Genomic DNA, 57,671 nt, shown 5'->3' on the forward strand with positions numbered 1-57,671 from the left:
TGAATAATAGGCTGCGACAAAATACAGCACCCCATATGAACTTCTGATCCCGATATTTCTAATACACCAAACGAATATCCTGTATCCGAGTACTGTTCCTTTAGATTTACCTTTCCACTTGTTCATATATAGAATTTAATATAGCAGAGAACCAATGTAATAATATCTTTTTTAAGTGTCCATTACCGGATCACCGTGATATTATTACATTGGCTCATTTTTATAGAATAAAGATTTACTCAATAACTATGCGTTTTTTTCAGCAATCTTGTTTTCAATCGTTGTATAGAAATCATCAAATGTTACCATTTTTTTGAAATCTGCTTCTCCTAATTTCACCCCGAAATTGGATTCAATCACGACTACCATGTCGATATAATCCAGGCTGTCTAAGCCCAGTGTATTTTTAAGGTTGGCATCATTACTGATTTCGTCTCCGTCTACCTCGAATTCGTTTACCAGAAAATCATTAACGATAGCAACAATTTTTTCCCTTTCCATGTTTTTAATCAAATTTTTTAACTATTAGTGCAGAATTGGTTCCCCCAAACCCAAAAGAATTTGACAAAAATACATCAATTTTTTGATTTTTTGTTTTTGCGACTAAATTTATCTTTTGTGCTTCACTATCAGGGTTTTCCAGATTAATATTGGGAGCAACAAAATTGTTCTGCATCATCAGAATGGAGTAGATCACTTCACTTGCACCTGCCATCCAGCACTCATGTCCGGTCATAGATTTGGTAGAACTTACCGGAACTTCGCTGCCAAAGATCTCATAAATGGCTTTTGCCTCATTCGCATCCCCAATCGGAGTAGAAGTAGCATGAGCATTGATATAATCGATATCTGAAGCTTTTAATCCTGATTGTTTTAATGCCCTGTCCATTGCCAGAGCCGGTCCATCTACATTGGGTGTTGAAATGTGACCTCCGTTTGAAGAGAAACCATACCCGATAATTTCTGCGATGATAGGTGCTCCTCTTCTTTGTGCAGATTCTAAGCTTTCAACAATCAGACTGGCTGCTCCACCGCTTGGAATCAATCCGTCTCTTTCTGCATCGAAAGGCCTGGATGCCTTTGCAGGCTCATCTTCTCTGGCTGAGAATACTCCCAGTCCGTCAAAGCTCGCCATGGAATATTTATTGGTCTCCTGAGCTCCGCCGCAGATAATCATTTCCTGAAAACCATTTTTAATCATCATATAAGCCAGTCCCAATGAATGGGAACCGCTTGCACATGCTGCACTTATGGTAAGATTGATTCCTTTCAGTTTAAAAATCGTAGAAAGGTTCATCGTTACCGTTGAATTCATTGATTTGAAGATCGCTCCAGATCCCATCAATGTTGTATCTTTCTTTTCCCTTGCAATATCAATAGATTCTACGACTGCCTGGGAAACGCTGTCATTTCCGTATAAAATCCCCACTTCATGAGCATCTAAGAACTCTTCGTCCAGATTTGCCTGTTTTAAAGCATCCATAGTCGCAAGATAAGCGTACTCACTTTCTTCTCCCATGCTGACACGCTGGCGTCTGTTTAGAAGGTTTTTCAGATCGGGTTTCGGAACTACTCCTGTAAGGCCGGACCTGAAACCAAATTCTTTTCTGTCCTGGTCTAAAACAATACCCGATTTTCCTTGATATAGGGATTCCCTGACCTCTTCTAAAGACGTCCCGATGCAGGAATAAATTCCCATTCCGGTAATTACAACCCTATTTTCCATGTTATGAATAAATTCCTCCGTTAATATTAATCACTTCTCCTGTAATGTAGGAAGATTTTTTAGATGCTAAAAATGCTACAAGATCCGCCACTTCTTCTGCTTCTCCGAATCTGTTGGCAGGAATCATTGCTTTCAGTTCGTCTTCATTGAATTCCTGAGTCATATCTGTTTTGATAAAACCAGGCGCTACGGCATTTACGGTAACATTTCTTTTAGCAACTTCCTGGGCAAGAGCTTTTGTAGCGCCTACCAATGCACCTTTTGCAGCGGAATAATTCGTCTGCCCGGCTGTTCCTTTTACTCCGGATACAGAAACCATATTGATAATTCTTCCGTATTTGTTACGAAGCAGCTTTTGGATAAAGAAATTGGTTACATTGAAGAATCCGTCAAGACTTGTATTGATCACACTGTTCCAGTCTTCTTTCTGCATCCACATAAAAAGACCGTCTCTTGTGATTCCGGCATTGTTAACGATCACTTCTACCACGGCATCAGGATTTCCCTCCTGCCATTCCGTTAAAACCGCTTGTGTTTCTTCGGTATTTCCTACATCAAATTTAAGGATTTCTCCGGTAGCACCCAATTCTTTCACTTTAGCCAAGGTTTCGTTGGCTGCCGTTTCGTTTGAAGCGTAGTTGATAAGGATGTGATAGTTTTTCTCTTCAGCCAGTTTTATACAGATTGCTCTCCCGATTCCTCTGGAGCCACCTGTTACAATTGCACATTTCATGCGTTAGTGTTTATATCGTTTTTAGTTTTTTTAGTTGATGTTGGATGCTTCTCTTTAAAAGACAATTCACGGCAACCAATAGTTACATTCCTTTCAGATATTTCTTTACTTCCTCCAGATACGGATACATGACCATATCGTCTGAGAAAGCAGGAATAATTTTTCTGATTTCGTCATACAGCTCTTTTGTAGATGATGAAACCTTATCCTGAAATCCAAGATATTCAACAGCCTGGATGATTGTAATAGCTTCAATGGCCAATACTTCAAAGGCATTTTCAATGACTTTTCTACAGATCACGGCAGCGTTTGTTCCCATACTAACGATGTCCTGATTATCATTATTGTTTGGAATACTGTGAACATACATAGAGTTTGACAGCATCTGACTTTCTGCCGTAGTAGAAGTTGCCGTAAACTGTACGCCCTGCATCCCGAAATTGAAACCTAATTTACCTAAATTCACAAAAGGAGGCAAAATTTCATTGATTTTAGCATTCAGAAGATAGTTCAGCTGTCTTTCTGCAAGCATGGTCAGTTTAGTTACCACAATTTTAAGCTTGTCCATTTCCAGAGAGATATAATCGCCATGGAAGTTTCCTCCGTGGTAAACATGCTGATCTTTAACATTGATAATCGGGTTGTCATTGGCAGAATTGATCTCATTTTCAAGAACTTTTTCTGTATATTCCAATGTATCCAATACCGGACCTAAAATCTGAGGAACACATCGTAAAGAATAATATTCCTGAACTTTTTCTTTGAATACTTTTTCCTGTTCTTCAAAATGAGTATAAAGATGATCTTCTCTTTTTCTGATCAGCTTACTGTCTGCCAGGTGAGCACGCATTCTTTCTGCCACTTTCTGCTGGCCGTAATGTTTTTTTGTTCCGTTCAGTGCTTCTGACAGGTGATCATCATAAGCCTGAACAATCTCATTGATCGCACACGAAAGTCTAAGGGAAATATCTGTAAGCTGATTCGCTTTATAAGCGTTCACAATACCGATTCCTGACATTACGGAAGTTCCGTTCATCAAAGCAAGTCCTTCACGAATTTCTACTTTTATCGGTGCTAATCCTTCGATTTCAAAAACTTCTTTGGTAGATTTTCTTTCACCTTTATAAAAAACTTCTCCTTCTCCAATCAATACCAAAGCCAGGTGGGCCAGCTGAACAAGGTCACCGCTTGCTCCTACCCCTCCATGTTCAAAGATCAGTGGAGTAATATCTCTGTTGATCAGCTCCTGAAGAAGGTAGATCACAGACTGGTGCACCCCTGAATTACCTAATGACAAGGTATTCAGTCTTGCCAGCATACATGCTTTTACTTCTTCTGCAGGCAGAGGATTCCCGATACCTGAAGAATGACTTCTGATCAGGTTATACTGAAGCTGGTGTGTATCTTCATCACTGATTTTAAATTGAGCCATAGGCCCGAAACCTGTGTTCACACCATATATTACTTTATTTTTTGAAAACTCTTTTAAAAACTGAAAACTTTTATCCACTCTTGATAAAAGGGATTCATCCAGTTCTATTTTTTCATTCTCAATGATAATTTTTTGAAAGTCTTTCAGTTCTAAAAAGTTATTTATTTTCATCAATTAAAAGTAATAGTTGATAATTTTGTAAAATATTAATTATTTGTCACTAATTTTGCGGCAAAGATAAAAGTTATTATTAAAATAAAAAATCAAAGATGAGCAAAGAATTTGTTGACGTTCTTGTAATCGGAGCCGGACCTTCCGGATGCGTGTCTTCTTCGTACTTAAAGAATAATAACGTCAGCGTAAAAGTAGTCGAAAAGACAAAATTCCCCAGACTGGTAGTCGGAGAAAGCTTAATCCCAAGGGTAATGGATCACTTTGATGAGGCCGGACTTTTCCCTGCATTAGACAAAATGGGCTTTGAAAAAAAGCTTGGGGCACGTTTCCTTCGTGGTGATGAGGTCTGCATTTTTGATTTCAGCAACAAATTCGGGGAAGGCTGGGACTGGACCTGGCAGGTTCCGAGAGCCGATTTTGATAATACTCTTGCTCAGGAAGTCATTAATAAAGGGGTGGATCTTGAATTTGAGACTGAAGTTATCGACATACAATTTGACGGAACAGATTCTGTAACTACAGTAAAAACGAAAGATGGAGAAACGAAAGAGATCCATGCTAAGTTCGTTATTGATTCCAGCGGCTATGGAAGAGTACTTCCCCGTCTGCTGGACCTTGAAAAACCTTCAAAACTTTCCCCTCACTCTGCAATTTTCTCTCATGTAGACGATATCAACAGGGAGCCGGGCGAAGAAGGAACTTTAATTTCTTTTGACATCATTGAAACAGAAGTATGGCTTTGGGTAATTCCTTTTTCCAACGGAAATACAAGTTTAGGAATTGTAGGCCCTACTGAATATATTGATAAATTATCTGAAAACGGAGATACAACAGAAGCTTTGAGAAAAGCTATTTCTCTTTCTGATTATTATGTAAAACGTTTTGGGGATGTAGAATTCCTTTTTGAACCAAGACATCTGAAAGATTACTCTTGCTCGGTAAAAAGTTTATTCGGAGACGGATTTGCTTTAACGGGGAATGCATCAGAATTCCTTGACCCGGTTTTCTCTTCAGGAATGGCTTTTGCCACAGAATCCGGAATGCTGGCCGCAAAACTGGCATTAAGACAATTAAACGGAGAAAAAATCAACTGGCAGAAGGAATACACGGATTATATTTTATATGGTGTTGACGTTTTTACAACCTATGTAAAAGAGTGGTATACCGGAAATCTTCAGGAATTATTCTTCCACCAACCGGAAAACCCGGATGTAAAGAAAAAGATCTGTGCTGTTTTAGCCGGATATGTCTGGAATAAAGACAATCCTTTTGTAAAAAAGCATGATACCGCGATTAAAAATCTTGCCAACCTGATCAAATCAGAAAAACAGGAACAGCAAAATCAAGCATAAAAAAACGGTCTGAAAATCCAGACCGTTTTTTGTTTTATTTTAAAGCATCCTTAATAGCTTTTCCTAATTCTTTTCCCGTTTTCTCATATGCTGCAGATATTCTTCCGTATTCCATACGATAGCTGCCTTTACTTCCTATCCCTTCAATCTTATCACCTTGAACTTTAGCTAATACTTTAGATGGGTTTTCAGTTTCAACAAATATCAGCTCTGAGGATAATTTAGCAGGCTGTGTTACAAATCCTGTCCATCCGGCATAAATCCACTTTGTATCCAGTATTAAGGTGTACTTTGCCGAAGCACCTTTACTGAATTTTATTTTTTTCGCTTTACCGTTTATTCCTTCAATAAACTTATCAAAAAAAACAGATTCTTTATGCTTTTGCCACTCTTCATCCCATTCTTTCCAGGATTCCCCGCCTTTCTTAGCTAACGTCTCAGTCTTTCTCCTTTCAAGATATTGGGCTTCGGTATAATTATCTGCCTGAAAAAGAGGATTTTCAAATTTAAACTGAACATTTACCTCAGTCTGATCTTTCAGAAAATCAAAATTTCCAGATTCAATATTAATTTTATTTTGAGCAAAGCTCGTGGTTGTGATTGCTAAAAAAAGCAGCAAAAATAATTTTTTCATATGGTATTAGCTTTTTATTTTAAGAGTCCAAAGATATTATAAAAGGAAGTTTCTATTGACTCTTTATTTTTTAATTTTATCTTAAATCTATAAAAGTAATTGGCTTTCTGCTGTTTGGATGAAAGACAGTTTTAGACAAAATGTCGAATGCTATAATTTCAATTTTCGGACTTACTCTTAATTTTGCACGGAAGTGGTCTCTTACTTCATTTACAAACCCTTCGTGTTCCGCTTCAGTACTTAGTTTGATAATAATTTCGTCAAGCCCGATTTCGTTAGCCTGAATCACGATCTGGTAACATAAGATATTGTTGAAATCATTTAAAATATCATTCATAGCCGGCGGATACAGTGTTGTCCCTTTATATTTGATCATCTGTTGTTTCCTTCCTACTACAGGTCCTAACCTCATCGTATTTCTTCCGCACTGACATGGTTCATAATGAGCTTTTACAAGATCTCCGGTTTTAAACCTCAACAAAGGAATAGCTTCAACACCCAATGTTGTAATGGTAAGTTCACCACTTTCTCCTTGTTTTACAGGGTTCCCTTCGTCATCCAGGATTTCTGTAATGATCAGTTCAGGATGGTGATGTCCTCCGATCTGGAATTCACATTCTGTGAAAGCAGTGCTCATTTCAGTAGAAGCATAGGTGGAAAATAGTTTGATGTCCCATTTTTCCTTGATCTTCTGTGAAAGAATATTATCTGTAAAATCCTGATTTTTAATACTTTCACCAATACACACAGCCCCATACACACTGGAATTTTTATAATCTAGCCCATATTTTTCGGCATAATCAATCATTTTCAGCAGAAAAGAAGGTACGGTGATCAAATATTTGGGTTTGTATCTGAATATAGAATCCCACTGCAGTTCCGGAATTCCAGGACCCATTCTCACCACACTCGCACCCATTTTTCTTAAACCCAGAAAATAAGCAAGCCCAGCCATAAACCGTTTATCTATGGTGGTAATCATCTGAACGACATCTCCTTTCTGAATTCCTGCACAGGCGAACGATATCGCTTCATTATATGCAAGCCTTTCAAGATCACTATCTGACAATCCGAAAGTAACCGGATCTCCCAATGTTCCGGAAGTGGTACTGTAATCAACAATTTTATCAGGTGTTATACAGAAAAAATCATGATTATACTGCTGGAGATCATTCTTTGTAGTGGTAGGAATCTTCTGAAGATCTTCCAACGTACGGATGTCTGCAATATTGATATTATTTTCTTTGAACAGTTTCTGATAAAAGGGTGAATGAGTTTCAAGATAGATCAAAAGCTCACGAAGTTTTTCTTCCTGAAATATTTTGATTTCCTGAATTCCTGCTTTCTCGATTGACGGATGAAATTCCAATGATTTTAATTTTTAAAAAGCAAATTTATTTAAAATTACAAGACTGAAAGATTAAAAACATTAAAAGATTATCTATCTCCGAAAGGTAAAAGTTTGTGTGTTTGTATTTCCGGCAGTATTGATTGTGGTTACTTTTAAAGTGTGAGCCCCTGATCCTTTAAGACATTTTTCATCAAAAGCGTAGACAAAATTGTCTTTTACCCGCGCAAAACGAAGCCATTTCCCATCAAGCTCAGCCCGGAATGAAATAATATCTCCTACGTTTGTTGCTCCTTTTAAGAGTAAAGAACTGCTGTTCACCAATGCTCCTTCTGCCCAGCCTGATGAAACAGATGGAAGACTATTGTCTGTCAATAATTTCGCTGTACCCAATCTATTAAATTTTCCTTCTGCCCAATCACCATTCCATTTTACTTTGACAACGGTTTTATCGCTGCCATAATCAAGAAGAATAACAGCTTTATCTTTTTCTGCACTGGTTAATTTTCTATTCGGTTTTATTTTCAAAGTATATTCATCCTGAACGGGAATATATGGATTCTGCAAAACAATAGCATTTGAAGCTGCGTTTGGATTTGTATCCGGTTTTTCATATGCATTGAAATTGACGGCATCATAAACAGCATTTTTACTGAAACTGATCTCTGCACTTTCAGTGGTAACTGTTTTTCCTTCGTTAGCCATTATCGTTTTTGCCGTAGAAGGTATTTTTTCTGATGTTTTGCTTAACTGAATTTTTGTTGTTAACCGACTTGTATTTCCCTTTGTATCTTTCAGGACTATTTCCATGTTATGAATCTGTTCATCCTGCAGATTGATTATCCCGGTTAGGTTTGGAAGGCTATAATTCTGAAGTTTCATTCCCGGCAAATCGGATAAATGCTGAATTCCCATTTTATCTCTGATGAACTTGGGATAATCTATACAACCGTTGATGTATCGGGTATCATCATAATGGATTTTATCAATTTTAAAACTGTAAATCAACTTTCCATCCATTAATAAATCTGCATTATAAATCCCAAGATTAAATCCTTGATTGGCCTTATCTACTGCCTTAATACCAAAACTTATTTCCGGAGAATTAACCTGAATGAGATTCGCAGTATAGACATTCCCTGCTTTTTTCACTGCAGTTCCGTCCGCACCAGGTTCGTAGGTACTGAAACGGCGGTCATACCAATATAACCCGCTAATAATCGGTGCTATGGTATCCGGAATTGAAAAACCGAAAAGTAATGGATTGAGACATTCTTCAGTTTTGGTATCTCTTATTTCGAAGTGCAGATGCGGGCCCGCTGATCCTCCGGTGTTTCCACTCAGTGCAATCTGTTGTCCTTTCTCCACCGGAAACTGCCCGGGTTGAAAAGTGATGTCCTGTTCCCACTTTTCATCTTTGTATTGTCTCTCCTTTACATATTCATCAAGTTTACTGAAGTATCTGTTCAAATGGGCATAGACTGTGGTATAGCCGTTGGGATGAGTGATATAGACAGCATTTCCAAATCCGTACCGCTCTACTTTTATCCTGCTGACATAACCTTCTGCAGCTGCAATAACAGGCAGATTTTCCTGGCTATTGGTTCTCAGATCCAGCCCCATGTGAAAATGATTTGTACGGATCGCACCAAAATTAGCAGCCAGCTGCATGGGAATGTTGAGTGGATTTCTGAAATAATTCTGAGGGTAATTTTGAGCGTATGTGATGATATTATTAATGAAACAAATAATAAGCACCAGTTTGGAGAAGATTTTCATACAGCATTTGGGTTTAGGTCTATTTAAATATACGAATTTTCAGTAACCGTATATGTATTTTTACTCAAAGTTTGAGATGGTTTATTTTTAACCACAAATCACACGGATTTGCGCAGATGTTTATGCTTTAGATTCAAAAAATACTTTTTAGTTTCGGCTAAAGCCGATGGATAAGGAGTAATCATGTGGGCTAAAGCCCACTCCTATTGAATATTTTCGTGAATTTTCACATAAAAGTTGTCACTAAAAATTCACTTATTCACTATTCACCATTCACTTTCTCCCACTTTCTTTATTATATTTCTGAAATTGAACTTTTTAATAGATGATATCAAAATAAAACATATATTATAAACCGACAAATTTTAGTAAATTTGCAGACTTAATTAATCAACGATATTGAGATATTTACAATGAGCCAATTTAAAGAATACAAAAACCTCAACCTTATTGACGTAGCAGAGAATGTAGCGGAATTTTGGAAACAAAATAAAACTTTCAATAAGAGTGTTGAGATTCGTCAGGGAAATCCTGAGTTTGTTTTTTATGAAGGTCCGCCTTCAGCAAACGGTATGCCTGGAATTCACCACGTAATGGCAAGAGCATTGAAGGATATTTTCTGCCGTTACCAGACTCAAAACGGAAAGCAGGTTTTCCGTAAAGCAGGCTGGGATACGCATGGTCTTCCTGTGGAACTGGGTGTAGAAAAAGAGTTAGGAATCACGAAAGAAGATATTGGCAAAAAAATCTCTATTGAAGACTATAACAAAGCTTGTCGTGAAGCAGTAATGCGTTATACCGATGTATGGAATAACCTTACGGAGAAAATCGGATATTGGGTAGACCTTGATGATCCGTACATCACGTATAAGTCAAAATATATGGAAACCGTTTGGTGGTTATTGAAGCAATTGTATAGCAAAGATTTGTTGTACAAAGGTTACACGATCCAGCCTTACTCACCGAAAGCAGGAACAGGACTTTCTTCTCACGAGCTGAATCAGCCCGGAACGTATCGTGATGTTTCGGACACAACGGTTGTTGCTCAGTTTAAAGTAAAGAAAGACTCTTCAGCATTGTTCAATGATGTTGACGGAGATGTACATATCCTTGCATGGACAACGACTCCATGGACGCTTCCATCCAATACTGCTCTTACAGTAGGTAGAGATATTGAATATGTTGTAGTGAAAACCTTCAATCAATATACCTTTGAACCTGTAACAGTAGTTTTATCAAGTGTTCTTTTACCTAAGGTTTTCGGTAAAAAATACGCAGAGGGTACAGATGAGGATTTTGCCAACTATACTCCGGAAACGAAAGTAATTCCTTTCAAGATTTTAAAAGAGTTTACAGGTGAAAAACTTGTTGATACAAGATATGAGCAGTTAGTTCCATGGTTTACGCCAAATGACAACCCTGAAAATGCATTCAGAGTAATCTTAGGAGATTTCGTAACGACTGAGGACGGTACAGGTATCGTTCACACAGCGCCTACTTTTGGTGCGGATGATGCGAGAGTTTCTAAAATGGCTCAGCCTGAGATCCCGCCAATGTTGGTAAAAGATGAAAATGATAATCTTGTCCCATTGGTAGATTTACAAGGAAAATTCATCAAGGGAGAAAATGTTCCTGCGGTATTTTCAGGAACTTATATTAAAAATGAATACTACGATGAAGGAACTGCTCCTGAGAAATCATGGGATGTAGAACTTGCTATCTTATTGAAAACGGAGAACAAGGCTTTCAAAGTAGAAAAATATGTCCACTCCTATCCACACTGCTGGAGAACAGATAAGCCGGTATTGTACTACCCTCTTGATTCCTGGTTTGTGAAAATGACTGCTGTAAAAGACAGACTGGTTAATTTGAACAAAGACATCAACTGGAAGCCAAAAGCTACCGGAGAAGGACGTTTTGCCAACTGGTTGGAGAATGTAAACGACTGGAATCTTTCCCGTTCAAGATATTGGGGTATTCCGTTGCCAATCTGGAGAACTGAAGATCTGAAAGAAGAAAAAATCATCGGTTCTGTAGAAGAATTATATAACGAGATCGAAAAATCAATTGCAGCCGGACTGATGACTGAAAACCCTTTCAAAGGTTTCATCATCGGAAATATGTCTGAGTCTAACTATGAGCTTGTGGATCTTCACAAAAATGTAGTAGATAAAGTGGTATTGGTTTCTGATTCAGGAAAAGCAATGAGACGTGAAAGTGACTTGATCGACGTTTGGTTCGATTCAGGGTCTATGCCTTATGCACAGTTGCATTATCCTTTCGAAAACAAAGAATTAATCGACAACAATAAAGCATTCCCTGCTGATTTCATCGCAGAAGGTGTTGACCAGACACGTGGATGGTTCTATACGCTTCACGCTATCGGAACGGCTGTGTTTGATTCAGTTGCTTATAAAAATGTAATGAGTAACGGTCTTGTTCTGGACAAGAACGGACAAAAAATGTCAAAACGTTTAGGAAATGCAGTAGATCCGTTCGAAACACTTGCTGTATACGGACCGGATGCTACACGTTGGTATATGATCTCCAATGCAAACCCATGGGAAAACCTGAAGTTTGACATTGAAGGTATTGACGAAGTAAGGAGAAAGTTCTTCGGAACATTGTATAATACCTATTCATTCTTTGCTTTATATGCGAATGTTGACGGCTTCAACTATTCAGAAAAAGAGGTGGAAAACCGTCCGGAAATCGACAGATGGATCCTTTCTGAGCTTAATCTTCTGATCAAAGAAGTGAAAGCGTTCTATGAAGACTATGAGCCGACAAGAGTAGCAAGAGCGATCAGCAACTTCGTGAATGACAACTTAAGTAACTGGTATGTAAGATTGTGCAGAAGACGTTTCTGGAAAGGAGATTATTCTGATGACAAGATCTCTGCTTACCAGACTCTATACACTTGTCTTGAAGTAGTGGCAAAATTATCTGCTCCAATTGCTCCGTTCTTTATGGATCAGTTATATCAGGACCTGAACAAAGTAACAGGTAAAGAAAACTGTGAATCTGTGCACCTTACAGACTTCCCGGTAGCTGATGAAAGCTTAATCGATCAGGATCTGGTTGAAAAAACGCATTTAGCACAGAACATTACAAGTATGGTTTTCTCTTTGAGAAAAAAAGAAAATGTAAAAGTTCGTCAGCCGTTACAAAAAGTATTGGTTCCTGTATTGGATTCTAAAGCAGAAGAGCAGATTCTTGCTGTGGCAGACCTCATCAAGCAGGAAGTAAACGTGAAAGAATTACAGTTGATTAATGCTGAAGAAGCATCTCACTTAATTATAAAACAGATAAAACCTAACTTCAAAGCTCTTGGTCCTAAATTAGGAAAAGACATGAAAGTGGTAGGTGCTGAGATTGCAAATCTTACTACAGAACAGATTGCCGGTCTTGAAAAAGAAGGGAAACTAGATGTTCAGGGATACGAGATCACTCTTGATGATGTAGAAATTTCTACAAAAGATATCCCGGGATGGACAGTTACTTCTGATGGAAAAACAACTGTGGCATTAGATTTGACGTTAACCGATGAGCTAAAATCTGAAGGTATCGCAAGAGAATTCATCAACAGAATTCAAAACCTGCGAAAAGATAAAGACTTTGAACTGACAGACAGAATTTCAATCACATTAGAAGAAAGTTCTCCTTTCCTGAATGAGATTAAGAAAAATGAGGAATATATTTCTTCTGAAGTCTTGTCAAATAAAATAGAAATTGTATCTTCACTTTCAAATTTTAACGAAATCGAAATAGATGAGGTTAATTTTAAGATAAATGTTGAAAAAAATTAACATGTAGTTATTATATTTCAAATTCCATTTCATAATTTTATTAAAAAAGAGAAAGAATATGTCAGACGAAAGAGTTAGATACAGCGATGCTGATTTACAGGAATTTAAAGCGATCATTAAAGAAAAAATAGAAAAAGCAGAAAAAGATCTTCAGCTTATCAGAGAAAGTTTTATCAATGACCAGAATAATGGTACTGATGATACCTCTCCTACTTTCAAGGCTTTTGAGGAAGGAGCAGAAACGCTGAGCAAAGAACAGAATTCTATTTTGGCAGGAAGACAGGAAAAATTCGTGCGTGATCTTAAAAATGCTTTGATCAGAATCGAAAATAAAACGTACGGTGTTTGCAGAGTAACAGGAAAACTGATTCCTAAGGAAAGACTTTTAGCCGTTCCTCACGCTACGTTGAGCATCGAGGCGAAAAACATGCAAAAATAACCGTAAGGTTTGTAAAATAACATTGGGTTTATATTGTATTTACGGATACTTTATAAACCTAATTTTTAATGTATACCCATGAGCGAATTAGTAATTTTGGGAGTTATCATCACTTTAGTTGTGTTATTTTTCAACAGAGAATGGATCAAAAACAGATTTTTTCCTGATCAGCAGAAAAATTACACCATTGATGATCAATTCAATTCTGATAAACGTGAACGGGAGAAAGAAATCGACAGACTTTTGAGTAAGATGGGCAAAAATGGAGTCAATGATCTGTCTGAGAAAGACAGGAAAAGACTTGATGAGCTGTCCAAAATGTAAAAAATAAAATATAAGAAATGGAATCTATCATAGTACATCCTAAAAATTCTATGGAGCTGAGTGCACTGAAAAGTGTCCTGAAGGAAATGAACATTAAATTTGAAAAAGCTCATGTTAAGAGCTCATTCAATGGACAGAAAGTGGTCAAGAAAGCAAGCGATAACAAAAATATAAAGCCGGCATCAAAGCCCTCAAAACCTAAAGGACAGTAATGAAAAAGATCTTAGCAATAACATTTTTAGTGTTGTTCATTGACCAGGCTTCAAAAATTTATATCAAAACTCATTTTGAACTGAATGAGAGTATTCCTGTCATCAATGGTTTCTTTAACAAAACTTTTGTTGAAAACCCTGGAATGGCCTATGGATTTCACTTCGGAGGAATCATCGGGAAGTATTTTCTGGTCATCCTGAGAGTTTTCCTGATCGGCGGAATGATATACATGTTCAGAAAATGGTTGAAAGATGGAGCTTCTAATTATCTTTTAGTTCCAATGGCGATCATTTTTGCGGGCGCTATCGGAAACCTTATTGACGGAATGTTCTATGGAATGATCTTCGACAGCGGAACTGTTTATGATGCCAGCACTGACCGATGGATTGGTTATGGCGGGATTTCCAAACTTGTTCCTTTCGGACATGGATACTCTACCTTTATGAAAGGATGTGTAGTAGATATGCTTCATTTTCCTGTGGTAGACTGGTACGTTCCTGAAAGCTGGCCTTTAATTGGCGGAAAACATATTGAGTTCTTCAAATATATTTTCAATGTTGCCGATTCTGCGATCACGGTGGGAGCTGCATTCTTACTAATATTCAGAAAAAAAGCTTTCCCGAACGGTCTGGAGTTTTAAACGATCTATTTTCAGATGAAAAAAATAATCAAAAATATTTTTAAATTTTTCCTGCTTCTTATGATTGCAGGAATTATTTTTATTGCCTGGACGAATTACAGCATCAAAAGTGACAGTGCACCATTTATTTCCTACAATATCAGTGATGTCCCGGAATCAAAAACGGCATTATTACTGGGAACCGGAAAACTTCTGAGTAATGGTACTCCAAATGCTTATTTCTACAACAGAATTAAAGCTGCTGCCGATTTATACAAAAGCGGAAAAATTCAATACATCATCGTTAGTGGTGATAACAGTACCAAAGATTATAATGAGCCTGAAGATATGCAGCTTGCCCTGATGCAGGAGGGAATTCCACAGGATAAAATTATTTTAGACCATGCCGGATTCAGAACACTGGATTCTGTGGTAAGAGCAAAAGATATTTTCAGCCAGACAAAGCTGATCATCATCTCTCAGAAATTCCACAATGAAAGAGCTGTTTTTTTGGCCAGAAAAAACGGTATGGAAGCCTTTGGATATAATGCAGCAGATGTGAATAAGTATGCGGGCTTAAAGACCAATTTGAGAGAGTATTTTGCGAAAGCCAAAGCGTATTGGGATCTTCTTTTTGGTGTGGAACCGAAATTTGGAGGAGAGAAGATTGTTATTCCTTAATGTTTTTCCCACGGATTACACAGATTTTCACGGATGATGCGTAAAGAGATATAAATTATTGAAGGGTGATAGGTTTTGGCTGAAGCCAATGGAAGGGTGATTTATCGTTGGCTGGGTTAAAACCCAGCCCTATTGAATTTTAATAACTACATCTTTTATCTTTTATCTTTTATCTTTTATCTTTTATCTTTCGTTATTCCCGGCAAACCTCGTAAATTTGCTATTCATTAATTTTTAAATATAAATTTTAAACAAATGTCAAGAATTCTTACCGGCATTCAAGCCACCGGAACACCCCATCTTGGAAATTTATTAGGGGCTATTATTCCTGCTATCGAACTATCCAAGCAGGAAGGAAATGAATCATTTTTATTTATTGCGAACCTTCATACGCTTACACAGATTAAGGATGCGCAGACTTTAAGACAAAACACCTACGAGATTGCTGCGGCTTGGCTTGCTTGTGGATTAGATACTGAAAAAACATATTTCTACAGACAAAGTGATATCGCTGAAACCTGTGAACTTTCTTGGCATTTATCATGTTTTTTCCCATACCAAAGATTAACATTGGCCCATTCATTTAAGGATAAAGCAGACAGACTTCAGGATGTAAATGCCGGTCTGTTTACCTACCCTATTCTGATGGCTGCAGATATTTTACTGTATGATGCTGAAATTGTACCTGTAGGAAAAGATCAGCTTCAGCACCTGGAATTTGCAAGAGACGTCGCGTCAAGGTTCAACAACCAGATGGGTGAAATTCTTGTCCTTCCACAATCTGAACTTCAGGAAGATACTAAATATGTTCCCGGAACAGACGGTCAGAAAATGTCAAAATCAAGGGGAAATATCATTAATATTTTCTTACCTGAAAAGGAGCTGAAAAAACAGGTGATGAGTATTGAATCGGATTCAAAATCTTTGGAAGAGCCTAAGGATCCTGAGACGGATAAAACATTCCAGATTTATCAGCTTATTGCTACGGCTGAACAGACTGAAGAATTAAGAGCAAAATATCTTGCTGGAAACTTCGGATACGGACACGCTAAGAAAGAATTACTGGATCTTATTCTGGTACGTTTTGAGAAAGAAAGAGAAACGTTCGCTTATTATATGAACAATCTTGATGAACTTGAAGCAAAACTTCAGCAAGGGGCTGAGAAAACCAGACCTATTGCACTGGAAACGCTGAAAAGAGTAAGAACAAGCTTAGGATTTTAATGCTGAGTTGTAAACATAAGAAAGCCTTTCGTTTGAAAGGCTTTTTCTTTTGATATCAATAATGGGTATTATTCTTGGTCAGAATAAAGTAATGCATCTGATCTCCATATTCGTAATTGATGTCCCAGCCAGGATGTTGTTTGATAATGGTTTTAATGATAGACAATCCCAATCCGGTTGAAGTATGATCTGAACCTTGTTTATAAAAGCGTTTAAAGATCCTTGATTGATCTAAGGACGCAGGATTTCCACTGTTTTGAAATGCAATTCTATTATTTTCAATGATAATGTTCAGGGTGCCTTCTTCGTTATTATATTTCACTGCATTTTTAAGAAGGTTAGACAAAAGAATATCGGCAAGATCCTGATTGAAATCCGCTACAAATTTTCCTTTTTCGATAATACTGACCTCTACTTTTTTAAAGGCAATAAAATCTTCATAATTCTGAACAAGCTGGGTAATCATTCCATTAAAATCAACGTCTGAAGTTTTATTAAACTGGCTGTTCTCAATTTTGGAGAGCATCAATAAAGATTTGTTTAAGCCTACCATCCTTCTCAGATCATTCTTCACTTCAGTAAGAAAAGTCAGATTCTTTTTATCAAGATTATCATTCTGGATCATCAAATCAATTTTATTAATCACGATAGCCAATGGAGTCTGAAGTTCATGGGAAGCATTTTCAATAAACTGTTTCTGCTGATAGAAAACGAGTTCATTACGTTCAATCATTTCGTTGATTTCCACATTTAATTCTTCAAATTCAGTGATCTTATAATTCTGTTTTTCCTGAGAAAAAGGAATTCCGAACTGATATTTCTTAAGCTTATCCAAAATCTGATAGAATGGTCTCATTGCTTTATTCAACAAATATCCGTTAACAGCTACAATACTTATCACCAGAAGGATATAAAGCACAATCAGGGCTGTTGTGAGATCGTATATTAATTCATCTTCTTCTACCGTGGATGTTCTGATGACAAGCCGCTGGTGACCTTTGAACTGATCGATAAAGTCGGCCTCAAGAACTCTGTAAGGCTGGTCTTTGTCATCATATTCCATATAGTACATCTTATTGTACAGTCTGCTTTTGTTTTGATAATCTGCTGCTTTGATGGGATTGATTTTAAATTCATTGAATCCAAACTCATTATTCTTCAGCAACTGGGGATTAAGATAAACAGCTTTGATGATCTGTATTTTTCTGTCTCTCAATCCATCATCTACATTATCATGCACTTCATCCAGGATATAGGCATAAAAAAGACCTGCCCACACTGCTATAATCAGCAGCAGGATCATGATCAGATATTTTATCGTGTAATATTTTAATGAAGTCTTCATCAGATGAATTTATATCCTATTCCGTATACAGCCTGAAAATCAGCTTCTGCATCAAGGGTTTTCAGTTTTTTACGAAGATTTTTGATCTGGGAATAAATAAAATCCAGGCTGTCTGCCTGATCAATATAATCTCCCCAGATGGCTTCAGCCAGTGTAGTTTTCTGTAAAGTCTTCTCCGGATGAATTACAAAATAATACAGAAGGTCATATTCTTTACGGTTAAGAGCAAGCTCTTTATCACCTACTTTCACTGTTCTGTTTTCCGGATCAATGCTGATATTTTTGTATCGGATGATATTTTCACCATCCTGATTTTTTCTTCTGATCACAGACTTGATTCTTGCCATCAGTTCTGCAAGATGGAAAGGTTTCGCAAGATAATCATCTGCTCCTATTTCCAGCCCTGCCACCTTATCGTCCACAGAATCTTTGGCTGAAAGAATGATTACAGGATCTTTCTTATGCATTTTTTTGATCTCTTTCAGGAGATCTATTCCGTTTCCGTCAGGCAGCATAATGTCCAGCAAAATACAGTCATATTCGTAAGAAATAATTTTCTCGAGCCCGCCACTGTAATTTTCTGCATATTCTACAATAAAATGCTCTGCTTCCAGAAATTTCTGTACGGTATCCTTCAGTTCGGGTTCATCTTCTAATATTAAAATCTTCATACCTCTGGGTCTCTATGCTCTGCTGCGCGATTAACTTATATCAAATATAGGGAAATTATAAGGAGGGAAGCTGGAGAAAGGAATACACATCCGAAAGTCTACGATAATATGATCAGTATAAGGGTTATATGATAAATTATCGATAATAAATCTACAAAATGGAAATGCTCTCTGCCGGATTCCCTCAGGTTCTTTTTCATAAGAATCTAATTTGATTTAACATTCCGGCCATCTGCATCAAAAATAAGACACAGGCCATTCATCAAATGAATTTTGTAAGCATTGTATTTTCTTTCAATAGAATCAATGATGCTGCAAGGATGATTCCTTGTCATAAATGATACCATATTCTTTCTAATCTGAGCAGAAGACATCTTTCTTCCGTTGCTGTTTATTATATTCCAATTGACCATATTATTACTATTTAGTGTTTGTATCCGGTTACGTGTTAATCATCAATTCTTTTAAAATTTCCGTTTCTGTCAAATTCAAGCTCCAATCCGTTGGAAAGTTCTGCCTTATAAGACCATCTTTTCTTTTCAATCTTGATGATATAAGTATTAGGAAAGTTCTTTGTACTGTAATTTCTGATTGAAGCAGGAATGAAGCCATAAGGAATTTTCTGATGTTTGCCATCCACTTCTTTCCAGTTTCCATTGCTGTCAAACTCCATTTTCATTTCATTATTCAGATATACTTTATACTCATCTACTCCATAGATTTCTCGGTCTTCGATGGCTGAGTTTACAGGAATACCTTTAAAATGAACCGCAAGAAAGTTTTTAGCTGTTTTCGGTAACTGATTAGCATTGATTGCTCTGTCCTGTGCAGAAACCAAGCCTCCAATTAATAAAAAAATAATCATTAAGACACCTGTGATTTTCTTTACATTTTTCATACTATTACATTTTTCTGTTATTATTATGGAACAAAGTTCTTAATCAATTTGGGAAAGAATTGGGAAAAATGATTTTGGTGGGGAATATTTAATTTAACCACAGATTGGCACAGATGACCACAGATGTTTGCGTTGATTTTTCAAAATGTATGATTAGTCCTGAAAAATAAAAGAGCCACTAAGTTGAACTTAGCGGCTCCTTTATTAGATTTTATGATCTGTTTATAGATACTCTTTGATCTGCTGGAGATGGGTAATGGCTTTTAAACCTTCTTTCTGCTTATCTTCTTTATAAACATCAAAGAATATCGCATCCATACCAAAATCTGTAGCTCCCATGGCATCTGCAATCCAGTCGTCACCAATCAGAATGCTTTCTTCTTTTCTGGCTTCAGAAAGTCCCAGTGAATATTCAAAAATCCTTGGATTGGGTTTTCTCACTCCTACAGCATCTGCACTTGTAATGGTTTTAAAATAAGGAGCAATTCCGGAAAGGGTACATTTTCTTTCCGTCACTTCCTGAAACCCATTGGAAATAATGTGTAATGTATAGTTTTTAGCTTTCAGATATTCTAAAACATCCTCTGTTCCTTCCACCAGTTCGTTATGGCTTACAATATTATCAAGGAAGTGTTCTTCAAAATAAAGGGCAAGCTCTTTATTATCTACTCCAAAATGTTTGAATGCATCATAAAAACGGTGTTCTCTCAAGTACTCTTTGCCGATTATTCCGTCTCTGATCTTTTCCCACAACTCTTCGTTGATATCGTGATATACGGAATGAAACTCTTCAAAGTCAATATTGTACTTTGAAGAAATATCCTGTTTTTCAAAAAGATCTTTGATGGTAAGATAGGCATTTCTGCGGTGATCCCAGAGTGTATTGTCCAGGTCAAAAAAAACGTGCTGCATTTTCATACAGCACAAAGTTAATAATTTTAATTTTTTGTAATAGGATAATTTTTGCTCTTGCTTTTCACAATCTCAAGACTTTTAGAAAAATTCAGCAAAAAATCAATTGTTTGTTTCTTAGGTTTCAAAGTTTTCACTTTTAAAGAATCATTTTTTTTCATAGGCGAAGTATGTTTTCTTTAAAACGTGAATTTTTCGGAAATATTATCTATCTTGTTAATATTATATTATTTTCATCCATGATTTTTCTCAGGTTTATCAGTGCATACCTCACTCTTCCTAGCGTGGTATTGATGCTCATCTCTGTATGATCTGCAATTTCTTTGAAACTTAGACCATCAAAAAACCTCAGTTTGATTACCTCCTGTTGGTTTTGTGGTAAAAACTGTAACATTCTCAGGAGATCTTCCTGGATCTGATTGGTCACCAGCTGATCTTCAATATTTTCTGAAGGCTCTCTGATTAAATCAAAAATAGAATATTCATCCGTTTCAAAGGTAGTTTCTGAAACTTTAATATTCTTTGATTTTGACCTGAAATGATCGATGATTAAATTGTGAGAAATTCTTTTTGCCCAAAGAATAAATTTACCTTCTTCATTATAGCGCCCTTCTTTAAGCATCACAATAATCTTCATGAATGTATCCTGAAAGATATCATTTGCTAAATCTTCATCATTAATTTTGTAAAAAATGAATGTAAACAGTTCTCTCTGATGTCGATGAATAAGGGTTGACAATGCACCCTCGTCTCCTTTTTGGTAAAGGGAAATTAGTAAACTATCCGATTTTGATTTCATAACTCTTCTCAATATAAATATTTGCAGACAGGTATTCTACCAGATATTTCTTCTGGTCTTTGCTGTATAAACAAAACAGTTCTAGAGTAGAGTCTCTTCTATAGGCGGTAGTACAATTATTATGATGTAAATATAATAATTTTTTAATAACTGTTAACCTATTATTAAATTTTATAGAGAAAAATCTAAAAAAAATCATTTAAACATATCATGAATGAATACGGTAGGGATATTTAATGTAAAATTAATATTAAGTCCTTTCATCTCTTTTCCGTTCAAACGGGTATCTCCGATGGGAAAAGCATATCCTCCTGTAAGATCAAGCATCCCAAATAAAGTGACTCCTATTTTAGGGGCAATATATTTATTGGTTCCTTCAACTCCGGCTAAAAAGTAATACGAGTGATAGAAGTCCACATTTTTTTCAAAATTAAGAAGTACATCAGCCTGCAGTTTCGGCATGATAGCAAACCTGGAATCCACAGATCCCATCATCGCTGATCCTCCCAATCTGTAAATTACATCATCATTTTTAAGAAAAAGCAATTTACCTCCTACTTCTCCGAAACTCTGGTTCTGATAGGTATATCCCACACTGATCATTTTATGCATGGTATATTGAGCTTTTACTAATGTACTTAGCAAAAACAGAGACAGGGCGGCAACTACAGTTCGAAAATTCATCATCTTTCTATATTATTAAGGTGTAAAATTAAAAAAAACTGCCTTATCCAAAGATAAAGCAGTTCATTATTATTCTTTAAAGAGAAATTAAATTCCAAAAGCGGATTTAATCTCCTCTACTTTGTCAAGTTTTTCCCAAGTAAAGAACTCAAGATCTTTTAGCGTAATCTCATTCTTATGACCTTTATTGAAAGTTTTATCAGCTACATAATGCTCTTTACCCATATGTCCGTAAGAAGCTGTTTCCTGATAAATAGGGTTTCTTAATTTTAAGTTCTGCTCAATAGCATAAGGCCTTAAATCGAAAATAGCAGAAACTTTTTTCGCGATATCTCCATCATGAAGATCCACTTTTGCAGTTCCATAAGTATTGATATATAAACCACAAGGCTCAGCTACACCAATAGCATAAGAAACCTGCACCAAAACTTCATCAGCCACTCCTGCAGCTACTAAATTTTTAGCAATATGTCTTGTTGCATAAGCTGCACTTCTGTCTACTTTAGAAGGATCTTTTCCAGAGAAAGCACCACCTCCGTGAGCTCCTTTACCACCGTAAGTATCCACGATGATTTTTCTACCTGTAAGACCTGTATCTCCGTGAGGTCCTCCGATTACGAATTTCCCTGTAGGATTGATATGATATTTGATCTGATCGTTAAATAAAGCTTTGATTTCTTCTGTTTGCTGTGCAACCACTCTTGGAACCAGAATATTTTTGATATCCTCACGGATCTTGTTCAGCATTTCTTCTTCACTTCCAAAGTCATCATGCTGGGTAGAAACCACAATAGAATCAATTCTGATAGGCTTATGATCATCAGAATACTCAATCGTAACCTGGCTTTTTGCATCAGGACGAAGATAAGTGATCTCCTTATTTTCTCTTCTGATAGCAGAAAGTTCTTTCAGGATCGTGTGAGCAAGGTCCAATGCAAGAGGCATATAATTAGCTGTTTCATTGGTAGCATACCCAAACATCATTCCCTGGTCTCCGGCACCCTGTGCATTTGCCTTAGCTTCAAAAGACTCGTCATTTACCGCTCTGTCAACTCCCTGGTTGATATCAGGTGACTGCTCATGGATTGCAGAGATTACTCCACAAGAATCTCCATTGAACATATATTCTCCTTTCGTGTACCCGATCCCATTGATTACTTCTCTGGCAATGGTCTGTACATCAAGGTAAGCATCTGATTTTACTTCTCCAGCCAATACCACCTGTCCGGTAGTTACAAGAGTTTCACATGCTACTTTTGAATCTTTATCATATGCTAAGAAATGGTCGATTAATGCATCGGAAATTTGATCGGCAATTTTATCCGGATGTCCTTCTGAAACTGATTCAGATGTAAATAAATAAGACATATAATTCTTTTGTTTTTAAAGATTTAAAAAATGGTTTTGAAGAAAATATGAAATAAAATTGCCCAGAAAAAAGAATACTGTTTTAGCATTTTTTTATAGAGGTTGCAATCAGGTCAAATTTTTCCTCGTAATAAACGTCAGCAAATTTAAGTACTATTTTCGTAATACTCAAAAATTTTGTTTATTAATTATTATTTTATTTAAATTGATGATTTCTATCACTTTAAAGCATTTTCATTACTGAGGCTTAATGCTTACAAATTCTTTCGGACTTTCGTGATAATTCAGCTTAAGTTCTAAAGAAGTTTTGATAGAATGTGATAATTCATCAATAATTTTTTGCTTAAAAGTTGGTTTATAGTAAATAATACTGATTTCTCGATAAGGGAAAGGTTTTTTAAATCTGAAAACATTTTTCTTCTGCTCTTCTGAAAGCTGACTCAGTGCCAGTTCCGGCAGAATACTGATTCCCCCTACTTTATCCACCATGTGAACCAAAGTCTGGATATTGGAAGCTAAGAAATCTAAATTTTTAGGCTTCAGCGTATTTTCTTTCAGGTGGCAGATATTTTCAAACTGATTTCTCAGACAGTTTCCTTCTTCAAGCAGCCATACTTTTTCTACATTCAGATCTTCCGGAATGATGTAGGAATTCTTTTTGTTGGCTTCTGTATTGGAACTGTAAATCATCAGCTCCTCGTTGAACAGAAAATCCTGGTAGAACTCATCAGCAGTATCGTAAGGTGTAGAAATAATTCCCGCATCCAGCTCTCCTGCTTTCAGCGCTTTAATAATATTATCTGTTGTCATTTCTTTTACATTCATCTGAATCTTCGGGTTATCCTCCAGAAATTTGAAGATTTCTGTTGGCAGAATGAAAGAAGATACAGTAGGAATGATTCCCAGATTAATAGTCCCTCCTAAAATATTATTCAAAAGATTGGCTTTGTTTTTCAGCTCATTGACAGACTCAATAATTACCTTTGCCTGATCAATAATCTGAAGACCTACATCCGTGGTACGAATCGGGTGGGTAGTTCTGTCGAAAACCTTTACATCCAGTTCATCCTCAAATTTCTGTATCATGGCACTTAACGTAGGTTGGGTAATAAAACACGCCTGAGCGGCCTTACCAAAATGTTTATACTTATCTACAGCGATAAGATACTCCAGTTGCTGAATGTTCATTTGATTAATATTATCTATTACAAAGATATAACGTTTTTGCTATTAGCAATTAAAAATTCAAGTAAATTTGATATTCATTACCTTTACACTTGGATTTAGAAAAACAAAAAAACATTTATACAAATCATTAACGATATGGATTCTAAAAAATTAACGTTAAGTAACGGCGCACCTTATTTTGAGCATCAGGATTCACAGACGGTAGGACCAAGAGGCCCGGTATTGCTGCAGGACTTTATCCTCCAGGAAAATCTTGCACATTTCGTTAGGGAAAGGATTCCTGAAAGGATTGTGCATGCCAAAGGAAGCGGAGCTTACGGAACTTTCACTGTAACACATGATATCAGCCAGTACACGAAAGCAAAACTGTTTTCAAAAGTAGGAAATTCATGCAGAATGTTTGCCAGATTTTCTACTGTGGGAGGTGAAAAAGGAAGTGCAGATACGGCAAGGGACCCAAGAGGATTTGCCTTAAAATTTTATACTGAAGATGGGAACTGGGACCTGGTAGGAAATAATACTCCTGTATTCTTTATTAAGGATGCAAAAAAGTTCCCGGATTTTATCCACACCCAGAAAAGAGTGCCGAAAACAAACTTAAAAAGCGCCACCATGATGTGGGATTTCTGGAGTTTAAACCCGGAATCACTTCATCAGGTTCTTATATTAATGTCTGACAGAGGAACACCTTATGGTTACCGACATATGCATGGTTTCGGATCTCATACGTTTTCCATGATCAATGATAAAAATGAAAGAGTATGGGTGAAATTCCATTTTAAAACAAAACAGGGTGTCAAAAATTTCACGGATGAAGAAGCTGTAAAAATGGCTGGAGAAAATCCGGATTTTGCTCAGGAAGATCTTTGCAATGCAATTGAAAATGGCAATTTCCCTAAATGGACGATGTACATTCAGGTGATGACAGAAGAACAGGCAAAGGATTTCAGATGGAATCCGTTTGATGTAACCAAAGTATGGTTTCATGATGATTTTCCTCTGATTGAAGTAGGAGAAATGGAGCTGAACGAAGTGCCTGTTAATTATTTTGCCCATGTGGAACAGTCTACTTTTTCACCTAGCAGTTTAATTAACGGAATCAGCTTCTCACCGGACAAAATGCTTCAGGGAAGGTTATTCTCTTATCCTGATGCACACCGTTACAGAGTGGGAGTTAATGCTCATCAGCTGGAAGTAAACAGATGTCCTTTTGCTGTCAACAATTATCAGAGAGACGGCTTTATGGCAGATTCAAGCCACTATCAGGACAAACCGAATTATCATCCGAACAGTTTCGATGATATCAAACCGGATCCAGCTTATCAAAACTATGAATATGAGCTGGACAGTGCTCATGTTGCCAGTTACAATAGAAATGACAACGACAGTGATCATTATACCCAACCCGGACTTTTATATTCAAAAGCAATGAATACAGAGGACAGAGATCATCTGATTAAAAATATTGTAGGCAGTATGAACGGTATTACCGGACCAAAGAAAGACGAGATTATCAACCGACAGCTATGTCACTTTTTCCGTGCTAACATTGAGCTTGGCATGAAAGTGGCATCTCAACTAAACGTCAATATTGATGCAAATATGATGAATCATTCCAAATAATCATATTGAATGATAAATTAAAAAAAAGGAAAAAAAAATAATATTTTTTCCTTTTTTTTGTAAAAAATTCATAATTTGCAAAGGATGATATTTTAAAGTGGAAAAATGAGTTACGAGAACATATTATTAAAAAAAGAAGATAAATTATCTATCATTACCATAAACAGACCTGAGAGTTTAAATGCTTTAAATGCAAAAACAATTCAGGAAATCAGTACCGCACTGGATGAGCTTAATGCTGACACTTCATGCAGAGTAATTATCCTTACCGGAAGTGGAGAGAAATCTTTTGTAGCGGGAGCTGATATCAAGGAATTCAGTGACTTTGGACAGGAAAGAGCTGAAGAACTTGCAAGAAACGGACAAAATACATTATTCAATAAAATTGAAAACATGTCTAAACCTGTCATTGCAGCCGTAAACGGTTTTGCACTAGGAGGAGGTTTGGAGCTTGCTATGGCATGCCACATCAGATATGCATCGGAAAACGCCAGATTAGGGCTTCCTGAAGTAACACTTGGATTAATTCCGGGATATGGAGGAACTCAGAGGCTTCCCAAGCTTGTAGGAAAAGGTATTGCCAACGAAATGATCTTCTCTGCCAAAATGATCCTTGCTCAAAAAGCAAAAGAGATCGGACTGGTGAACGAAGTATACCCTATTGAAGAATTATTAACCAAAACGAAAGAATTAGCAAACACGATTGCCTACAATTCACCAATGGCAATATCCAAGGCTATAAACGCCGTGAATTTATCTGATACGGAGAAAGGTTTTGAGGCTGAAATTACATATTTCGGAGAACTTTTTGAAATGGAAGATAAGAAAGAAGGAGTTACTGCGTTTCTAGAGAAGAGAAAGCCTAACTTCTAAATCTTTCTAAAAGATTTTAATCCAAATTATTTCGAAAAAAAACAATGCTGCGGTATGAATAAGTTTGATAAAGCTTATCTAAAAATGGCCCAGGAATGGGCAAAACTCTCCTACTGTAAGAGAAAACAGGTAGGAGCTCTTATCGTAAAAGATAGGATGATTATTTCAGATGGTTACAACGGGACTCCTTCGGGATTCGAAAACTGCTGTGAAGATGGAGAAGGGAAAACACACTGGTACGTATTGCATGCGGAAGCCAATGCTATATTAAAGCTGGCGGCCTCTACCCAATCTGCAAAAGGAGCAACGTTATATTTAACGCTGTCGCCCTGTAAGGAATGCAGCAAGCTGATTCTGCAGGCAGGGATTACGAGACTGGTGTATATTAATGAGTATTCGGATGACGATGGAATATCGTTCCTGAGGAACCATAACATTGAAATAGAACAAATATCGGACTGTGAACTAAAAAAATAAGCACAAATGACTTGGGATGAAAAGATCAAAGATTTTGAAATATTTCTTCGTTTCGAAAGAAATTTTTCAGAAAACACACTCGACGCCTATGTTCGGGACATTAAGAAATTAAAAGATTACGCAGAAGAGGATCTGGAAAATGTCGGTCCAGACTCCATCGGTTACGAAAACCTGCAGGAATACATTTTCAATCTTTCCAAACAGAAATTCAGTGAGAGATCACAGGCAAGATGGATATCTTCCATCAAAGCTTTTTTCAAATTTCTGCTGGAAGATGAATATCGTGAAGACAATCCTGCGGCGTTACTTGAAGGCCCTAAACTGGGATTATATCTACCTGATACTTTAAGCCTGCCTGATATCAACAAAATTATTGCTGCTATTGAGGTGAATACAGATCTTGGAAAAAGAAACCAATGCATTATAGAAGTACTATATGGCTGCGGACTTCGTGTTTCCGAACTGATAGATCTGAAAATCTCCAATATCAACTTTAAAGAGCAATACATCAAGGTACACGGAAAAGGAAATAAAACCCGTTTTGTTCCTTTAGCTGATTATACTGCAGATTTGCTTGAAAGTTATATCAAAGAGGTTCGTTCTAAAGGTAAAATCAATAAGAAATATGAAGATACTCTGTTTTTGAACAGCCGTGGGACTTCTATGTCCAGAGTAATCGTATTTCTTATTATTAAAGAACTTACAGATAAAGCAGGGGTTAACAAAAAAATATCACCACACACATTCAGACATTCATTTGCTACTCATTTATTACAGAATGGAGCAGATCTACGGTATATTCAGGAAATGCTGGGACATTCCAGTATTACAACAACGGAGATCTATACGCACCTGAAAACGGAAGAACTAAGGGATGTAATTTTGAGTTATCACCCGAGAAATATTAATATTACTCAATGAAACTATTGAAATATTGTCCAAGCTGTGGCAAAGAGTCCTTACACTGGGATGGTGAAAAGAAATGGAGCTGTCCGGAATGTGGTTTTACTTTGTATAATAATGTGGCAGGTGCTGTAGCAGTTGTCATCAGATGTGGAGACGAAATTTATCTTACCAGAAGAAACAGAGACCCTAAAAAAGGGAAACTAGACCTGGCCGGAGGATTTGTTGATCCCAAAGAAAGTGCAGAGGAAACTTGTAAAAGAGAACTTTTTGAAGAACTTCAGCTTGATATCGATATTTCTAACCTGAAATACCTTACCAGCCTTCCTAACATCTATCAATATAAGGAAATTGATTACAATACGATCGATCTCTTTTATGAATACAATGTTTCGGAAAAATTTGAGGTCAATCTTGAACTCTCTGAAATTTCGGAGGCGGTCTGGATTCCTTTACAGGATCTGGGTCTTGAAGATATCGCTTTTGATTCTCAGAAGAGATTTTTCGAGAGCTATTTAAAGAAATAATTTTTGTAAAATATTCTCCCGTAGATTTTGCAGGTTAAGCAGATGGTACAACACATTCATCTGCTGGATTTGCGAAATCTGCGGGAGTTTTTTATGGTAGAAACTAATAGGTTTTAGACTTCAGCATTTCTTCAAAATACTGAATCAGCAATGCTCTTTCTGCTTCTGAAAGATTAGCTTCTTTATGATACACAATATAACCAGGCATCGGCATTGTTTTGTTCTGAATGGTCTGGATGGATTTAGTCAGCATATTTTCCTTCAAATCCTTATTATAAGTCTGCCAGGTAGAAAAATTAAGATGTTCCCTCCCGTCATTCACATGACTTTGTACAGACCATGACACAGGGGCAATAAAAGCATATTTCGGATACACCGTCTCATTGGAATGACAGTCATAACATGCATTTTTAAGCAGGGTTCTGATCTTTTCCGGTGATTTCCTTGCCTCAACAAAATTTACTGCAGAATCAACAGGTTTATTGGTTCTGTCAATAGGAAAGAACTGAATCAGGGCAAATGCCACCAATGTCCAGAATACTATTTTCTTAGCCATTTTCATCAGCTTACTTTACCGGGGTTAAAACGGCGTTGGAAGATTTTAATTCTTTCTTGGCTCCTTCTTTCACTTCAGTCGCAGCTGGTGGCGTCTGCACTGCTGGAGTTGCAGCCGGGGCTACTGTTGCTGACTTCGGACTATCAAGTGTTCTAGTATCTTTCAGATCCCATTCCTCTCTGGTTTCCCATAGACCTCTAACGATCACTTTTTTATAGAAAACATATGCATCTTCAGCAAAAACATCATTCGCAAAATCTGCTTCATCCCAATATTTATTCCCGTTATTGTCTACCAGAATTCTCACAATATATTCTCCAGGTTTCAGGATATCAAATTTCACTTTATTTCCTTTTATATACCTCTGATAGGCAATTTTATCAGAAGAATCTATCAGCTGAATCCAATAATTTGTTTCAGGTGCATTTGAAATGGAGAACTCAACATTTCCATACTGGTCTACTTTGTCAACGTCAAAATCGAAACGCTTAGACTGAGTATTTTTTGCGTAGAATGAGGATATCGTCTCTTTAGGTACAGTAAGTTCGTAACTTTTACCCATTACAAAATCTGACTGAACCTGAATCTGGTATGGATTTGTTTCTGAAATTTTAGCGGTAAATGGTAATGTTGTTAAACTGTCTCCTTTCATCCTGAGTGTCCATTTTGAAGGATCAATTTTATCAACGATATAATTGGAAGAAATTTTAAAATCTGACTTTGGAGCTAATGATTCACCGCCATTATCACTGTTAATGTCCATCACATTCTTTTTATTGTATCTGTAAAATAAAGATACACTGTAAGCACTGTCTTTTTTCGGACCTTTATTGTGGGTGAATATGAGTTTTTCATTGGCTTCCTGCCCTACATTATCCTTTACAGCATCAAACCAGATTCTCACAGAGTCTGATTTTGGATTATGGGTTATTTTTATATCCTTTAGTTTTTCATTCAGGGACTGAACTTTCACCTCATCAGGATTTCCTTCAAAGGTCATTAAAATTCCTCCTGCAATTTCTTTCATTTCCTGGTATTTCACAGGTTTTTTGGAAGGGTACACTTTTAAATTTAATCCTGAAATAGATTTCTCAAAATTGATGGGATCTTTCTGGAATCCTACCTTTTCTTTTCCCGGATCATACATAGAATTTCCGTTCTCGTCTTCAAAAGCAATAATTTTATATTTTCCTGGGGTCAGATAATTTAATTCGTAATATCCATCTTCATCTACCTTTGTGATATAGTAAGGTTTTTTCTTGTAATCCATGGTATCTTTTACCTGATACATTCCTACTACAAGTTTATTTTCTGCTGTAGTTCCTTCTTTCTTTTTAGTATTGAGTGCATCTTTTACTTCACCGCTGATATAAAGATCGTCCAATTTATCTCCAGTAGAAAAAGCAAAATTGAAATACCTTAGTATATTGGATTCATTATTATCAACAATTGAATTTCCAAAATTGAAATTATACGTTGTATTAGCCTGAAGGGTATCTGACCATTGAATCAGAACAAACTTATTGGCAATATTGGAAGGAAGAATCCTCGTTATCCCTTTAATGGGAGGTGAAATAATCAGGTTTTTATTGATATCTTTCAATGTCACATATTCATCAAAGTCCAGACGGAGCTGGTGAATATCTCTTTTGACATTAATCCTTGTTGTATCAATGTTTGAACTTAAAAACTTTGGTGCCAGAGTATCTTTAGGCCCACCAACAGGAGATCCTACTCTTGCACACGAATGTACAAGAAAACAGATAACGAGTAATAAAAGAAACCTTTTCATGAAAATGTTTAGGCAAAAGTAAACATTATTCTCCAAAAACTTCCTGTCCGGAATTTAAAGTATCTTTATTGTCATGCATCACGGTATGCAGCTTCTCCTTTTGTAAAGGGAAATCTTCAAATAATCCGGATAATGCAAGAGCGGTATAAACTTTCGTTGAATATTTGTTACCGATAGCTACAATCGTAACCTTAGATTTTAAAAGGTGGGCAAAAACTGAGTTTGTGCCATGCCACCATCCATTGTGATAAGTCAGTTTTTCACCATTATCGAATATTTTCATTCTGAATCCTAATCCGTAATTATTCATTCCTGCTTTTTCGTTGCTGTAGGGAGTAAATACCATCTGCATCAGTTCGGGTTTCAGGAAATTTTTTGAAAACATTGCTTTTGAAAAGTTGTACAAATCTCTTGGTGTTGTGTACACATTTTTATCTCCGTAAATAAGATCAAGCCTGTCTAGTGGATAAAGCTTGCTTCCTCCGTAATAAAAAGACTGTGAAGCAGTTGGAATATCTTTTTCCTGGAAGATGTATGTGTTATTCATTTTCAATGGTGTGAAAACCATTTCTTTCATCGCCTGAGGGAAAGGAGTTTTGGTTACTTTTTCAATTATTAAGGCCAATAAAGCAAAGTTTGTATTGCAATACATAAATCCTGTATCCGTATCTCTTGCCAGATCTGGTTTATATTTGATGATCATATTCAAAACATCTTCATTGGTAATAAAAGGTTTTGAAAGTTCTGCCGGAGCTGGTTGTATTTTGGTGATAAAATATTCATATTTCGGAAGACCACTCCTCTGATCCAGTAAAGTCTGAACGGTAACATTCGGGTAGGGAAATCCTGGGAAAAACTGAGTAAGGTGATCCGTAAATTTTATTTTTCCTGCCTCTATCAGCTTCATCATAGCCATTGCCGTTAAAGTCTTGGAAACTGAAGCAACATGTAACGGTGTATCTTTATCGATTGGCATCTGGTTTCCCGCTCTTCCGAAACCTCTGTAATTTTCGTATAGGATTTCATCACCCTTGGCAACAAGGATTCCACCGCTAAGATCTCCTCCTTCCCATATTTTTTTGTAATACTGGTCTATATAGCTTACAGTGGTCTGTCTGTTCAGAAGCTGTCCGTCTCCTTTTGTAAAAATATCACCCAGATCTACATTTCCATAGTTGGGCAGGTTGGTTGCATTTTCAGCAGAGGCTTCTTTAGCTTCATCCTTTTTTTTACAGGAAAATATCGATAATAAAACAGTTAAGATAAGTAGAAAATTACGCGTCGTCATGAGATTCAAAAATGAGCGGCAATTTAATAAAACTCAAAATAAATAATAAACAAGAGGTGGACATTATGAATTATTTAACATAAATGAGTGGCTATGTAAAAATATGGAATCGCTAAACCGCAAAAAGATTAAAAAAAATTAAAGAGAAAGTAAACTTCTTTTTAGAATCCAATAGGAGGCCCCGCCTGCCCTGTTATTCTTCCTCCAAATGTAATAAGACTATACAGATTTAAAATTGTAATATTCAAATCATCCTGGTTACAATAATAATTATCAATGATTCCATATGCTGTATACTCTGAAATATTAAATCCTTCTTCAATGTCGTTATAATAAATTACTCTTCTACCCATTAATCCTACTACCCAAAAACCTCCTCCTTCTTGTCCATACTCTTCTTCGTACCATTTTTCAGGGTATATTTTGATTAAATCCCAGAAGTTTAAAAGATTTCCATTTAAGTCTTTTTCTGTAGAGTAAATTTTTTCAAAAATTTCTTCAATGGATATTGGTGTCCAGATCATATTTGTATACAAGTTATTAATCCGAAATTAATAAAAAAAGACGAATTCACTTTTTGCAAATTCGTCTTTTTTATCTTTATGTTTTCCGCAATATTTATCTAACAATGTGAAGCTACAATTTTATCAACAATAAACTGGGCCAGTTTTTCTTTGCTTTGATGGGTCCATCCGGCAATATGAGGTGTAACAATAGCTTTTTCGGAATCAAGAAGATATTTTAAATCTTCATTTTCGGATTCAATATTCTCAAAGGAAGACTTTTCATATTCCAAAACATCCAGGCATGCACCTTTCACTTTTCCTGATTTCAATGCTTGTACTAAACTTTTAGTTTCAACATTCTTTCCTCTTGCCGTATTGACAAAATAAAATTCATTTTTCATTTCTGCAATGAATGTTTCATCTATAAGATAATGGGTCTCCGAAGTTAAAGGAATGTGTAAGCTTACAACCTCTGCAGATTGCTTCAATTCATCCAATGAAACCTGTGTTGCATATTCATCAGAAAGACCGGGAAGAATATCATGGAAAATCACTTTACATCCAAACCCTGAAAGCCTTTTTGCAGTAGCTTTTCCCATATTTCCATAGCCAATCAATCCTACTGTTTTTCCCAACAACTCGTCTCCTCTGTTTTCTTCACGTTTCCAGATTCCGTTTTTCACTTCCTGAGAAGCAATAAAAAGTCTGTTCATGATCACTAAAAGCATTCCCACAACGTGTTCTGCTACGGAATCTCTGTTTCCCTCCGGAGAATTGATCAGTTGAATTCCCAGCTTTTCTGCAACAGGAATATCAATATTCTCCATTCCGGCTCCTACTCTGGCAATGAACTTCAGGTTTTTACCTTTTTCCAAAAAATTCTGATCTAATGGAATACGGCTTCTGATGATAATTCCGTCATAATTTTCAATTTTCCCGCAAACCTCATCATAGGACGACGTGAAATCCTCTTCCAAAATAAAATTCTGAGCCAAAAGCTGTTCAATAATAAGAGGATGATTTTTATCTAAAAGAAGTATTTTCATTTTTTATTAATGATTTTAGAGATAGGAACTGATTCCTAAATGATTACAATTTTATTCTACCGCAAAGTTCGCAAATTTCTAAAAAACAAAATGCTTTTAAGCTCGCAAAGGCGTTAGCACTCAGCAAAGTTTAAAAGCATTTTTATTGATAAAGTATATAAGTTTACTTTTTATCTTTCTTAGGCTCCTGCGGCTCCTGGAATAACTTTTTCAGTTCTACAGATTCCAACGGTTTCATTCTTCCGGAAAGAATTAATGAAAGTTCTTTTCTACGGAATGCTGCGGCAAATCTTTCTTTCTCCTCTTCTGTTTCAGGAATCATTTCCGGAATAGGAATCGGACGGTTGAACTCATCTACTGCAACAAAAGTATAAATCCCCGCATTTGTATGAACTTTCTTCTGATTGATAGGATCATCCAACCACACATCTACATACACTTCCATGGAAGTGGAAAATGCTCTGGATACTTTGGATTCCAACACCACAACACCGCCTTCCGGGATCGGATGGTTGAAAGATACGTGGTTTACAGAAGCAGTTACTACTCTTCTTTCGCAATGTCTTGCTGCAGAAATAGACGCACAACGGTCCATTTTTGCTAAAAGCTCACCACCGAAAAGGTTTCTTAGAGAGTTGGTTTCGTTCGGAAGAACGATATTGGTCATAATAGTCAGAGATTCTGACGCTTTTTTTATTTTTGCCATCTAGTCTTAGTGTTGTTTGGAACAGCCGGAGCAGTTTTTACTCCTTTTCCGGCAGGTTTTACTAATGAATCTTTTTTCAAAGAATCTGAAACGGGGGTTTCCGGAGTATGTACCATCACCTTCACCGTATCTTTTACAATTCTATGGGTAGAAGTCTGTACAGAAACATTATTGAAAGATTTTTTTCCAAAGAGAAGTTCCTGCTGGGTAAACGCCAGGTATAAAATTCCAAGAACCGGAATAATAAGAAGGAAAATCCAAAGAATTGTTTTTTTGAATTTAAAATCTTTTTCACGATTCACCGAGGCATTTACTTTTTCTCCGTTGTTGATATCTGAAAATCTGATTTCTTCCAACCCGTAAAAGTCCGGACGTCCGGATTCTATTCTTTTGCCCTTGAAATGAGTATGCCCTTCTTCAATGAAGACTGTTCCAAGGTTTTGAATTTCAAGAACCTGTTCGGCCTGAAGTTTTTTCTTCCAAAAATCAGTCTGAATTTTAAGATCGCTCCTTGAAGCTTCCAGAGACATCTGTTTTTGTTCTGCAATAAAAGCAGTAAGGTCTTCAGCCTGTACTTCGTAGTCAATTGTAAACTCAATCTGACTGGCCGGAGGCAGAATGCTACCGTTTTCAGAATTAATAATTGCCTTAGAATTTTTCAGTGAAAACACCCCAAAGCCTGGAACTGTGGCAGTTCCAAATTGTTTTAAGTATTCTAAAATATATGCTGAAATATTCATTTGGCAGCAAATTTATAACTTTTTCATGACTTTTTGTAATATTTAACGGATATAAAAAAGACTGCCGAAACAGTCTTTACTTATTCTGCAGTAAAATAGATATACTGTTATTCAAACTGCTTTTATTAAGCTTAAAAACGTCAAAACTGTTAAAAAATCAAAAAGACCGATTTGTCAATTATTGAATTTTCCAGCTCACCCCAAACATAAAATTCGTTCCTGCCTGTGAAAAATAATAAGGCTGCCCATCATAAACAGATCCGTTATTCACATATTTCCTGTTGAAAAGGTTATTCACCAGTAGCTTTAAAGCAATTTCATTATTGGCAATTTTAAATTGGTACTGAGCATTGAAATCTGTCAGGAAATAATCTTTAAGCTGCAGATTGGCATCTTCGGTATTATCCAGATATTGTTTTCCAACATACTGGTTCATTAAAGCAAACTGGAAATTTTTTGTAGGATTGAATTTCAAGCCTACATTGGCAATTACATTCGGAGAGAATGAAATCTGGGTATTTCCAAGACTTTTAGGCACATCGCCATTCTGAATATTGAAATCCTGGTTTCTGTTCTGGCTTAAGGTTACATTACCGGAAACCTCCCATTGCTTGGATAGTTTTGCCAAAGCACCAACCTCAATACCTCTTCTGTAGCTTTTCCCTGAGTTTGTTCTGATAAATGCTCCTACATTATTAAGTTCACCGTTCAAAACCAACTGATTCACATAATACATATAGTAAACATTCGCAGTAAAAGATACGATCCCGAACTGTTTTTCAAAACCGGCTTCAATGTCGTGAAGTTTTTCGGCTTTCACATCATTATTCGCCATCAGGTCGTCTCTGTTGGGTTCACGGTGAGCGTGGGCATAGGAAAGGAATATTTTACCTCCGTCAATTCTGTAATTTACTCCTGCTTTAGGATTAAAGAACAGCCAGTTTTTACTTAAATCTGCTCCTTCGTCATCACCAGCCGTCAGAATTTTTGTATTGTAATTGATTTTTCTAAGCTGTAAATCACCAAAGAATTCAAAATTATCTACTCTTAATAAAGCTTTTGCAAAACCAGACACCTCATTCTTTACAGAGCGGTTTCTGTAGTATTCACTTTCATTAATCTGAGGAAAAAATACTCCCGTTACATTTCCGTAATGTCTTCCGTAATACTGATTCACAACGGCACCAAAGTTCAGATCTAAATTTTCAAACTTTCCGTACAATGTAGAAACCATTCCGTAGAAATCATTATTCAGCCATTTTTTTCTGATAAAGTCTGAAGATTTTATCGTTTGTCCTCCTTCTGTTATATTGGGAAGGTTATATCTTGAAAAAGGATCTCCCTGCTTGTAATTTTCATAATATCCCTTTCCTTTTGTATAATGGAATGTAGTTTCAAGATTCCAGCGGTCACTGAATTTCTGTTCCCAAAGCAACTGATAGTGATTTTGTCTGTAGTTATCCGTTTCATTATCATAGAAACTTACAATATTTTCCCAATTGGCATCATAGATCGCTCCTGAAATATTGAATTTAGGATCAGTTTCCCACGTCTTACGGTCTATTCCGTTCCATGCCTGATACGTTTTTTCTTTTCCACCGAAAGCCATTAAACGTAATTTCGTATTCCCTTCTTCAAATAAAGCGGTAAAGTTATAAGAATGTAAGTTGGATGAAGCCCTGTCTATATACCCATCAGAGTGAATATGGGTATATCTTCCCATCACGGAAAGACGGTTTTTCCAGAATTTCCCTGAGCCTATTTCTGCTGAATATTTATAGGTATTGAATGATCCGTAGCTGTCGTCTGTTTTAAAATAAAACTTCTCTTCCGGATCTTTAGAAAGTACATTAATGCTTGCCCCGAAGGCAGAAACCCCATTATTGGAAGTTCCTACTCCTCTCTGAATGACAATCTGCGACGCAGAACTTGTTAAATCCGGAACGTTGACAAAAAATGTTCCCTGGCTTTCAGAGTCGTTATAAGGAACACCATTCATCATCACATTGATGGCACTTCCCGAAACACCACGGATTCTGAAACCGGTATATCCTACTCCGTTTCCTGCATCGGAAGTAGAAATAACAGAGGTTTGATTTTTCAAAAGAATAGGAAGATCCTGTCCCAGATTTTTACTGTCCAGATCTTTCTGCACATTGATGATTTCCTTTGCTACCGGCAGTCTTTTGGTAAAGCTGACGGCCTCAATTTCCCTGATCTTTAGGGAATCTGTATTCTGAGCCTGTATAAAAGCTACTGAGCCTACGCTAAGCCCTAAAAAAAATAATCCTTTCATTCTATAAATCTTTAACATTTAATGAATAAAAGGGGTGATTATGAGATAATTGATAAATAGCAAATGACGACTGATGTTTATCGATCACTGATCGTTACTCATCCATCAATTATTTAAATGGTTCCCTAAACAGCATTACCTGTTCCAGGTTCATTGGGTATAATCTCAGCCTGTTAAAGCACCCCTTTATTTCAGCCGCAAAATTACAAAAAATATATGAGATCGAGGTGCGGAGTGCGGGATATTGGCTTGCGGGATAAAAATACCATGAAAAAACAGGAATTATCAGATGTATCAATCATCAATCAGCAATCATCATTTATAATTATTTAGTAGGTTTTGTTGTTGGCATCGATATAGTAGTAATTCGAGCCATCTTTTGTCACTTCAAACATTTTACCCAGTTTCCAGCTGAAATTTCGTTTAATATTGGAATATTCAAACGGAATGATAATTTTATTGTTAACATCAATGATTCCGAATTTATCATTATTGGAAGCAACAATCATCGGATTGGCCACATCATCACCCTCAAGAATAAACAGATACTGATATTGAGGATAGATCTGATATTGTCTGTAGTCGGCTGCATTTACAAACTTTGACTTTTCAATGATTCCGTAAAAACCATTGAGGATATAAGCCTGGAATAACTGTTGTTTATATTCTTCGAATTTACATTTTCCAAAATCGGTATCTTTGAACTGATACACTCGATTTCCAGACTGATCTATACGGTAAGAAATCATATTTTTCTCTACTGTTGCATAGTCTTTTGTTCCAAATTTTCTCACTTTTTCATTGGGTGAATTCAGAAGATTGCAGTCTTCATAAAAAAATACGGCAATATGATATTCCGGCTGAATAATAAATTTCCCGTTTTGATTGACATAGCCGAACTGATCTCCTTTTTTCTTAGGAATCAGAACAGGAAGATCTTTATTGATCACTACCAGATCAGCATTAGGTTTGCTGGCTGAAGTTCCTTTTTTAACGATGGTTTTTGTTCCTTTCTTCGCAGGGATTTTCTTCACAGATCTGGTCTGCGAGAAAACGAAAATCGAAATAAAAACACATAAAACATTCAGGATATTTTTCATATTCTCCATTTGTTTACAAAAATACGACCAAAAATAGATATTATAAAATTCATATTTATAAAGAATCTAAATAATTTCATTCTTATAAAATTGTAAAATTTCGTAATTTTGGGAACATTTTGAAATGTTTGATAATTTTAAAAAACTTTTGGAAAAGTGTAGATTATGCTGACTTTATTCGGTTAATGTTGCATCAAAATGCGAGAACTCAAAATGTCATTAATTGTATTTATACACACCGGTAAAGAAAAAGCAGGCCTACCTTTAATTTTGAAAGACCTTCTATTATGAGTATTTATAAGGATTACATCAAAGAGATTGAAGAAAGAAAAACCCAGGGGCTTCATCCAAAGCCAATTGATGGTGCTGAATTACTAAGCGAAATCATTACGCAAATTAAAGATTCAGGTAATGCTGACCGAAAAGATTCTCTTCAATTTTTCATTTATAACACACTACCCGGAACAACAAGTGCAGCGGGAGTGAAAGCAAAATTTTTAAAAGAAATTATTCTGGGTGAATCCATAGTAGAAGAAATTTCCCCGGCTTTCGCCTTTGAACTGTTATCTCATATGAAAGGCGGACCTTCTATTGAGGTGTTGCTGGACCTTGCTTTAGGTAATGATGCAGCTACTGCTAAAGAAGCTGCCAACGTTCTTAAAACTCAGGTTTTCCTTTATGAAGCAGATACCAACCGTCTGAAAGAAGCATTCAACAGCGGTAACGAAATTGCAAAAGAAATCCTTGAAAGCTACGCAAAAGCAGAGTTTTTCACAAAACTTCCTGAAGTTGCTGAAGAAATTAAAGTAGTAACATTTATTGCTGGTGAAGGAGACATTTCTACAGATTTACTTTCTCCGGGTAACCAGGCCCACTCAAGATCAGACCGTGAACTTCATGGTAAATGCATGATCACTCCTGAAGCTCAGGAAGAAATCAAAGCTTTACAGGCAAAACATCCTGATGCAAGCGTTATGCTGATCGCTGAAAAAGGAACAATGGGTGTAGGTTCATCAAGAATGTCCGGAGTAAATAACGTTGCTCTTTGGACAGGAAAACAGGCCAGTCCATATGTACCATTCGTAAATATTGCTCCAATTGTAGGAGGAACCAACGGTATTTCTCCGATCTTCCTTACAACAGTAGACGTTACCGGAGGTATTGGTATCGACCTTAAAAACTGGGTAAAGAAAGTTGACGAAAACGGAAACCCTGTTCGTAATGAAAACGGTGATATCGTTCTTGAAGAAGCGTATTCAGTTGCAACAGGTACTGTTTTAACGATTAATACAAAAGAAAAGAAATTATATAACGGCGATAAAGAATTGATCGACCTTACCAAATCTTTCACTCCGCAAAAGATGGAATTCATCAAAGCAGGTGGATCTTACGCGATCGTATTTGGTAAAAAACTACAGACATTTGCCGCTCAGCTTTTAGGAGTTGAGGCTCCGGCTGTTTTTGCTCCATCAAAAGAAATTTCTCACGAAGGACAAGGGCTTACTGCTGTAGAAAAGATTTTCAACAGAAATGCTGTTGGAACAACTCCAGGAAAAGTATTACATGCAGGTTCTGATGTTCGTGTACAGGTGAATATTGTTGGATCTCAGGATACAACAGGTCTTATGACTTCTCAGGAATTGGAATCTATGGCAGCAACAGTGATTTCTCCAATCGTTGATGGCGCTTACCAGTCAGGATGTCACACCGCTTCTGTTTGGGATAAAAAAGCTCAGGCTAACATTCCTAAGCTAATGAAGTTCATGAATGAGTTCGGTTTGATTACAGCCCGTGACCCGAAAGGTGAATACCACGCAATGACAGACGTTATCCACAAAGTTCTTAACGATATTACAGTAGATGAGTGGGCTATCATTATCGGTGGAGACTCTCACACAAGAATGTCTAAAGGGGTAGCTTTCGGAGCTGACTCGGGAACGGTTGCTCTTGCATTGGCTACAGGTGAAGCATCAATGCCAATTCCGGAATCTGTAAAAGTAACCTTCAAAGGAAACATGAAAGAGCATATGGATTTCCGTGATGTGGTTCATGCAACACAAGCTCAGATGTTGAAGCAGTTTGGAGGAGAAAACGTATTCCAGGGTAGAATCATTGAGGTTCACATCGGAACGCTTCCTGCTGACCAGGCATTTACCTTTACAGACTGGACAGCTGAGATGAAAGCAAAAGCTTCTATCAACATTTCTGAAGATAATACTTTGATTGAATCACTGGAAATTGCAAAAGGCAGAATCCAGATCATGATCGACAAGGGTATGGATAACCACAATAAAGTTCTTCAGGGATTAATTGACAAAGCAAATAAGAGAATTGAAGAGATCAGATCAGGAGAAAAACCTGCTTTGACTCCGGATTCAAACGCTAAATATTATGCTGAAGTAGTTGTAGATCTTGATGTAATTGTAGAACCTATGATTGCTGACCCGGATGTAAACAACGACGACGTATCTAAAAGATATACTCACGATACCATCAGAGATCTTTCTTATTATGGTGGTGAGAAAAAAGTAGACCTTGGTTTTGTAGGATCTTGTATGGTTCACAAAGGAGACCTTAAGATCGTTTCTCAGATGCTTAGAAACATTGAAAAGCAACAAGGTAAAGTAGAATTTAGCGCTCCTCTTGTAGTAGCAGCTCCTACTTACAATATCATTGATGAGCTAAAGGCAGAAGGAGACTGGGAATTATTAGAAAAATATTCAGCTTTTGAATTTGATGATAATGCTCCAAAAGGAGAAGCTCGTGTTGAATACAAAAACGTAATGTACCTTGAGCGTCCGGGATGTAACCTTTGTATGGGTAACCAGGAAAAAGCTGCTAAAGGAGATACTGTTTTAGCTACTTCTACGCGTCTTTTCCAGGGAAGAGTGGTGGAAGATTCTGAACGTAAAAAAGGAGAATCTCTGCTTGCTTCAACTCCGGTTGTTGTTCTTTCTGCGATTATCGGAAGAATTCCTAGCATTGATGAGTACAAAGCTGCAGTGGAAGGCATTGACCTTACTACTTTTGTACCTTCTATTAAAGAATTAACAAGTACAAGCGCTCACTAAGAGGGTAACAAATACGTCGAAAGACTTACTAAAAAACTATATAATTGGAAGATTTTGGTCCTTTAGGATTTAAGATCTTCCAATTTTTTGTTTAGAACGTTTCTATTTTAAGATAGTTACGTTTTTTTTTCGATAAAATCTGGGAAACAAATTCTAATTTTTCTTAAATTGAAAGTTATAAAATCTATTGATTTTGAAGTCAAAAACACCCCTTTTTATGGATTATAGGAACGTTTTTTGATATAATAAAAAAGTGATTTTTCTTTTTCAGAGAGAAGAAAAAGAAGCGTTAACGGAAAAAGAACAAAATTAAAATACGATATGACTTTTGATATTGATATGATCAAAAAAGTGTACGAGCGTTACCCTGAAAGAATTGCAGCAGCAAGACAAATCGTGGGAAAACCTCTTACCCTTTCAGAAAAAATTCTTTACACCCACCTTTGGGAAGGAAATGCTACACAGGCATATGAAAGAGGAAATTCTTATGTAGACTTCGCACCGGACAGAGTCGCGATGCAGGATGCCACAGCACAGATGGCTCTTTTACAGTTCATGCAGGCAGGAAAATCTAAGGTAGCGGTTCCATCAACTGCACACGCGGATCACCTGATCCAGGCTAAAGTAGGTGCTGACAAAGATTTACAGGAAGGTATCAACAAAAACTCCGAAGTATTCAACTTCTTAAGTTCTGTATGTGATAAATACGGAATCGGGTTCTGGAAACCGGGAGCTGGTATCATTCACCAGGTTGTACTGGAAAATTATGCCTTCCCTGGAGGAATGATGATCGGTACAGACTCGCACACGGTAAATGCAGGAGGATTAGGAATGGTAGCTATTGGTGTAGGAGGAGCTGATGCAGTAGACGTAATGGCAGGAATGGCCTGGGAGCTTAAAATGCCAAAACTTATCGGAGTAAAATTAACCGGTAAAATGAACGGATGGACTTCTGCAAAAGACGTTATCTTAAAAGTAGCCGGAATTCTTACCGTAAAAGGAGGAACCGGATGCATCGTAGAATATTTCGGTGAAGGAGCACAATCTCTTTCTGCAACAGGTAAAGGTACCATCTGTAACATGGGTGCTGAAATCGGAGCTACCACTTCTACTTTCGGATATGATGATTCTATGAGAAGATATCTTTCCGCTACAGGAAGACAGGATGTAGTAGATGCTGCGGATAAAATTGCTGAACACTTAACAGGTGACGCTGAAGTATATGCTAACCCTGAACAATATTTCGACCAATTAATAGAAATCAACCTTTCTGAACTGACACCTCACTTAAACGGACCTTTCACTCCGGATTTAGCGACTCCAGTTGCTGAATTCAGAGCTAAAGCTGAGGCTAACGGATGGCCTTTAGAAGTTGAATGGGCGCTTATCGGTTCTTGTACCAACTCTTCTTATGAAGATTTATCAAGAGCAGCTTCCATTGTAGAGGATGCAGTATCAAAAGGGGTAAAACCTAAAGCAATCTTAGGAATCAACCCTGGTTCTGAGCAGGTGAAATTCACAGCGGAAAGAGACGGTTTCTTAGATTCCTTCAGAAAATTTGAAAACGCAAGAATCTTTACCAATGCTTGTGGACCATGTATCGGACAATGGGACAGAGAAGGAGCAGATAAAGGAGAGAAAAACTCTATTATCCATTCTTTCAACAGAAACTTCGCCAAAAGAGCTGACGGTAACCCGAATACCCACGCATTCGTAGCTTCTCCGGAAATGGTTGCTGCCGTAGCAATTTCAGGTAGACTGGACTTTAACCCAATTACAGATACTTTAACTAACGAAGCGGGTGAACAGGTGAAACTTAACGAACCAAAAGGTTTCGAACTTCCATCAAAAGGATTTGCTGTAGATGACAACGGATATCAGGCTCCATCAGAAGATGGTTCAAGCGTTGTTGTTAACGTAAGCCCAACTTCAGACAGGCTTCAGTTATTGGAAGAATTCCCTGCATGGGATGGTAAAAACATTACTGGAGCAAGAGTATTGATCAAAGCTTTCGGAAAATGTACTACCGACCACATTTCAATGGCTGGACCATGGTTGAAATACAGAGGTCACCTAGACAATATCTCAAACAACATGTTGATTGGAGCTGTGAATGCTTACAACATGGAAACCAATAAAGTTAAAAACGAATTAACCGGTGAATACGGTGAAGTTCCGGCTGTACAAAGAGCTTATAAAGCGGCAGGTATTCCGACCATCGTTGTAGGAGACCAGAACTATGGTGAAGGTTCTTCAAGAGAACACGCTGCCATGGAGCCCAGACACCTTGGTGTAAAAGCGGTATTGGTAAAATCATTTGCGAGAATCCACGAAACTAACCTTAAAAAACAGGGAATGCTTGGAATTACATTCGCTAATGAAGCAGACTATGACAAGATCCTGGAAGACGATGTTGTGAACTTCTTAGATCTTGATCAGTTTGCTCCAGGAAAGCAGCTGACTTTAGAATTCATTCATACTGATGGAACTAAGGATATCATTATGGCTAACCACACTTACAATGATCAGCAGATTGACTGGTTTAAGGCTGGTTCTGCTTTGAACCTTATCAAACAACAGGAAAAATAAGATTAATTGTTAGATTAATTAATAGAAAGGCGGCTTCAATTGAAGTCGTCTTTTTTTTACCCGTATTGAAATATTCTTTGTTGAACTTTGGTAACTATTCCAAACCTTACAGGTTTCTAAAACCTGTAAGGTTTACCTCTCAAATGAATATCATAATATTCCATCACTTTAATCTATCCAAAAGACCTGCTCTATAGCTTTCTCCGATAGGAATTTCAAACTCAGGAAGAATTACTTTTTTTGCCCCGATAGTTTTGATTTTATCCAGATTGACAATAAAAGATTTATGAATTCTAACAAATTTTTCAGAAAGCTGGCTTTCCATCGATTTAAGAGTATCCAGAACGATATATTCATCATTTTCTGTTCGGATATTGACATAATCTTTGATACTCTCAATATACAGTATCTCATGGAAACCAATTCGATGTCTTTGCCCTGAAGATTTAACAAAGAAATGAGTGTCTTCTTCCTGGGGAAAAGAAAATCGTTCCTGAGCCTTCAATGCGCTCTTTTGAAACCTTTCGAAAGAAATGGGTTTTAGAAGATAATCAACAATATTATGTTCATAGCCTTCCAATGCATACTCGGAATAAGCAGTTGTTAAAATATACTTCTGATGGGGTCCTACAATCTTCATAAAATTGATTCCAGTAAGTTCCGGCATCTGTATATCCAGAAAGATAAGATCCGAATCATTTTTCTGAAGGTATTCAAGGGCATGAATAGGGTTTTCTGTTGAGAAAACCAGCTCCAGAAAAGGTATTTTTTCTACATAATGTTCCAGAAGAGAGATAGCCAGCGGCTCATCATCCACAATAATGCATTTGATCTTATTCATCCCTTAAATCAATTTTTAAATCTACAATAAATTCCGTTTCTGAATCTTTGATCTCGAGCTGATGTCTGGGATACAAAATTTCCAGTCTTTTCCTCACATTCTGAATTCCAATTCCTGATACAGTATCTTTCATTTTCTGTGTTTTAAAATTTAAAAGATAAAAATGCAGAATCTTATCATGATCCGAGATTTTCATTTCAAAACCTTTATCCCGGAAGTCTCCATGTTTAAAGGCATTCTCAACAAAAGGAACCAACAGCATGGGTGAGATCTTAAGATGAGGATGCTGAATATCTTTTTGTATACTCAACAGTTCAGGACTTCTGATTCTAAGCTTCTCCAATGCAATGAGGCTGTCGATATATCCAATTTCTTTATCCAGAGAAATAGAATCTTCTTCAAGGTCTTTTGTGCTGTACCTCAATAATTGTCCCAGCTCTTCAATAGCTGGAAGCGCTTTATCAGATTTCTGATAAACCAGGGAATAGATATTATTCAATGAATTAAAAATAAAATGAGGATTGATCTGGGTTTTCAAGGCTTGCAGTTCTGCCTGTTTTTTTTCGATCAGAAGCTGCTTCTTATCATTTTCAGCGACTCCATACTTTTCAAGAATCCATAGAATCCCAGCGATGAAAACTGTCAGAGAAGCATTGTAAATATTATCTGTCAGGTAATATAGAAGTCCGGTATCTTTATTATAATTTCTGAATCCAAGGGTGGCAGGAAGTAGAACCTCTTCTATTCCATACCGGATGACTCCAAAACTTAAAATTGAGATCAAAAAAACAAAAACTGCAGAATAAAGTTTTTCAAGGCTAAACACCTTGGGAATAATAACCAGATATAAAAGATAAAAGGTAGAGATTTCTGTAATAAAATAAGTAAAGTTCAGCACATACGTTTCAAGTCCCCTCCTTTCAGGAAAAAAGAAGTAAGGCGTTATGTTATTTCCAATAAAATTGAAACTCCAATACAAAACCTGCAGCCAGATAATTTGCTTTTTATTCATATTCAAATATAAATCTATGCAGGCATTATTCATTAACACTTTTCGATAAAAACCTGTTTTTTTCCGACGAAACTATTTTGATATGTATAATCTTTTGATTCGTCTAAATGCTATTTCCAATTGAAGGTTCCTCTTATACTTTTGTCAGAGAAATTTCAACACAATCGTCAATTAATCTGTTATATCTCTACCATGAAAAAACATATTTTATTTATAGCCACTCTGATTTGTTCTTTAGCGGCTGCTCAAACTAAAGACACCACTGCTATCAACAAGATTGAAGCAGTTGCGGTGAATGGTAAAAAAGTTTTGGTAGAACGCAAAGTGGACCGTCTCGTTTATAATGTTCAAAATTCCATGCTTTCACAGGGGAGCTCCGGGACGGAAGTTCTGGCTGCCACTCCTTTATTACAGGTTGATGAAAATAAAGGACTTCTTTCCATTGCAGGTAAAAATGGTGTTTCTGTGATGGTGAACGACCGGATGCTGCATCTTTCCGGATCCGAACTGATCAATTATCTCAGAAATATCCGTTCTGAAAACATCCTGAAAATTGAGGTGATCACCACCCCTCCAGCCAAATATGAAGCGCAGGGAAACAGCGGAATTATTAATATCGTTCTTAAAAAGAACCAGAATCTGGGATGGAGTGGTTATCTCACGACCACTTATACTCAAAAAACATATGCTGGTTTCAGCAGTGCTGCCGGAATACATTATCAAAATGAAAAAATAAAAGCTTCTGTAAAACTGATAGGGTATGACGCAGATAAAAGATCGGTAGAAAAATATAATATTATCGGCCAAAGTTCTTCTGTAAGCAAGGATGACAGAAGGGATATGAATGACGGACTGGGTCTGAATACCAGTTTTGATTATTCACTTTCTAAAAACTCCAATATCGGATTGGTTTATGATATTACAAAGGGGCATACCAATATGGATATCCGTTCAACACAAACTTACTTTGCAGAGGGTATCTCTACTTTAGAAACAGTGACGGATTCGAAGCATCGTTCTCCTTTTACAACCCAGATGCTTAATCTCTATTTTGATCAGAAATTGGGCGAGCATACACTTAGTTTTGGAGTCAATTATTATGGGAATTTACCGGATACGGAAATTAATTTTACAACAAAAAATGTCGCCAGCAATGCAGCTCAAATCGTTAGAAATATTTCTTCGGTAGATTATAAAATCTATTCAGGGCAGGCAGATTTAACTTTAAATTTCAAAAAAATTCAATTGGAAACCGGAGTGAAGTATAGCCGGTTTTCTAATAATTCGGATATAGAATATTTTAATTTCACCAATGGGAATTATATCATAGATCCGGCAAAGAGTAATCTTTTTGATTATGATGAAAAGAATTATGCAGCTTATATCAGTGCCAGTAAAGATCTTGGCAAAAAATGGTCTCTAAAGGCAGGACTCCGTTATGAATATTCGCAAACCAGCGGTTTCTCCGCTACTACATTGTCGAATTCCAAAAATAATTACGGGAAATTTTTTCCAACAGCCTATGTATCTTATAAAGCCAATGAAAATAATCAGTTCAGCATTAATTATTCCCGAAGAATCAACCGTCCTTATTTCCGGGCATTAGATCCTTTCCGATGGTATTCTAATCCTAACACGTATTATACCGGAAATCCAAGCCTGCAGCCATCTTTCAATCATAATGTCGAACTCAATTATATTTTTAAAAGTAAATTTTCTGCTAATCTTTATTATCAGAGAACCATGAATAATTTTGATCAGATTTCATTTCTCAATGGGATTAAGCTTGTCAGCACGTATGAAAATTATTACAACCAGAGTGTTTATGGCATCAATTTGAATTACACAGATACCTATTTCAAAATCTGGGAAAGTAATATATCAACTTCGTTCAGCTTTAATGAAACTCAGATTACAAAGTTCAATCTGGTTCCTAAAAACGGGCAGTCGTTTTATTATTCCCTTAATAATACTTTTCAGCTTAACAAGGCGAAAACATTCATGCTATTTGTTAACTACTGGAACAATCTGCCTTCCCGTGACGGATATTCTTCCGTCAAGACCATGGCAAGCCTGGATGCAGGAGTGAAGATGAGTTTTGCGCAAAAGGCGGTTCAGGTCAACGTTTCAGTGAGTGATATTTTCAGACAGTCTGGTTTTAGGGCAGATATGTATTTTACAGATAATACGCAGTCCTTCAACAACTATTGGGATGCAAGAAGATTAACACTCAGCGTCACCTATAATTTGGGGAATCAGAAACTCAAATCGAAAAACAGACCGGTGAATTTCGAAGAAAAAAACCGTGCACAATAATAATGTAATAGTAATTAAAAAAAATAAACTCATGAAAACTTTAATTTATATTTTTCTTGTATGCATATCTACATCAGTGTTTGCTCAAAAAAAGCCCTCCGATTATTTTAAAAATCCAAAGACAAAAGTTTTGGTTGTCGGATCATTTCATTTTGACTACCCCAATCTTGATGCCAATAAAACCAATACAGAAGATCAGATAGATGTACTTTCTCCTAAAACTTCACATGAAGTCACCGAGCTCGTAGAATATATCAAAAGATTTAAGCCAACAAAAATTGCAATTGAGGCCTGGCCAAGCTGGAATGCTAATGAAAAGCTTAAGGAATACAATGACGGCAAACACAGGGACAAAAGAGACGAGCGCTATCAGCTTGCTATGAGAATCGCCAGGGAACTTAAAATAAAAGAACTGTTCAGCATTGATGCGGAATCCATTTGGGATGACCTTCAGAAGCAGTTTGGAAAAAGCGATTCTACATTTTTTAATACCCTCAGCAAAGAGTATGATTTTAGAAATGATGATGCGATTTCTCAACAGTTTAACAGTTTTTTCAAGAGTTCTGAACCTAAGAATTTCAAATCGCTCTTAGACACTTTTATTTATATGAATTCCAAAGAGAGCCATCAATATGGATATGGGGCTTATCTGAGCGGAGATTTTAAGCTGAGAGAATATGATGGTGCAGATATGCTTGCTCTCTATTGGTACAGCAGGAATCTGAGAATGTTCCGAAATATTCAAAACATTCCTCATAACAATGAAGACAGAATTCTTGTTATTGCAGGAAATGGTCATGCGGCAGTATTAAGACAACTTTTTACTTCTTCTGCAGAATATGATTTTATTGAATTTTCTTCATTAAAATAAATAAATTACTGTGCTGACTGTAACAAAATTTATTTTTCATCGTCTAACCGGATAGTAGTAAAAACATTATGAAAAAAACTATATTCGCTTTATCTCTGGTAAGTTCTATGCTGGTTTTCTCTCAGGAAAAGACCAATAGCACTTCTAAAGAGAAACAAATTGAAGGTGTAGTGATCACCAAAACTAAAAAAGCCGTTGAACAAAAGGCGGACCGTACTATTTTTGATTTTTCTGAACAACCTCAGCTCAATAACGGAAACGTTCTGGAAGGAATTAAAAAACTACCGGGGCTTGTATCTACCGACATCGCAGGGATGATGTATCAGGGAAAAATGCTGGAAGTATATCTTAACGGAAGACCTTTGAACATTACGTCCAATGAATTGAACTCCTTCCTGGAAGGAATGCCTGCCAACTCTGTAGAAAGGATTGAAGTGATCACTCAGCCCGGTGCTGAGTTTCCGGCCACTTCCGGAGGTGCGATTATGAATATCATCACTAATAAAAATGCCAATAAATATTTAACGGCTACCTATTCGGGAAATTATTCTTTCACAAATTATGACAAGTATAGAAGCAGAACTACAAATTCCGTTAATTTAAATGCCAGAAATAAATATTTCGGATGGCAGCTGAATGTGGGACAGAACTACCGTGAAAGTATGCTTAATGGCCAACAAGATGAACTTTTGAGCAGCCATACCGATAGATATGCCCGCGGATATTTTGCAAAATCCGGATTGACTTTTGATCTTGGACAGGACAGACTATTATTAAACTACGATATTTATCACAACAATAATGATAACTATACTTTAAGTGACGGACACGGAGATTTGCCTTTCAAGAGAAATCTGAAGGATCTAAGAGAAGCTTTTTATACTTCTTCGGATGTTGCCCATACCAATACTTTGAGACAGGAAGCCGTGGTAACGTATCAGAAACGTTTTGCTGATAAATCTCAAAAACTTGATTTCCAGTTTGGGTATACAAAATCAGACAGCAAGTTTTCTCAGGATAATTACTTTCAGGATGGAACATTTGTAAACTATCCCAATGAACCTCTTGATAGCCCTACCAACGGATTAAAAGATATTCTGAACAATAAATCTGTGATGAATATCGCGAATTTGAAAGTAGATTATGCCCAGCCTATCAAACTTCTTGACGGCGGAAAGGTAAGTTTTGGTGGTTTATATGAAAGACAGGATTATGATACAAAAAGTTTTGGACTGACCAATCTGGAATATCAGAGACAGACAGCTTCTACCTACTTAGAGTTTCAGGCTAAATTGAAAAAATTTGATTTCACATTGGGTTCCCGTGCTGAAAACTATGATATTTCCGGAGTAACAAGATATTTTGATAAAGATGCAAAACTGGTTGAGGCTAATTTGATCCCTTTCAATAAGTTTAAATTTTTCCCTAATGCAAGCGTGCAGTATAACATGATGAATCAGGTTTATATTGCGGCGAATTACAACAGAAAAATCAGTCTGCCAAGTATTTCTGCTTTGAACCCGAATAACGTAACATTTTCCGGACCCAGTACAGAAGTAAACGGTAACCCGAATCTACAGCCTACTATTTTTGATAATTATGAATTGAAAATTTCAGCTTTTGATTATGCATTTATCGGGTATAGTGTAAGTTCAGCAAATAATCAGGTGGCACAGATTATCAGAAAAGACGGAAGAAAACTCTACAACGAGCAGGTGAATATTTCAAACATGAAAATTCACAACTTCAACGTGGGATTGCCGGTTCCTTTCATGATTTTCAGTAAGCCTATGAGTGAGATTATGAAGTTTGATTTCAACCCTGATAAAATTAACTTCATGTACTTGTATGCCGGTTATCAGAAGCATGAAATCGACAATCTGAATAATAAAGGGTTCTGGATCTTCAATATCATGACACAGATTCTTTTGCCTAAGGACATCAAAATGACAGCCAATTACAGCTATCTGACACCCAAAGCAGGATATTTCTACTTTACGGCAGAAAAACCGTTCAACAACTCACTTGATATTACGTTGACGAAAAAGTTTATGAACAACCGTCTGACGCTTTCTGTTTTTGCGAATGATATTTTCAACGGACAGATGATGCAGGTACGTTCTAATCCTCCATCAGGAACTCCTGTAATGATCAGCAGTAAATATGATACAAGAAATTTCGGATTTTCTATCAACTACAAAATTCCGACAAGAAATAAACTGGCAAAAGAGGATCCGAATATCCTTAACCAGACTAAAAAAGAGGATAACGGTGGCGTAATGCAGCAGGCACAATAATTCTTTTTTTACAATAGAAATAAAACAGGTGGTAATCATTTTTACCGCCTGTTTTTTTTTAGGTTTTGGCTAAAGCCAATTGATGAATAAAAATTAAAACGGACTAAAGCCCGTTCCTATTGATAGTAAAATGGTGTTATTTGTGAAAAAATTTGTGATATTAGTGTTTAGATCAAAAATCTATTGTCTGAAATCTCCAGTTCATCGTATCTACTAAGGTAAGCTGATTCACACTCACCGGAAGATCTGTGATAATTTTTAATGCCTGAAGAGCCATCATGCTGCCTATTATTCCGGGAAGAGCTCCCAGTACGCCAAGACTGCCACAATCCGGCATGTCTTCATCGAAAGGTGGTTCAGGGAAAATATCCCGCAAATTTTTACTTCCGTTATAATTAAAAACTGCCACTTGTCCCGAAAATCCTAAGATGCTTCCGTAAACTAAAGTCTTATTGAGTTCCACACAGGTATCATTTACCAGATATCTTGTAGAAAAGTTGTCTGATCCGTCCACGATTACATCGTACTGAGAAATTATTTCCTCAGCATTTATTTCATTTATTTTTCCCTCAATCTCATTCAGTGAAACCTGATGATTAAGATTTTCTACAAATATTTTACCACTCTTCACTTTTGAGAGCCCAACTGTCTTTTCAGTATGAATAATCTGTCGGTTCAGGTTATGAAGTTCAACCTCATCAAAATCTGCAATTCCCAAAGTTCCTACCCCTGCGGCGGCCAGATATTGAATAATGGGACTTCCCAAGCCCCCGGCTCCTATGACTAGAACTTTTGAAGCTAATATTTTCTTCTGCCCTTCCAATCCTATTTCTTCAATAAATATCTGCCGGCTGTACCGTGAAAAATGATCTTCTTTTTTCATACTTTATGATAATTGAACCATTAAGATTCTTTAAGTTTTTGAGGAAAGTTAAGCCTCGCTTTAAAAAGATTATCTTAGAAATCTTCGATTTTTTCTTAATTAAACTTCAATTCTTTAAGTCCTTAATGGTTTAAAAAATTTAAAATCCACTGTACACGGAATCCCAATCTTTCATAACAGGATCGTAGCCTGCTTTTTTGATCATGATTTTAATCTCTTCCATGCTTCGTTCATCACTGGTTTCAAACTGTTCCAAAGATTCTTTATCTACAGCATAGCCTCCCGGGTTTGTTTTTGAGCCTGCACTCATCGCTGTAGCCCCCAGAGATACTATATTATTTCTGAAGACTTCATTTTCTCTGGTAGAAATGGAAATTTCAAGATCTTCATTCCAGATTCTGTAAGCACAAATGAGTTGAAGAAGGTCTTTATCTTCCATAATAAAATTGGGTTCAATGATTCCTTCTGCTGGTCTTAGCCTTGGAAAGGAAACAGAGAATTTACTTTTCCAGTACTGTTTCTGAAGATAATCTATGTGTAAGGCATTGAAAAAACTATCCACTCTCCAATCTTCAAGCCCAAGAAGGACTCCTAATCCGATTTTATGAATTCCAGCTCGTCCTATTCTGTCCGGAGTCTCCAGCCGAAAATGGAAATTTGATTTTTTACCTTTCGGATGATATTCTCTGTAAACATCCTGATGATAGGTTTCCTGGTAGACCAATACGGAATGTACTCCTTCCCCATGCAGCAATCTGTATTCTTCTTCCATTAAGGGTTGAACTTCAATGGAAATATTAGAGAAATGAGGTTTTAACTTACGGACAGCATTCTGAAAGTAAGGAACTCCCACAATCTTATTGGCTTCACCACTTACCAGCAATACATGATTCACTCCCATTGATTTCAATACTGATGCTTCTATCATAAGCTCCGTATCGGAAAGTGTTTTCCTTTTCAATTGATTGTCCAAACTGAATCCGCAATAGGTACAGATGTTCTGACATTCATTGCTGAGATACAACGGAGCATAAAGCTGAATGGTTTTTCCAAATCTCTTTTGGGTAAGCATCTGCGTCATTCTCGCCATGAGTTCCAGTTCATAGGAAGCGGCTGGTGAAAGCAAATTCAGAAAGTCATCAAGGCTTTTAGTCTTTTTCTGAAGACTGTTTCTAACATCAGCCAGGCTTACTTTTTCAAGCTTATTCTTTACTTCATCCCATTGATAACGTTCAAAAACATCTTTAAAGCTTTTCATAATTTTGATTTATTCAAACAAAAACGAAGTAAGCGGGCTTGAAGCTTCGGCATGGTTAGCAATTGCTCCCAGTCCTGATTCAAAAGCTCTTCTTCCTGCAATGACACCTTCTTTAAAAGCTAAAGCCATATTCAGCGGATTACCTGCAACAGCAATGGCTGTATTCACCAGAACAGCATCTGCTCCCATTTCCATGGCTTTTGCAGCATCTGATGGCGCTCCGATTCCCGCATCTACCACTACAGGAACATTACTCTGACTGATGATTATTTCCAGAAAGTCCTGGGTTCTTAATCCTTTATTTGTTCCGATGGGTGCTCCCAAAGGCATTACCACAGCTGTTCCGGCATCTTCAAGACGTTTGCACAAAACAGGATCGGCATGGATGTAAGGCATGACAACAAATCCCAGTTTGGCCAATTCTTCAGTTGCATATAAAGTTTCAATAGGATCCGGCAATAAATATTTAGGGTCCGGATGAATTTCCAGTTTTACCCAGTTTGTTTCCAGTGCTTCTCTGGCCAATTGTGCTGCCAATACGGCTTCTTTTGCGGTTCTGGCTCCGGAAGTATTAGGCAGAAGACGAACATTGGTTTCTCTTAATGAATCGAGCAGGTTCTCTTCACTGGATTGTGCATCAATTCTTTTTAATGCCATAGTCACCATATCGGTTTCTGATGCGATGACAGATTGTACCATATCACTCATACTTCCGAATTTTCCTGTTCCTAAAAACAGTCTTGATTCAAAGATTCTTCCTGCTATTTCTAATTTCTGATGGTTCATATCATTACTTTTTTTAATTCATTAATAATTGATGGTTGCTTTGTAATAAGCCCGGAAACGGCAACACCATAAATTCCGATCTCCTGTAACGGCAAAATATCTTCAAGCCCAACACTTCCGATTGCAACTATTTTAGGAATGTCAATTGATTTCTCTCTTAGCCCATTTATGATTTTCTGATATCCTTCAAACCCTAGAACAGGACTTAGTTTTTCTTTAGTTGTAGTAAATCTCAATGGTCCCAATCCGATATAATCACAAGATTCATTAATTCTCCGGATAACGTCTGAAAGCGTATTCGCTGTTCCACCAATGATTTTATTTTCACCTAAGATCAATCTTGCTTCTTCGATGGCACTGTCGTTCAATCCTAAATGCACACCATCCGCGTCAATTTCTTTCGCTATTTGTACATGATCATTGATGATGCAAACCGACTGATATTCTGAACAAAGTTGTTTTGATATTTCACAAAGACTGATCAATTCATTTTCAGGGGCATTTTTCCATCTTACCTGTATCCATTTAACTCCGTGATCCAGCGCTTTACGGATACAAAGTTCCTGCTCCTGGAGGGTATTTCCTTGTGATATGTATTGTAATTTTTCCATGTTTTCTATGAATGCGTTCCCAGCAAAGAGGGATTGCTTTTTAAAAATTTCTCGATGTATAATTTCCCATTCCGGCAGGCAGTTTCCATATTCTCACCTTTGGCGAGTTCTGCTGTAATGGCTGATGATAAAACACAGCCCGATCCATGTTTAGGGAAAAGTAGTTGACAGTCTTCTACTGGAAGTAAAAGAGTTTCTTTTTCATTTTCAACTAAAATATCCGTTCCTAAATGATCTTCTCTATGTCCTCCTTTGATCAGCAATGAGCATTTATTGGTATCCGGTAACAGATTATTTTCCTTTAAAACACTGTATTCATTATAATTGGGTGTTATCAAGCTGAGTTTATTAACCACAGGGTTTAATTGAGGAAGGGTTTTAAAGTCAAAAAAAGTGAATTCGGAAGTGCTTTTCAGAACGGGGTCCCAAACTATTTTTACTTCAGGATTGCCAATCTTTACCGTTTTTATAATTTCATCCAGAAATTCTGCATTTTTCACAATTCCGATTTTCACTGCTGAAACAGGATAATTTTCCATCAACACCTGAATTGCTTTTATCACTTCATCCAATAGACGCCATTCAAGACTAATACATTGGGAAGCAGTTTGCAATGTTAGTGCTGTACATACTCCCAGCCCCATCACTTTCGACTGTTCAAAGGTTTTACAATCTGATAATAAGCCTGCTCCACCACTTGGATCAAAGCCTGCTATACTTATGACATAAGGGCGTTCCTGCATTTTTCAAATACTTTTAAGGGTTTTTCACTTTCCCAAATGGCACCTAATAAAGCTGCTCCGTCTACATTTGCTTCGAAAACTTCATGAATATTATCCTGATCAATTCCTCCAAGAGCAATCAATTTCACATCCGGATTGTTCCGATGTTTTATTTCTTCCTGAATTGTTGAATTCAATCCATAACCTTTCTTTGATATACTTGGAAAGAACGGGCTTATAAATGCATATTCCCATTCTTTATCCAACGTATTGTAGGTTGTGATATCATGTACTGAAGTTGAAATATTATTTTCTCCTGCAAAAGATTTATATTTCCCTTGCTCTCGGTCAATCTCTCTGAAATGAAATCTTGAAATATTATATTCCTTTCCGAGATCGTAATGCGTATGCAGTACCAGCTGTGGATAGAAATCTTCATCAATCTGGGTAATAAATTCATTCATTTCATTCTGGCTGAGCCATGGTTTTCGGATATGAAGCAAATCAAGCCCTTCCTGAAACATGTGATTGATATGATCAGTTTCCTTTGGAACCATCAGCTCAGGAGTGATAACGAGGATCATATATAAATTTCTTTGCCTTTCTCAATGAATTCCTGTGATTTATCCAGCATTCCCTGTTCTGCAGATTCACGAATTTCCTGTGTAATTTTCATAGAACAGAATTTTGGCCCGCACATAGAACAGAAATGGGCAATTTTCGCTCCTTCTGCCGGTAGGGTTTCATCGTGATAAGCTCTTGCCGTTTCAGGATCTAATGAAAGATTGAACTGATCTTCCCATCTGAATTCAAATCTGGCTTTACTTAATGCATTGTCTCTGTATTGCGCACCAGGATGGCCTTTGGCAAGATCAGCCGCATGAGCCGCCAGTTTATAGGTAATTACCCCAACTTTTACATCATCTTTATTCGGAAGACCTAAATGTTCTTTCGGGGTTACATAGCAAAGCATTGCACATCCAAACCATCCGATCATGGCAGCCCCGATTCCGGAAGTAATATGATCATAACCCGGCGCAATATCAGTAGTCAGAGGGCCTAAGGTATAAAATGGAGCTTCATGGCATTCTTCCAGCTGCTTTTCCATATTTTCTTTGATCATATGCATCGGAACGTGACCGGGTCCTTCGATCATTACCTGTACATTGTGTTTCCATGCAATTTTTGTCAGTTCACCTAAAGTTTCCAGTTCTGCAAACTGAGCCGCATCATTGGCATCTGCAATGGATCCCGGACGAAGACCATCACCAAGAGAGAACGCAACGTCATACTTTTTCATGATCTCGCAGATCTCCTCAAAATGGGTGTACAGGAAACTTTCTTTATGATGGAATAAACACCATTTCGCCATAATAGATCCTCCTCTGGAAACAATTCCGGTCACTCTTTTTGCGGTTAAATGAATGTATCTCAATAAAACTCCTGCGTGGATCGTAAAGTAAGAAACTCCCTGTTCTGCCTGTTCAATCAGGGTATCTCTGAAGATTTCCCATGTCAGATCTTCCGGAACACCTTTCACTTTTTCCAGAGCCTGATAAATAGGAACAGTACCAATAGGAACCGGACTGTTTCTGATGATCCACTCTCTTGTTTCGTGAATATTTTTCC

Annotated in this window: 52 protein-coding genes (2 of these 52 cut by a window edge); 18 read left to right on the forward strand and 34 right to left on the reverse strand. The window is 36.9% G+C overall.

Annotated features, from left to right (window positions below; all coding sequences use genetic code 11):
* From J2786_RS20035 to flxA, 5 genes are all read right to left on the reverse strand, one after another.
* Nucleotides 1–126: the 5' portion of a lysophospholipid acyltransferase family protein gene (locus tag J2786_RS20035; protein WP_047428977.1), read on the reverse strand. The gene continues 759 nt to the left of window position 1, outside the view; 126 of the gene's 885 nt are visible here — the first part of the coding sequence; it begins with the start codon at nt 124–126; the stop codon falls past the left edge of the window.
* Nucleotides 127–246: 120 nt separating this feature from the next.
* A complete protein-coding gene (locus J2786_RS20040; protein WP_047377388.1) occupies nt 247–501 on the reverse strand; it encodes an acyl carrier protein in 255 nt (84 codons plus the stop codon).
* A 4-nt stretch (nt 502–505) separates the two neighbouring features.
* Nucleotides 506–1,726: a beta-ketoacyl-[acyl-carrier-protein] synthase family protein gene (locus J2786_RS20045; RefSeq protein WP_047428974.1), complete on the reverse strand. Its 1,221-nt coding sequence runs from the start codon at nt 1,724–1,726 to the stop codon at nt 506–508.
* Between the two features lies 1 nt (nt 1,727).
* Complete coding sequence (flxB, locus tag J2786_RS20050; protein ID WP_047428973.1) at nt 1,728–2,459, reverse strand: flexirubin biosynthesis SDR family reductase FlxB; 732 nt, start codon at nt 2,457–2,459, stop codon at nt 1,728–1,730.
* A gap of 82 nt (nt 2,460–2,541) precedes the next feature.
* Nucleotides 2,542–4,062, reverse strand: a complete 1,521-nt coding sequence (gene flxA, locus J2786_RS20055; protein ID WP_047428972.1) for a flexirubin biosynthesis tyrosine ammonia-lyase FlxA — start codon at nt 4,060–4,062, stop codon at nt 2,542–2,544.
* Nucleotides 4,063–4,160: 98 nt separating this feature from the next.
* Between flxA and J2786_RS20060 the strand changes: the two genes are divergently transcribed.
* Nucleotides 4,161–5,417, forward strand: a complete 1,257-nt coding sequence (locus J2786_RS20060; RefSeq protein WP_047428971.1) for an NAD(P)/FAD-dependent oxidoreductase — start codon at nt 4,161–4,163, stop codon at nt 5,415–5,417.
* Between the two features lie 34 nt (nt 5,418–5,451).
* Here the strand turns inward: J2786_RS20060 and J2786_RS20065 are convergent, their stop codons facing one another.
* The 3 genes from J2786_RS20065 to J2786_RS20075 all read right to left on the reverse strand — a co-directional run bounded on the left by J2786_RS20065 (nt 5,452) and on the right by J2786_RS20075 (nt 9,178).
* Nucleotides 5,452–6,051 (reverse strand): hypothetical protein, encoded by a 600-nt coding sequence (locus tag J2786_RS20065; protein WP_047428969.1) that lies wholly within the window; start codon nt 6,049–6,051, stop codon nt 5,452–5,454.
* A gap of 76 nt (nt 6,052–6,127) precedes the next feature.
* On the reverse strand, nt 6,128–7,420 hold the full coding sequence (gene flxY, locus J2786_RS20070) for a flexirubin biosynthesis putative acyl-CoA ligase FlxY (RefSeq protein WP_047428968.1): 1,293 nt from the start codon (nt 7,418–7,420) through the stop codon (nt 6,128–6,130).
* Nucleotides 7,421–7,492: 72 nt separating this feature from the next.
* Nucleotides 7,493–9,178: a M23 family metallopeptidase gene (locus J2786_RS20075; protein ID WP_047428966.1), complete on the reverse strand. Its 1,686-nt coding sequence runs from the start codon at nt 9,176–9,178 to the stop codon at nt 7,493–7,495.
* Nucleotides 9,179–9,591: 413 nt separating this feature from the next.
* Here J2786_RS20075 and ileS point away from each other — a divergent pair, with 413 nt between their 5' ends.
* The 7 genes from ileS to trpS all read left to right on the forward strand — a co-directional run bounded on the left by ileS (nt 9,592) and on the right by trpS (nt 16,487).
* Complete coding sequence (gene ileS / locus J2786_RS20080) at nt 9,592–12,987, forward strand: isoleucine--tRNA ligase (protein ID WP_047428963.1); 3,396 nt, start codon at nt 9,592–9,594, stop codon at nt 12,985–12,987.
* Nucleotides 12,988–13,045: 58 nt separating this feature from the next.
* Nucleotides 13,046–13,426, forward strand: a complete 381-nt coding sequence (locus tag J2786_RS20085) for a TraR/DksA family transcriptional regulator (protein ID WP_002983772.1) — start codon at nt 13,046–13,048, stop codon at nt 13,424–13,426.
* Between the two features lie 78 nt (nt 13,427–13,504).
* On the forward strand, nt 13,505–13,750 hold the full coding sequence (locus J2786_RS20090; protein ID WP_047428961.1) for a DUF6576 domain-containing protein: 246 nt from the start codon (nt 13,505–13,507) through the stop codon (nt 13,748–13,750).
* 17 nt (nt 13,751–13,767) lie between these two features.
* Nucleotides 13,768–13,962 (forward strand): DUF2683 family protein, encoded by a 195-nt coding sequence (locus J2786_RS20095; protein ID WP_047428959.1) that lies wholly within the window; start codon nt 13,768–13,770, stop codon nt 13,960–13,962.
* On the forward strand, nt 13,962–14,603 hold the full coding sequence (locus J2786_RS20100; RefSeq protein ID WP_047428957.1) for a lipoprotein signal peptidase: 642 nt from the start codon (nt 13,962–13,964) through the stop codon (nt 14,601–14,603). Before J2786_RS20095 ends, J2786_RS20100 begins: the two co-directional genes overlap by 1 nt.
* Nucleotides 14,604–14,618: 15 nt before the next feature.
* A complete protein-coding gene (locus J2786_RS20105; RefSeq protein ID WP_047428955.1) occupies nt 14,619–15,263 on the forward strand; it encodes a SanA/YdcF family protein in 645 nt (214 codons plus the stop codon).
* A gap of 255 nt (nt 15,264–15,518) precedes the next feature.
* The gene (gene trpS / locus J2786_RS20110; protein WP_047428954.1) at nt 15,519–16,487 is read left to right on the forward strand and encodes a tryptophan--tRNA ligase; all 969 of its coding nucleotides are present in this window, start codon (nt 15,519–15,521) and stop codon (nt 16,485–16,487) included.
* Between the two features lie 55 nt (nt 16,488–16,542).
* On the opposite strand, the gene J2786_RS20115 is transcribed toward trpS, so the two are convergent.
* From J2786_RS20115 to J2786_RS20150, 8 genes are all read right to left on the reverse strand, one after another.
* Nucleotides 16,543–17,832, reverse strand: a complete 1,290-nt coding sequence (locus J2786_RS20115) for a sensor histidine kinase (protein WP_047428953.1) — start codon at nt 17,830–17,832, stop codon at nt 16,543–16,545.
* Entirely contained in the window at nt 17,832–18,503 is a 672-nt protein-coding gene (locus tag J2786_RS20120; protein ID WP_047428951.1) for a response regulator transcription factor, read from the reverse strand. The genes J2786_RS20115 and J2786_RS20120 overlap by 1 nt, the downstream gene beginning before the upstream one ends.
* A gap of 448 nt (nt 18,504–18,951) precedes the next feature.
* Nucleotides 18,952–19,401 carry a PepSY-like domain-containing protein gene (locus J2786_RS20125; RefSeq protein WP_047428949.1) on the reverse strand — a complete coding sequence of 150 codons (450 nt, stop codon included), beginning with the start codon at nt 19,399–19,401 and terminating at the stop codon, nt 18,952–18,954.
* A 222-nt stretch (nt 19,402–19,623) separates the two neighbouring features.
* The gene (locus J2786_RS20130) at nt 19,624–20,319 is read right to left on the reverse strand and encodes a YjjG family noncanonical pyrimidine nucleotidase (RefSeq protein ID WP_047428946.1); all 696 of its coding nucleotides are present in this window, start codon (nt 20,317–20,319) and stop codon (nt 19,624–19,626) included.
* A 202-nt stretch (nt 20,320–20,521) separates the two neighbouring features.
* Entirely contained in the window at nt 20,522–21,112 is a 591-nt protein-coding gene (locus J2786_RS20135; RefSeq protein ID WP_047428944.1) for an RNA polymerase sigma factor, read from the reverse strand.
* A 195-nt stretch (nt 21,113–21,307) separates the two neighbouring features.
* The gene (locus J2786_RS20140) at nt 21,308–21,799 is read right to left on the reverse strand and encodes a hypothetical protein (protein ID WP_047428941.1); all 492 of its coding nucleotides are present in this window, start codon (nt 21,797–21,799) and stop codon (nt 21,308–21,310) included.
* 84 nt (nt 21,800–21,883) lie between these two features.
* Nucleotides 21,884–23,164, reverse strand: a complete 1,281-nt coding sequence (metK, locus tag J2786_RS20145; RefSeq protein ID WP_047428939.1) for a methionine adenosyltransferase — start codon at nt 23,162–23,164, stop codon at nt 21,884–21,886.
* A gap of 237 nt (nt 23,165–23,401) precedes the next feature.
* On the reverse strand, nt 23,402–24,352 hold the full coding sequence (locus J2786_RS20150; RefSeq protein ID WP_047428937.1) for a LysR substrate-binding domain-containing protein: 951 nt from the start codon (nt 24,350–24,352) through the stop codon (nt 23,402–23,404).
* Nucleotides 24,353–24,487: 135 nt separating this feature from the next.
* Between J2786_RS20150 and J2786_RS20155 the strand changes: the two genes are divergently transcribed.
* From J2786_RS20155 to J2786_RS20175, 5 genes are all read left to right on the forward strand, one after another.
* Nucleotides 24,488–25,975: a catalase gene (locus J2786_RS20155; protein ID WP_047428935.1), complete on the forward strand. Its 1,488-nt coding sequence runs from the start codon at nt 24,488–24,490 to the stop codon at nt 25,973–25,975.
* Between the two features lie 105 nt (nt 25,976–26,080).
* Entirely contained in the window at nt 26,081–26,848 is a 768-nt protein-coding gene (locus J2786_RS20160) for an enoyl-CoA hydratase/isomerase family protein (RefSeq protein WP_047428933.1), read from the forward strand.
* 54 nt (nt 26,849–26,902) lie between these two features.
* On the forward strand, nt 26,903–27,325 hold the full coding sequence (locus J2786_RS20165) for a deoxycytidylate deaminase (protein WP_034692520.1): 423 nt from the start codon (nt 26,903–26,905) through the stop codon (nt 27,323–27,325).
* A gap of 6 nt (nt 27,326–27,331) precedes the next feature.
* Nucleotides 27,332–28,246, forward strand: coding sequence for a site-specific tyrosine recombinase XerD (gene xerD, locus J2786_RS20170; RefSeq protein WP_047428930.1), 915 nt, complete (start codon nt 27,332–27,334; stop codon nt 28,244–28,246).
* Nucleotides 28,243–28,755, forward strand: coding sequence for an NUDIX hydrolase (locus tag J2786_RS20175; RefSeq protein ID WP_047428927.1), 513 nt, complete (start codon nt 28,243–28,245; stop codon nt 28,753–28,755). The genes xerD and J2786_RS20175 overlap by 4 nt, the downstream gene beginning before the upstream one ends.
* A gap of 103 nt (nt 28,756–28,858) precedes the next feature.
* On the opposite strand, the gene J2786_RS20180 is transcribed toward J2786_RS20175, so the two are convergent.
* The 9 genes from J2786_RS20180 to J2786_RS20220 form a co-directional block, all read right to left on the reverse strand.
* Nucleotides 28,859–29,317: a heme-binding domain-containing protein gene (locus J2786_RS20180; RefSeq protein WP_052186874.1), complete on the reverse strand. Its 459-nt coding sequence runs from the start codon at nt 29,315–29,317 to the stop codon at nt 28,859–28,861.
* Nucleotides 29,318–29,321: 4 nt separating this feature from the next.
* Complete coding sequence (locus tag J2786_RS20185; protein ID WP_310026521.1) at nt 29,322–31,103, reverse strand: Ig-like domain-containing domain; 1,782 nt, start codon at nt 31,101–31,103, stop codon at nt 29,322–29,324.
* 25 nt (nt 31,104–31,128) lie between these two features.
* Nucleotides 31,129–32,391, reverse strand: coding sequence for a serine hydrolase domain-containing protein (locus J2786_RS20190; protein WP_047428923.1), 1,263 nt, complete (start codon nt 32,389–32,391; stop codon nt 31,129–31,131).
* A 161-nt stretch (nt 32,392–32,552) separates the two neighbouring features.
* Entirely contained in the window at nt 32,553–32,915 is a 363-nt protein-coding gene (locus tag J2786_RS20195) for a hypothetical protein (RefSeq protein ID WP_047428922.1), read from the reverse strand.
* Between the two features lie 98 nt (nt 32,916–33,013).
* A complete protein-coding gene (locus tag J2786_RS20200; RefSeq protein ID WP_047428921.1) occupies nt 33,014–33,943 on the reverse strand; it encodes a 2-hydroxyacid dehydrogenase in 930 nt (309 codons plus the stop codon).
* A gap of 163 nt (nt 33,944–34,106) precedes the next feature.
* Nucleotides 34,107–34,649 (reverse strand): acyl-CoA thioesterase, encoded by a 543-nt coding sequence (locus J2786_RS20205; RefSeq protein WP_047428919.1) that lies wholly within the window; start codon nt 34,647–34,649, stop codon nt 34,107–34,109.
* Nucleotides 34,637–35,389: a hypothetical protein gene (locus tag J2786_RS20210; protein ID WP_047428917.1), complete on the reverse strand. Its 753-nt coding sequence runs from the start codon at nt 35,387–35,389 to the stop codon at nt 34,637–34,639. Before J2786_RS20210 ends, J2786_RS20205 begins: the two co-directional genes overlap by 13 nt.
* A 178-nt stretch (nt 35,390–35,567) precedes the next feature.
* Nucleotides 35,568–37,685: a TonB-dependent receptor gene (locus tag J2786_RS20215; protein WP_047428915.1), complete on the reverse strand. Its 2,118-nt coding sequence runs from the start codon at nt 37,683–37,685 to the stop codon at nt 35,568–35,570.
* A gap of 329 nt (nt 37,686–38,014) precedes the next feature.
* Complete coding sequence (locus tag J2786_RS20220) at nt 38,015–38,785, reverse strand: WG repeat-containing protein (protein WP_310026527.1); 771 nt, start codon at nt 38,783–38,785, stop codon at nt 38,015–38,017.
* A gap of 287 nt (nt 38,786–39,072) precedes the next feature.
* Between J2786_RS20220 and J2786_RS20225 the strand changes: the two genes are divergently transcribed.
* Nucleotides 39,073–41,856 (forward strand): bifunctional aconitate hydratase 2/2-methylisocitrate dehydratase, encoded by a 2,784-nt coding sequence (locus tag J2786_RS20225; RefSeq protein WP_047428910.1) that lies wholly within the window; start codon nt 39,073–39,075, stop codon nt 41,854–41,856.
* A gap of 321 nt (nt 41,857–42,177) precedes the next feature.
* On the forward strand, nt 42,178–44,445 hold the full coding sequence (locus J2786_RS20230) for an aconitate hydratase (protein ID WP_047428908.1): 2,268 nt from the start codon (nt 42,178–42,180) through the stop codon (nt 44,443–44,445).
* Between the two features lie 163 nt (nt 44,446–44,608).
* On the opposite strand, the gene J2786_RS20235 is transcribed toward J2786_RS20230, so the two are convergent.
* Both J2786_RS20235 and J2786_RS20240 read right to left on the reverse strand, forming a co-directional pair.
* Nucleotides 44,609–45,286 (reverse strand): LytR/AlgR family response regulator transcription factor, encoded by a 678-nt coding sequence (locus J2786_RS20235; protein ID WP_047428905.1) that lies wholly within the window; start codon nt 45,284–45,286, stop codon nt 44,609–44,611.
* The gene (locus tag J2786_RS20240) at nt 45,279–46,298 is read right to left on the reverse strand and encodes a sensor histidine kinase (protein WP_047428903.1); all 1,020 of its coding nucleotides are present in this window, start codon (nt 46,296–46,298) and stop codon (nt 45,279–45,281) included. Before J2786_RS20240 ends, J2786_RS20235 begins: the two co-directional genes overlap by 8 nt.
* 192 nt (nt 46,299–46,490) lie before the next feature.
* Here J2786_RS20240 and J2786_RS20245 point away from each other — a divergent pair, with 192 nt between their 5' ends.
* The 3 genes from J2786_RS20245 to J2786_RS20255 all read left to right on the forward strand — a co-directional run bounded on the left by J2786_RS20245 (nt 46,491) and on the right by J2786_RS20255 (nt 51,782).
* On the forward strand, nt 46,491–48,614 hold the full coding sequence (locus tag J2786_RS20245) for an outer membrane beta-barrel family protein (RefSeq protein ID WP_047428901.1): 2,124 nt from the start codon (nt 46,491–46,493) through the stop codon (nt 48,612–48,614).
* Nucleotides 48,615–48,645: 31 nt separating this feature from the next.
* A complete protein-coding gene (locus J2786_RS20250) occupies nt 48,646–49,485 on the forward strand; it encodes a DUF5694 domain-containing protein (RefSeq protein WP_047428899.1) in 840 nt (279 codons plus the stop codon).
* A 68-nt stretch (nt 49,486–49,553) separates the two neighbouring features.
* The gene (locus tag J2786_RS20255; RefSeq protein WP_047428897.1) at nt 49,554–51,782 is read left to right on the forward strand and encodes an outer membrane beta-barrel family protein; all 2,229 of its coding nucleotides are present in this window, start codon (nt 49,554–49,556) and stop codon (nt 51,780–51,782) included.
* A 172-nt stretch (nt 51,783–51,954) separates the two neighbouring features.
* Here the strand turns inward: J2786_RS20255 and J2786_RS20260 are convergent, their stop codons facing one another.
* From J2786_RS20260 to thiC, 7 genes are all read right to left on the reverse strand, one after another.
* Entirely contained in the window at nt 51,955–52,665 is a 711-nt protein-coding gene (locus J2786_RS20260; RefSeq protein ID WP_047428895.1) for a HesA/MoeB/ThiF family protein, read from the reverse strand.
* Between the two features lie 139 nt (nt 52,666–52,804).
* Entirely contained in the window at nt 52,805–53,923 is a 1,119-nt protein-coding gene (thiH, locus tag J2786_RS20265) for a 2-iminoacetate synthase ThiH (RefSeq protein ID WP_047428893.1), read from the reverse strand.
* 9 nt (nt 53,924–53,932) lie between these two features.
* Nucleotides 53,933–54,709 carry a thiazole synthase gene (locus J2786_RS20270; protein WP_047428891.1) on the reverse strand — a complete coding sequence of 259 codons (777 nt, stop codon included), beginning with the start codon at nt 54,707–54,709 and terminating at the stop codon, nt 53,933–53,935.
* Nucleotides 54,706–55,320 carry a thiamine phosphate synthase gene (locus J2786_RS20275; protein ID WP_047428890.1) on the reverse strand — a complete coding sequence of 205 codons (615 nt, stop codon included), beginning with the start codon at nt 55,318–55,320 and terminating at the stop codon, nt 54,706–54,708. Before J2786_RS20275 ends, J2786_RS20270 begins: the two co-directional genes overlap by 4 nt.
* A 5-nt stretch (nt 55,321–55,325) precedes the next feature.
* Nucleotides 55,326–56,063, reverse strand: a complete 738-nt coding sequence (locus J2786_RS20280; RefSeq protein ID WP_047428889.1) for a hydroxymethylpyrimidine/phosphomethylpyrimidine kinase — start codon at nt 56,061–56,063, stop codon at nt 55,326–55,328.
* Nucleotides 56,039–56,626: a thiamine phosphate synthase gene (locus J2786_RS20285; protein ID WP_047428888.1), complete on the reverse strand. Its 588-nt coding sequence runs from the start codon at nt 56,624–56,626 to the stop codon at nt 56,039–56,041. Before J2786_RS20285 ends, J2786_RS20280 begins: the two co-directional genes overlap by 25 nt.
* Nucleotides 56,623–57,671, reverse strand: partial view of a phosphomethylpyrimidine synthase ThiC gene (thiC, locus tag J2786_RS20290; RefSeq protein WP_047428887.1) — the 3' portion only. It continues 763 nt past the right edge of the window; only the last 1,049 of its 1,812 coding nucleotides appear in the window; its start codon lies beyond the right edge, outside the window; it ends in the stop codon at nt 56,623–56,625. Before thiC ends, J2786_RS20285 begins: the two co-directional genes overlap by 4 nt.

Source organism: Chryseobacterium vietnamense (assembly GCF_031454475.1).
GTDB classification, from domain to species: domain Bacteria; phylum Bacteroidota; class Bacteroidia; order Flavobacteriales; family Weeksellaceae; genus Chryseobacterium; species Chryseobacterium vietnamense.

Coding starts and splice junctions, on each gene's coding strand:
- J2786_RS20040 (WP_047377388.1), bottom strand. CDS start 501: ATGGAAAGGGAAAAAATTGTTGCTATCGTTAATGATTTTCTGGTAAAC.
- J2786_RS20045 (WP_047428974.1), bottom strand. CDS start 1,726: ATGGAAAATAGGGTTGTAATTACCGGAATGGGAATTTATTCCTGCATC.
- flxB (WP_047428973.1), bottom strand. CDS start 2,459: ATGAAATGTGCAATTGTAACAGGTGGCTCCAGAGGAATCGGGAGAGCA.
- flxA (WP_047428972.1), bottom strand. CDS start 4,062: ATGAAAATAAATAACTTTTTAGAACTGAAAGACTTTCAAAAAATTATC.
- J2786_RS20060 (WP_047428971.1), top strand. CDS start 4,161: ATGAGCAAAGAATTTGTTGACGTTCTTGTAATCGGAGCCGGACCTTCC.
- J2786_RS20065 (WP_047428969.1), bottom strand. CDS start 6,051: ATGAAAAAATTATTTTTGCTGCTTTTTTTAGCAATCACAACCACGAGC.
- J2786_RS20075 (WP_047428966.1), bottom strand. CDS start 9,178: ATGAAAATCTTCTCCAAACTGGTGCTTATTATTTGTTTCATTAATAAT.
- ileS (WP_047428963.1), top strand. CDS start 9,592: ATGAGCCAATTTAAAGAATACAAAAACCTCAACCTTATTGACGTAGCA.
- J2786_RS20085 (WP_002983772.1), top strand. CDS start 13,046: ATGTCAGACGAAAGAGTTAGATACAGCGATGCTGATTTACAGGAATTT.
- J2786_RS20090 (WP_047428961.1), top strand. CDS start 13,505: ATGAGCGAATTAGTAATTTTGGGAGTTATCATCACTTTAGTTGTGTTA.
- J2786_RS20095 (WP_047428959.1), top strand. CDS start 13,768: ATGGAATCTATCATAGTACATCCTAAAAATTCTATGGAGCTGAGTGCA.
- J2786_RS20100 (WP_047428957.1), top strand. CDS start 13,962: ATGAAAAAGATCTTAGCAATAACATTTTTAGTGTTGTTCATTGACCAG.
- J2786_RS20105 (WP_047428955.1), top strand. CDS start 14,619: ATGAAAAAAATAATCAAAAATATTTTTAAATTTTTCCTGCTTCTTATG.
- trpS (WP_047428954.1), top strand. CDS start 15,519: ATGTCAAGAATTCTTACCGGCATTCAAGCCACCGGAACACCCCATCTT.
- J2786_RS20115 (WP_047428953.1), bottom strand. CDS start 17,832: ATGAAGACTTCATTAAAATATTACACGATAAAATATCTGATCATGATC.
- J2786_RS20120 (WP_047428951.1), bottom strand. CDS start 18,503: ATGAAGATTTTAATATTAGAAGATGAACCCGAACTGAAGGATACCGTA.
- J2786_RS20125 (WP_047428949.1), bottom strand. CDS start 19,401: ATGAAAAATGTAAAGAAAATCACAGGTGTCTTAATGATTATTTTTTTA.
- J2786_RS20130 (WP_047428946.1), bottom strand. CDS start 20,319: ATGAAAATGCAGCACGTTTTTTTTGACCTGGACAATACACTCTGGGAT.
- J2786_RS20135 (WP_047428944.1), bottom strand. CDS start 21,112: ATGAAATCAAAATCGGATAGTTTACTAATTTCCCTTTACCAAAAAGGA.
- J2786_RS20140 (WP_047428941.1), bottom strand. CDS start 21,799: ATGATGAATTTTCGAACTGTAGTTGCCGCCCTGTCTCTGTTTTTGCTA.
- metK (WP_047428939.1), bottom strand. CDS start 23,164: ATGTCTTATTTATTTACATCTGAATCAGTTTCAGAAGGACATCCGGAT.
- J2786_RS20150 (WP_047428937.1), bottom strand. CDS start 24,352: ATGAACATTCAGCAACTGGAGTATCTTATCGCTGTAGATAAGTATAAA.
- J2786_RS20155 (WP_047428935.1), top strand. CDS start 24,488: ATGGATTCTAAAAAATTAACGTTAAGTAACGGCGCACCTTATTTTGAG.
- J2786_RS20160 (WP_047428933.1), top strand. CDS start 26,081: ATGAGTTACGAGAACATATTATTAAAAAAAGAAGATAAATTATCTATC.
- J2786_RS20165 (WP_034692520.1), top strand. CDS start 26,903: ATGAATAAGTTTGATAAAGCTTATCTAAAAATGGCCCAGGAATGGGCA.
- xerD (WP_047428930.1), top strand. CDS start 27,332: ATGACTTGGGATGAAAAGATCAAAGATTTTGAAATATTTCTTCGTTTC.
- J2786_RS20175 (WP_047428927.1), top strand. CDS start 28,243: ATGAAACTATTGAAATATTGTCCAAGCTGTGGCAAAGAGTCCTTACAC.
- J2786_RS20180 (WP_052186874.1), bottom strand. CDS start 29,317: ATGAAAATGGCTAAGAAAATAGTATTCTGGACATTGGTGGCATTTGCC.
- J2786_RS20185 (WP_310026521.1), bottom strand. CDS start 31,103: ATGAAAAGGTTTCTTTTATTACTCGTTATCTGTTTTCTTGTACATTCG.
- J2786_RS20190 (WP_047428923.1), bottom strand. CDS start 32,391: ATGACGACGCGTAATTTTCTACTTATCTTAACTGTTTTATTATCGATA.
- J2786_RS20195 (WP_047428922.1), bottom strand. CDS start 32,915: ATGATCTGGACACCAATATCCATTGAAGAAATTTTTGAAAAAATTTAC.
- J2786_RS20200 (WP_047428921.1), bottom strand. CDS start 33,943: ATGAAAATACTTCTTTTAGATAAAAATCATCCTCTTATTATTGAACAG.
- J2786_RS20205 (WP_047428919.1), bottom strand. CDS start 34,649: ATGGCAAAAATAAAAAAAGCGTCAGAATCTCTGACTATTATGACCAAT.
- J2786_RS20210 (WP_047428917.1), bottom strand. CDS start 35,389: ATGAATATTTCAGCATATATTTTAGAATACTTAAAACAATTTGGAACT.
- J2786_RS20215 (WP_047428915.1), bottom strand. CDS start 37,685: ATGAAAGGATTATTTTTTTTAGGGCTTAGCGTAGGCTCAGTAGCTTTT.
- J2786_RS20220 (WP_310026527.1), bottom strand. CDS start 38,785: ATGAAAAATATCCTGAATGTTTTATGTGTTTTTATTTCGATTTTCGTT.
- J2786_RS20225 (WP_047428910.1), top strand. CDS start 39,073: ATGAGTATTTATAAGGATTACATCAAAGAGATTGAAGAAAGAAAAACC.
- J2786_RS20230 (WP_047428908.1), top strand. CDS start 42,178: ATGACTTTTGATATTGATATGATCAAAAAAGTGTACGAGCGTTACCCT.
- J2786_RS20235 (WP_047428905.1), bottom strand. CDS start 45,286: ATGAATAAGATCAAATGCATTATTGTGGATGATGAGCCGCTGGCTATC.
- J2786_RS20240 (WP_047428903.1), bottom strand. CDS start 46,298: ATGAATAAAAAGCAAATTATCTGGCTGCAGGTTTTGTATTGGAGTTTC.
- J2786_RS20245 (WP_047428901.1), top strand. CDS start 46,491: ATGAAAAAACATATTTTATTTATAGCCACTCTGATTTGTTCTTTAGCG.
- J2786_RS20250 (WP_047428899.1), top strand. CDS start 48,646: ATGAAAACTTTAATTTATATTTTTCTTGTATGCATATCTACATCAGTG.
- J2786_RS20255 (WP_047428897.1), top strand. CDS start 49,554: ATGAAAAAAACTATATTCGCTTTATCTCTGGTAAGTTCTATGCTGGTT.
- J2786_RS20260 (WP_047428895.1), bottom strand. CDS start 52,665: ATGAAAAAAGAAGATCATTTTTCACGGTACAGCCGGCAGATATTTATT.
- thiH (WP_047428893.1), bottom strand. CDS start 53,923: ATGAAAAGCTTTAAAGATGTTTTTGAACGTTATCAATGGGATGAAGTA.
- J2786_RS20270 (WP_047428891.1), bottom strand. CDS start 54,709: ATGAACCATCAGAAATTAGAAATAGCAGGAAGAATCTTTGAATCAAGA.
- J2786_RS20275 (WP_047428890.1), bottom strand. CDS start 55,320: ATGGAAAAATTACAATACATATCACAAGGAAATACCCTCCAGGAGCAG.
- J2786_RS20280 (WP_047428889.1), bottom strand. CDS start 56,063: ATGCAGGAACGCCCTTATGTCATAAGTATAGCAGGCTTTGATCCAAGT.
- J2786_RS20285 (WP_047428888.1), bottom strand. CDS start 56,626: ATGATCCTCGTTATCACTCCTGAGCTGATGGTTCCAAAGGAAACTGAT.